This window comes from Streptomyces sp. NBC_01314, assembly GCF_041435215.1.
Lineage (GTDB): Bacteria > Actinomycetota > Actinomycetes > Streptomycetales > Streptomycetaceae > Streptomyces.
This window is the reverse complement of the sequence record NZ_CP108394.1, coordinates 9,706,787-9,764,457: the sequence shown is the minus strand read 5'-3', so window position 1 is coordinate 9,764,457 and position 57,671 is coordinate 9,706,787. Positions and strand designations below refer to the sequence as shown.

General features: G+C 71.5%; 41 protein-coding genes and 1 pseudogene (2 of these 42 running past the window's edge). 8 read left to right on the top strand and 34 right to left on the bottom strand.

The window, feature by feature from the left end; all coding sequences use genetic code 11:
* The 4 genes from OG622_RS42955 to OG622_RS42940 form a co-directional block, all read right to left on the bottom strand.
* A protein-coding gene (locus tag OG622_RS42955) for a hypothetical protein (RefSeq protein ID WP_371582271.1) crosses the window boundary here: on the bottom strand, nucleotides 1-2,335 show its 5' portion. The gene continues 1,061 nt to the left of window position 1, outside the view; the window shows 2,335 of its 3,396 coding nt (coding positions 1-2,335); the start codon lies at nucleotides 2,333-2,335; the stop codon falls past the left edge of the window.
* Between the two features lie 491 nt (nucleotides 2,336-2,826).
* Complete coding sequence (locus OG622_RS42950; protein WP_371582270.1) at nucleotides 2,827-3,789, bottom strand: DMT family transporter; 963 nt, start codon at nucleotides 3,787-3,789, stop codon at nucleotides 2,827-2,829.
* A 614-nt stretch (nucleotides 3,790-4,403) separates the two neighbouring features.
* Complete coding sequence (locus OG622_RS42945) at nucleotides 4,404-5,771, bottom strand: PQQ-binding-like beta-propeller repeat protein (protein ID WP_371582269.1); 1,368 nt, start codon at nucleotides 5,769-5,771, stop codon at nucleotides 4,404-4,406.
* Between the two features lie 43 nt (nucleotides 5,772-5,814).
* Nucleotides 5,815-7,155: a ferric reductase-like transmembrane domain-containing protein gene (locus OG622_RS42940; RefSeq protein WP_371582267.1), complete on the bottom strand. Its 1,341-nt coding sequence runs from the start codon at nucleotides 7,153-7,155 to the stop codon at nucleotides 5,815-5,817.
* A 291-nt stretch (nucleotides 7,156-7,446) separates the two neighbouring features.
* On the opposite strand from OG622_RS42940, the gene OG622_RS42935 reads away from it, so the two are divergent.
* From OG622_RS42935 to OG622_RS42925, 3 genes are all read left to right on the top strand, one after another.
* A complete protein-coding gene (locus OG622_RS42935) occupies nucleotides 7,447-10,773 on the top strand; it encodes an NACHT domain-containing NTPase (protein WP_371582266.1) in 3,327 nt (1,108 codons plus the stop codon).
* A 124-nt stretch (nucleotides 10,774-10,897) separates the two neighbouring features.
* On the top strand, nucleotides 10,898-13,021 hold the full coding sequence (locus OG622_RS42930; protein ID WP_371584402.1) for a DUF4139 domain-containing protein: 2,124 nt from the start codon (nucleotides 10,898-10,900) through the stop codon (nucleotides 13,019-13,021).
* An 8-nt stretch (nucleotides 13,022-13,029) separates the two neighbouring features.
* Complete coding sequence (locus OG622_RS42925) at nucleotides 13,030-14,592, top strand: DUF4139 domain-containing protein (protein WP_371582265.1); 1,563 nt, start codon at nucleotides 13,030-13,032, stop codon at nucleotides 14,590-14,592.
* Between the two features lie 212 nt (nucleotides 14,593-14,804).
* On the opposite strand, the gene OG622_RS42920 is transcribed toward OG622_RS42925, so the two are convergent.
* From OG622_RS42920 to OG622_RS42805, 24 genes are all read right to left on the bottom strand, one after another.
* Nucleotides 14,805-15,257, bottom strand: coding sequence for a flavodoxin family protein (locus OG622_RS42920; RefSeq protein ID WP_371582264.1), 453 nt, complete (start codon nucleotides 15,255-15,257; stop codon nucleotides 14,805-14,807).
* A 325-nt stretch (nucleotides 15,258-15,582) separates the two neighbouring features.
* Nucleotides 15,583-17,559 carry a glycoside hydrolase family 97 catalytic domain-containing protein gene (locus OG622_RS42915; RefSeq protein WP_371582263.1) on the bottom strand — a complete coding sequence of 659 codons (1,977 nt, stop codon included), beginning with the start codon at nucleotides 17,557-17,559 and terminating at the stop codon, nucleotides 15,583-15,585.
* Between the two features lie 973 nt (nucleotides 17,560-18,532).
* The gene (locus OG622_RS42910; protein ID WP_371582261.1) at nucleotides 18,533-18,721 is read right to left on the bottom strand and encodes a hypothetical protein; all 189 of its coding nucleotides are present in this window, start codon (nucleotides 18,719-18,721) and stop codon (nucleotides 18,533-18,535) included.
* The gene (locus tag OG622_RS42905) at nucleotides 18,715-19,035 is read right to left on the bottom strand and encodes a serine hydrolase (protein WP_371582259.1); all 321 of its coding nucleotides are present in this window, start codon (nucleotides 19,033-19,035) and stop codon (nucleotides 18,715-18,717) included. The genes OG622_RS42910 and OG622_RS42905 overlap by 7 nt, the downstream gene beginning before the upstream one ends.
* The gene (locus tag OG622_RS42900) at nucleotides 19,032-19,931 is read right to left on the bottom strand and encodes a peptidoglycan-binding protein (protein ID WP_371582258.1); all 900 of its coding nucleotides are present in this window, start codon (nucleotides 19,929-19,931) and stop codon (nucleotides 19,032-19,034) included. Before OG622_RS42900 ends, OG622_RS42905 begins: the two co-directional genes overlap by 4 nt.
* Nucleotides 19,931-21,490, bottom strand: coding sequence for a DUF6519 domain-containing protein (locus OG622_RS42895; RefSeq protein ID WP_371582256.1), 1,560 nt, complete (start codon nucleotides 21,488-21,490; stop codon nucleotides 19,931-19,933). Before OG622_RS42895 ends, OG622_RS42900 begins: the two co-directional genes overlap by 1 nt.
* A gap of 71 nt (nucleotides 21,491-21,561) precedes the next feature.
* A complete protein-coding gene (locus tag OG622_RS42890) occupies nucleotides 21,562-23,772 on the bottom strand; it encodes a hypothetical protein (protein ID WP_371582254.1) in 2,211 nt (736 codons plus the stop codon).
* A complete protein-coding gene (locus tag OG622_RS42885; RefSeq protein WP_371582252.1) occupies nucleotides 23,772-27,575 on the bottom strand; it encodes a putative baseplate assembly protein in 3,804 nt (1,267 codons plus the stop codon). Before OG622_RS42885 ends, OG622_RS42890 begins: the two co-directional genes overlap by 1 nt.
* Nucleotides 27,572-30,667: a putative baseplate assembly protein gene (locus tag OG622_RS42880; RefSeq protein ID WP_371582250.1), complete on the bottom strand. Its 3,096-nt coding sequence runs from the start codon at nucleotides 30,665-30,667 to the stop codon at nucleotides 27,572-27,574. The genes OG622_RS42885 and OG622_RS42880 overlap by 4 nt, the downstream gene beginning before the upstream one ends.
* Nucleotides 30,664-31,056 (bottom strand): GPW/gp25 family protein, encoded by a 393-nt coding sequence (locus OG622_RS42875; protein ID WP_371582248.1) that lies wholly within the window; start codon nucleotides 31,054-31,056, stop codon nucleotides 30,664-30,666. The genes OG622_RS42880 and OG622_RS42875 overlap by 4 nt, the downstream gene beginning before the upstream one ends.
* A complete protein-coding gene (locus tag OG622_RS42870) occupies nucleotides 31,053-31,388 on the bottom strand; it encodes a hypothetical protein (protein ID WP_371582246.1) in 336 nt (111 codons plus the stop codon). The genes OG622_RS42875 and OG622_RS42870 overlap by 4 nt, the downstream gene beginning before the upstream one ends.
* Before the next feature lie 20 nt (nucleotides 31,389-31,408).
* A complete protein-coding gene (locus OG622_RS42865) occupies nucleotides 31,409-31,945 on the bottom strand; it encodes a phage baseplate assembly protein V (RefSeq protein ID WP_371582245.1) in 537 nt (178 codons plus the stop codon).
* 34 nt (nucleotides 31,946-31,979) lie between these two features.
* On the bottom strand, nucleotides 31,980-33,119 hold the full coding sequence (locus OG622_RS42860) for a hypothetical protein (protein WP_371582243.1): 1,140 nt from the start codon (nucleotides 33,117-33,119) through the stop codon (nucleotides 31,980-31,982).
* Nucleotides 33,112-33,483: a hypothetical protein gene (locus OG622_RS42855; protein ID WP_371582241.1), complete on the bottom strand. Its 372-nt coding sequence runs from the start codon at nucleotides 33,481-33,483 to the stop codon at nucleotides 33,112-33,114. Before OG622_RS42855 ends, OG622_RS42860 begins: the two co-directional genes overlap by 8 nt.
* A 10-nt stretch (nucleotides 33,484-33,493) precedes the next feature.
* Nucleotides 33,494-34,180: a hypothetical protein gene (locus OG622_RS42850; protein WP_371582239.1), complete on the bottom strand. Its 687-nt coding sequence runs from the start codon at nucleotides 34,178-34,180 to the stop codon at nucleotides 33,494-33,496.
* Nucleotides 34,177-34,878 (bottom strand): hypothetical protein, encoded by a 702-nt coding sequence (locus OG622_RS42845; RefSeq protein ID WP_371582238.1) that lies wholly within the window; start codon nucleotides 34,876-34,878, stop codon nucleotides 34,177-34,179. The genes OG622_RS42850 and OG622_RS42845 overlap by 4 nt, the downstream gene beginning before the upstream one ends.
* A 9-nt stretch (nucleotides 34,879-34,887) precedes the next feature.
* Nucleotides 34,888-41,598, bottom strand: coding sequence for a DUF4157 domain-containing protein (locus OG622_RS42840; RefSeq protein ID WP_371582237.1), 6,711 nt, complete (start codon nucleotides 41,596-41,598; stop codon nucleotides 34,888-34,890).
* A complete protein-coding gene (locus OG622_RS42835; protein ID WP_371582236.1) occupies nucleotides 41,595-41,894 on the bottom strand; it encodes a hypothetical protein in 300 nt (99 codons plus the stop codon). The genes OG622_RS42840 and OG622_RS42835 overlap by 4 nt, the downstream gene beginning before the upstream one ends.
* Nucleotides 41,885-43,915: an ATP-binding protein gene (locus OG622_RS42830; RefSeq protein WP_371582235.1), complete on the bottom strand. Its 2,031-nt coding sequence runs from the start codon at nucleotides 43,913-43,915 to the stop codon at nucleotides 41,885-41,887. The genes OG622_RS42835 and OG622_RS42830 overlap by 10 nt, the downstream gene beginning before the upstream one ends.
* 6 nt (nucleotides 43,916-43,921) lie before the next feature.
* Nucleotides 43,922-44,809, bottom strand: a complete 888-nt coding sequence (locus tag OG622_RS42825; protein WP_371582234.1) for a DUF4255 domain-containing protein — start codon at nucleotides 44,807-44,809, stop codon at nucleotides 43,922-43,924.
* Nucleotides 44,810-44,851: 42 nt separating this feature from the next.
* Nucleotides 44,852-45,601: a hypothetical protein gene (locus OG622_RS42820; protein ID WP_371582232.1), complete on the bottom strand. Its 750-nt coding sequence runs from the start codon at nucleotides 45,599-45,601 to the stop codon at nucleotides 44,852-44,854.
* Nucleotides 45,594-46,322, bottom strand: a complete 729-nt coding sequence (locus tag OG622_RS42815; protein WP_371582231.1) for a hypothetical protein — start codon at nucleotides 46,320-46,322, stop codon at nucleotides 45,594-45,596. Before OG622_RS42815 ends, OG622_RS42820 begins: the two co-directional genes overlap by 8 nt.
* A gap of 32 nt (nucleotides 46,323-46,354) precedes the next feature.
* Nucleotides 46,355-46,879, bottom strand: coding sequence for a phage tail protein (locus OG622_RS42810; RefSeq protein WP_067023001.1), 525 nt, complete (start codon nucleotides 46,877-46,879; stop codon nucleotides 46,355-46,357).
* A gap of 34 nt (nucleotides 46,880-46,913) precedes the next feature.
* Nucleotides 46,914-48,779, bottom strand: coding sequence for a phage tail sheath family protein (locus tag OG622_RS42805; protein WP_371582229.1), 1,866 nt, complete (start codon nucleotides 48,777-48,779; stop codon nucleotides 46,914-46,916).
* A 612-nt stretch (nucleotides 48,780-49,391) separates the two neighbouring features.
* Between OG622_RS42805 and OG622_RS42800 the strand changes: the two genes are divergently transcribed.
* Both OG622_RS42800 and OG622_RS42795 read left to right on the top strand, forming a co-directional pair.
* Nucleotides 49,392-50,138, top strand: coding sequence for a transposase (locus tag OG622_RS42800; protein WP_371582227.1), 747 nt, complete (start codon nucleotides 49,392-49,394; stop codon nucleotides 50,136-50,138).
* A gap of 110 nt (nucleotides 50,139-50,248) precedes the next feature.
* Nucleotides 50,249-50,386: pseudogene (locus OG622_RS42795) on the top strand (IS3 family transposase); the annotation flags it as partial.
* A 136-nt stretch (nucleotides 50,387-50,522) separates the two neighbouring features.
* Here the strand turns inward: OG622_RS42795 and OG622_RS42790 are convergent.
* Nucleotides 50,523-50,711 carry a hypothetical protein gene (locus tag OG622_RS42790; protein ID WP_371582225.1) on the bottom strand — a complete coding sequence of 63 codons (189 nt, stop codon included), beginning with the start codon at nucleotides 50,709-50,711 and terminating at the stop codon, nucleotides 50,523-50,525.
* Between the two features lie 34 nt (nucleotides 50,712-50,745).
* Between OG622_RS42790 and OG622_RS42785 the strand changes: the two genes are divergently transcribed.
* On the top strand, nucleotides 50,746-51,378 hold the full coding sequence (locus OG622_RS42785) for a TetR family transcriptional regulator (RefSeq protein ID WP_371582223.1): 633 nt from the start codon (nucleotides 50,746-50,748) through the stop codon (nucleotides 51,376-51,378).
* Complete coding sequence (locus OG622_RS42780) at nucleotides 51,375-52,697, top strand: FAD-binding oxidoreductase (protein ID WP_371582222.1); 1,323 nt, start codon at nucleotides 51,375-51,377, stop codon at nucleotides 52,695-52,697. The genes OG622_RS42785 and OG622_RS42780 overlap by 4 nt, the downstream gene beginning before the upstream one ends.
* Before the next feature lie 29 nt (nucleotides 52,698-52,726).
* On the opposite strand, the gene OG622_RS42775 is transcribed toward OG622_RS42780, so the two are convergent.
* Nucleotides 52,727-53,398 carry an FMN-dependent NADH-azoreductase gene (locus OG622_RS42775; protein ID WP_371582221.1) on the bottom strand — a complete coding sequence of 224 codons (672 nt, stop codon included), beginning with the start codon at nucleotides 53,396-53,398 and terminating at the stop codon, nucleotides 52,727-52,729.
* A 117-nt stretch (nucleotides 53,399-53,515) separates the two neighbouring features.
* Between OG622_RS42775 and OG622_RS42770 the strand changes: the two genes are divergently transcribed.
* Entirely contained in the window at nucleotides 53,516-54,583 is a 1,068-nt protein-coding gene (locus OG622_RS42770; protein ID WP_371582219.1) for a LysR family transcriptional regulator, read from the top strand.
* A 32-nt stretch (nucleotides 54,584-54,615) separates the two neighbouring features.
* On the opposite strand, the gene pheA is transcribed toward OG622_RS42770, so the two are convergent.
* The 4 genes in view from pheA to OG622_RS42750 are tightly spaced (at most 43 nt apart) and all read right to left on the bottom strand, a layout consistent with a single transcriptional unit that may run on beyond the window.
* Nucleotides 54,616-55,467 carry a prephenate dehydratase gene (pheA, locus tag OG622_RS42765; protein WP_371582218.1) on the bottom strand — a complete coding sequence of 284 codons (852 nt, stop codon included), beginning with the start codon at nucleotides 55,465-55,467 and terminating at the stop codon, nucleotides 54,616-54,618.
* Between the two features lie 9 nt (nucleotides 55,468-55,476).
* Nucleotides 55,477-55,908, bottom strand: coding sequence for a nuclear transport factor 2 family protein (locus OG622_RS42760; protein ID WP_371582217.1), 432 nt, complete (start codon nucleotides 55,906-55,908; stop codon nucleotides 55,477-55,479).
* 17 nt (nucleotides 55,909-55,925) lie between these two features.
* Entirely contained in the window at nucleotides 55,926-56,849 is a 924-nt protein-coding gene (locus tag OG622_RS42755) for an NAD-dependent epimerase/dehydratase family protein (protein ID WP_371582216.1), read from the bottom strand.
* Between the two features lie 43 nt (nucleotides 56,850-56,892).
* A protein-coding gene (locus OG622_RS42750; RefSeq protein WP_371584401.1) for an alpha/beta fold hydrolase crosses the window boundary here: on the bottom strand, nucleotides 56,893-57,671 show its final stretch. 1,108 nt of this gene lie beyond the right edge of the window; the window shows 779 of its 1,887 coding nt (coding positions 1,109-1,887); the start codon falls outside the window, past its right edge — the gene reads right to left on this strand; it ends in the stop codon at nucleotides 56,893-56,895.

Sequence of the window (57,671 nt, the reverse complement as noted above, 5' to 3'; positions counted from 1 at the left end):
CGGCCTCCTTGCGGGAGGTCACCTTCGCGGGCCGCTCCCCGGTGAGCAACGCGCCCAGTCCGAGGGCGAGTTCGGACGGTGCGGTGAAGCGTGCGGCGCGTGCCGCCGCGTACACGGCGACCCTGGCCCGGTCGCCGCCCGCCTGTTCCAGCAGCGCCGGCAGGGTGTCGTGGGGCCGGTCGGTCCAGGGCAGCGCGCCGAGCGCCGCCTCGGCGACGACCACGTTCGTATCGTCCTTGTGCGCGAGCGCCAGGGCCCGCCCGAACGCGGGCACCGGAGCCGCGGCGCGGATCAGGGCGGCCCGTTCGTCGAGCGGAAGCGACTCGTCCGCGACCGCCCGACCGGCCAGCCGGACCGCCGCCCGCTGCTGTCGGAACAGCCAGCGGTCGCTGTCACCGAGGTCCGGCAGCGGGCGCCGGGCCCCGTCCACCAGGAAGCGGCCGTACGGCGGGGTCTCGTCGAGCAGGGTGTCCAGCAGATCCGTGCGCCGCCGGGTCAGCACCCGCCGTACGGGCGGGAGGACGACCGACGACGGTTCGAGCGCGACGATCGCGGCGACCCGTTCGTCTCGGGTCGCCGGTGCGGCCAGCCACAGCTCGGCCGCCTCCCGGAACGTGTCGTCGTCGCCGCGTTCCAGGGCCGTGGCCAGCCGGTCCTGGAGTTCGGGCAGTCGCCGGGCGCGCGGTCCCAGTGCGGCGGCCAGGCCCAGCAGCAGCCGGAAGTCGGCCCGCCCGGCCCCGGCGTCGAGCCAGGGGCGCAGGGCCTCGAACACCTGGTGTTCCTGGCCCCGCCGCAGGACGCGGTGGAGCGGGCCGAGGTCGGGTACGCCGACGCGGCTCGTGAGGCGCTCCAGGGTGCGCAGCGCCCAGTGCCGCAGAGCCGGCTCGTCGTCCGCGGCGTGCTCGACGAGCAGCCGTACGGCGAGTGTGCGCAGTGCCGTCATCGTGCCGGCCGAACTGTCCCGGGCCTCCAAGGCGTCGGCGGCGATCGTGTCCAGCAGCGGTGCGTGGTCGGAGCCGAAGAGCCCAGGGTGCGCTTCGGCCAGTGCGCCGAGCGCGGCGGCGCGTACCGGGTCCCGATCGTTGCGCAGGCGGCGCCCTGCCGTGGTCAGCAGCTCGGTGATCGCTTCCCGGCCGCCGTCGCGGGCGGCGCAGGCCACGAACAGCGGCCAGGCGGTCTCCCGGTCGTCCGCGTCGGACCGTCCGATCGCGGCGAGCAGTTGGGGGCGTGCCTCGTCGATGGGGCCGTGGGCGAGGGTGTCCAGCTCCTCCCACCAGTAGTCGGTGCCGTCGAACTCGGCCGCCGCGCGCCGGACTTCCGCCCAGCGGCGCTCTCGGGGCAGCAGACCGAGAACGCTCAGCGCCGGGTTCCGGTGTGTCGCTCCGTCGGCGACCGCGTCCACGAACGCGGGGCGTCGGCCGGGTGCCATGGCCTTCACCAGGGCGCCGAAGTGGTCGCTGTGGTTCAGCCAGTGTCGGCCCAGCGCGGTCAGCGACGCGGGTTCGGCCCGCACGAGCCGGTGCAGCACTCCGGGCGGCGGTACGGACTCGTGGCGTTGTTGCCGGCGGACGGGGGCGGTGATCCAGCGGATCACGCGTTCGGCGTCGGCGGTGACCAGGGGGCCGAGCCCGTCGTTCAGCGCGGGCGGCAGACTGCCGGGGCCTTGCCGCTCCAGCAGCGTGAGCACCCGCTCGGGGCGCAGGGGCGCGAGCGCCGCGACCGTGGTGGCGTGCAGGCGCCACCAGTGGTCCCGCTGCTGTCCCCCGGCCCGGTCGGCCAGCGTCCTCTCGGCGTGGTCCAGCACCGGGTCGGGGTGTCGGCGCGCGAGCCGCGTCCAGCCGTCGACGGCGTGCGCAAGCCCGGGCAACTCCCGTGACACGAAAGGCGTGGAGCAGGCCGGCAGCAGCCGCGCGGCCTCGGCGTCGCCCCACTCCGCGCGCAGTCGCACCACCAGCCGCTCGGCGAGTGCCGTCCGGCCTCCCGCGGCGAGCAGCCGGGCCAGCCGCTGCCGCAGCACGGCCGGTGCGTCGTCGTACGCCGCCTCCACCGCCCGGTCCGGTACGGGCAGGTCACGTGCGGCGCGTCGCGCATACCCGGCGACGACCGGGTCAGGGTCGGCCAGCCGCTCCGCGAGGAACCCCGCGTCCCGTCCGACGAGGGCCGCCAACGCCGCGAGCCGCCGCTCGTACGGCCCTCGCCCGTCCAGCTCGGTCAGGAACGGGGCGAGCGTCCCCTCGTCCGCGAGCCCGCGGGCGGTCCGCGCCGTCAGGGTCAGGCGTGCGGGGAACGACAGCGGTTCGAGGGCGGAGATCAGATGCTCCGCGGCGGTCGGCATGCGCCGATTGTGCCCGGCAAGATCCGCTCATGCGATCGATTAAAGGCGGGCGGGACGGACCGCGCCGACGGGGCCGACGGCAGCCGCGCGGGCTGCCGCCGACGCCGCACCAGCAGATGGAGGAAGGGAACTACGGAGTACCGATCGCCGCCGCCATCAGGCCGCGCGCCCCGCTGGGCGGCGGCGATCACTGTGCGGCCGAGGAAGCCAGCCGTGCGGACGGGACAGGCGCCGAGGAGGAGGCGACCGGGACAAACCCGTACATGCCGTCGGCCGGCGACAGCGCGCGCCGCGTGCGGCGCCCACGCAGCCCACACAGCCGATGCTGTCGTCGGCCGAGGTCACGGCCGTGGCGCTGAGCAGGACGTCCACCACCAGGACCCCGGGTTGATGCGGGACCACGCCGACGGCGATCCCGTGGTCAGGGGTCAGGTCCGGTCCGGTCCGGTCCCTCGATCATCCGGGGACCGGACCTGAAGCGCGCCCGGCGGCTAGCGGGCCCGGCGGGCCGCGCCGACCGGCACGGCCAGGAGGACCAGACCGAGCGCGAGGACGGCCAGCCCGCACCAGGATGCGGCCGGCAGTCGTTCGCCGAGGACGGTCACGCCCAGGACCGCCGCCACCGCGGGCTCTCCGAGAGTCAGCAAGGTGGCCGTCGATGCCGGAGTGCGGCGCAGTCCATGCCCGAAGAGCCGATAGGCGAGGTGGACGGTGAACAGAGCTAGGTACGCCGCCACCGCCGCCCCGCGCGTGGTGGCGAGCCAGTGCGTGTCGACGAACGCCACGAGCGGCAGGACGAGCAGCCCGGCCGCGCCGAACAGCACTCCCATCACCGCGTCGGACGGGTGCCCGCGCGTGATGAGCCTGCCGCCGATCAGCGAGTAGACGGCGTACGACAGCCCACCGCACGCGGCGAGTGCGACGCCTACCAGGTCAATCGTCCCGACGTGGCCGGTGAACTCGGGGCCCAGCACCAGCAGTGAACAGCCCAGCACGGCGACCGCGGTGGCGGCGGTCCGGCGTGCGGTGGGTCGGGCCTGCCCGGTGATCCAGGACAACAGTCCGGCGAAGACCGGCGCGCTGCCCAGCGCGATCACGGTGGCGACGGCCACACCGGTCCGGGCCACCGCCGGGTAGAAGGTGACCGGATAGCCGGCCACGGCCAGAGCGCCGAGGAGCAGCAGCCACCGCTCGGAGCGCGTGCAGGCGGCGGGCAGCGAGCGGGCGCCCCGGGAGGTGAGGAACAGCAGGATGCCGCCGAGGGTGAGCCCGGCGCAGCCGATGGCCGCCGCCGGGGCACCCGCGGGTGCCAGAGAGCTCACAGCCCCGGTCGTGCCCCACAGCGCGGTGGCGACGAGGATGGGGGCAGGGCCGCCGAGGAGAGCGGTGCGAGAGGGGCGCGGGCCTGTGGCGGCCGGGCGCGCGGGAGTCAGAGAGGTCGTGCGGTTCGGCACAGTCGTGAACTTCCGTCGTCGAATGCGTCTGGGGACCGATCCGAAACGAGCGCACGACAAAAGCCCCTGACCGCCCTGTGGGTCGGATGGGGCCGGGAATCACACCGTCAGTGTCTGCGCCCGGTCAGGCGCCGAGCGGCGGAAGAACGACGTGCCAGTAGGTGTTCACGCCGCGACAGTACTACGCGGGCAGGAGGCGGTTGTCACCGCGCGCGCAGGAGACGGTCGTCACCGGGCGGGCAGGGGGCGGTCGTTGACGACCTGCTTCGTGCCCAGGCAGCCGTCTCGGTGCGCGCCTGGAGCGCATCGCACCGGGACGCGTGCACCTCGTGCTGCCCGGCCGCCCCGAAGTGACCGACCAGCACGGGTATTTCCCCGTCGGCCCGGGCGCACGGCCCCGTCGAGGAGGGAGCCGAGTCCACGGACCACGGTCCTCGGCGGGCGTACGTCCTGCTCGGCGCGGGCCATCAGGCTCGCCCCGTCCAGGGCGCCGACCGTGAGCGTGGTGAGCGCTTCTGGCCCGTTGTCCGGGCGCACCCGTGTCCGGTCGGCGGGCCGGACGGGCGTCCGGGGGCTCCTGCGGGACCACGGCGCACCGTGGTCGCCGTCGGCGTTCAGCACGTGCTCTTCCGTTGGGGATTCATCATGAGGAACGGGGGGTCGTCCACGTCGGTCTCGGGCTCCGCGGTCATGCCCGGATCGAGGGCGACGCCGTTCACCACGATGTAGTCACCGGCCGTCGCCATGTGGGTGATCGCCGTTCCCGGAGGTTTCCTGCAGGCGACCTCCTTGCCGCTCTTCAGGTCGTACGCCAACAGCGCGGGACCGTTGTCCTTCCAGTCCGTCGATCCCGCCCAGACCATGTCGGAGGTGACGGCCACGTCGTTGAAGGAACGTAGTCCCGCCACGTTGAGTGGTGTCTTCACCTGCCAGGCAGCCGTGCGGGCGGCCACGTCGGTGGCGGACAGGGTGAATCCCCCATCGTTGAGGGCCACCTGGAAAGGCTGGTTCCCTGTCTCCGGGGCGGCCTTCCCCTCCTCCAGCGGAACCGGCCTGCCGTCGCCGTCGATCCACCAGTACAGCGGCTCCACCCCTCCCGAACTGCCATACAGCTGGAAGATCAGCTGGTCGCAGACGTTCCGCAGGCAGGCGTACTCACGGAGGGAAGGCGCCTCGACGCCGTCCTCACCGACCGGCGGCCATGCGGCGGGGATCTTCGGGTTCAGGTCCGCGGTCTGCCTGCCGGTCCGCGGATCGAGCAGGCGGACACGCTTCTCACAGCTGCCCTGCACGACGACGGCATGGGTGGCCACCCATGAGCTGGTCGTGTCCCCGGGCTCGTCGCACTTCCAGCTCTTCTTCCACAGTTCGCCGCCGTCGGCGGCGTCGAAGGCGATCAGGCCGTCCTGAACGTCGACCAGCACCACCGGGCGGCCGTCCCCCGGTGCCACCCGCAGTCTGGGGTCCGCGTCACTGCCGCCCTCGTCGTGCAGATACCGGCCGAGCGCCGACCACCGGCCGCCTGCGGGATAACCACTCTGCGCGCGCCAGGCCACCGCGCCGGTCCGCGTGTCCACCGCGGTCAGCGCACCGTCGGCCCACAGGGAGACAGCGAGCGGGGCGCGTTCGGGGCGTTCGGCCAGCACCACCTTCAGCAGGGTCTCGTCGCGCTCGTACGACCAGTAGGCGGACGTCTTGCGAGGCGCCTCCAACGGCTCGGCCCACACGCGATGCGCGGCATCGAGCACCCGAAGTCGTTCGTCGGCGACGAGCGGGACCGCGGGCAGCGCGACCTCGAACCCCGGGGAAGGCCGCTCGACCCGGTCCGGATACGCACCCGTGGCCTTCGTGACCTTCTCGGCGACCTTCTCGCCCTGTTGGCAAGCGGTCAGAGCCACCGCCAGCACCATTCCTGAGCCCAGGGCCAGACCTGTCCGTAACGCGCGCCGCCCCGTCCGTCTCCCGAATCCCCGTATCAACATGGGGGCATCGTAGAACTCCTGACGGCGGCACCGGCTCCCCCTCTCAGGCCAGGCCGAACCGCTCCGCGTGTACTTGCCCGTGGGGAACCCTCAGGCCCCGCAGGCCACTGAGCACGGCCGCCGTCATCGCGGGCGGGCCGCAGACGTACACGTCGCGTTCGGTGATGTCGGGGACCAGGGCACGCAGACTCTCCGGCTCGAACGGCGGCCTCCCCTCCCCTCTGCGGCCGGTGAGCAGGTACAGCCGCCCGCCGCGCGCCGCGACCAGTGCGCGTACCTCGTCGACGAGCACGGCGTCCCTCTCGCTGCGCACCCGGTAGAGCACGACGACGTCGCCGGCCGGTTCCTCCTCCAGCAGAGCTCGGACGGGCGTGATTCCCACCCCGCCGGCGATCAGCAGGGCGCCGGGCCGGGTGCGGTGCAGCGACGTGAACGCCCCGTACGGCCCCTCGACGAACACGCGGGCCCCGACCGGGAGATGCCGCAGGCCGGCGCTGGTGCTGCCGACCGCCTTGGCGGTCAGGCGCAGCGCATGGCCGTCGGGTGCCGCCGACAGCGAGAACGGATTCGCCAGCCACCAGTGGTTGTGACCGGGGAACCGCCAGATGCAGAACTGGCCGGCCCGGGCCGGCAGTCTGTCGAGATGACGGCCGCTGATGTGGACCGACACCACATCGTCCGACTCCGGCACCACCGCCACGACCCGGAACCGGTGATAGAGGTTCCGCCACACCGGCACGACGACGCGCCCCGTCACCAGGGCACCGAACGCGAACAGCCACAGCGCCCACCAGTAGATCCTGGCCGCCGCGGACGAGGTGAACGTCGTGGTCTCCAACAGCTGGTGCACGAACGCCAGCCCCAACGCCAGGTACAGCAGCAGGTGCAGACCGTGCCAGGTCTCGTACCGCAACCGCCGCCGCACCTGACGGACGGAGACCGCGGCGACCACGACGACGAACGCCGCGGCCCACATGCCAAGCAGAGAGGCCGGCACGCCCGCCAGCGCGAAAAATGTCTTCACCATCGACGTGTCGTCGAGGTTCGCGTACCCGAGCACCACCAGCACGGCGTGGGTGAGGATCGTCCACAGCAGGGTGAAACCGACCCACCGGTGCCACACCGTCAGCCGGTCCATGCCGATACGGCGGTCCAGCCACGGCAGCCGGGCCACCAACAGCAGTTGCGACAGCAGCAGCACGGCGGCGTGCAGCCCGAAGAACTTGGCGACCGTGAGCACGCTGTTCTTGCCGGTCCCGGCGGTGACGAAGAGAACCTCGACGATCACCAGGTTGACGAGGACGAACGTCCACAGCGCCCGGCGCGCCGCGACCACCGGAAGAACGGCGCCCCGCCGCACGGCTGATGAGTGCGCAGCCCCCATTGCTCCCCCTCACGGATCGAGGCCGGAACGTGCGGCTGAGTACGCGCGCCGGTCGTCGAAACCGCGCGCACCAACGGCCGACGTCACCGGGCACGCGCGCTGGAAGTGCTACCCGAAGAAGAGTCGTTTCACGCTCCGACGAGAAATCGGGCGGAAGCGGAACCCGCGGCGGAACGGACCGACAAGTGATGTGCGCAAGGGACGTGACAAGTGACGTAAGGACGAAGGGGTTTCACCGGCTGCCCCCGCTGGTCAGAATCGACAGGAGTCGTACCGAGGGGCGGGGGGCCTGTGTCGCTGTCGGGTGAACACCTCGCGCTGGACAGCGCGTCCGTCGTCACGGCACTCGGTGGACTTCTCGCCGCGATGATCGCGGCCGCGGTGGCTCTGTGGCAGTCGCAGCGCGTCCGGAGCCTGGAGCGGCAGCGGATCCAGCTCGAAGCCGCCGCACAGATGCGGCTGAAGGAGCAGGAGTGGGAGCACGAGCGGCAGCAGACGGAGCGTGAGCGTCGGCGTGCCGCCCGGGAGGAGGAGCAGGAGCGGGAGCGGGCCGCCCAGCGGGTGGCCGCCCGGCGCTCCACCCTGGAGGCGGAGGCGGCGGCGTACTGTGCGCGGCTGGTGCAGGAGTTGTCGACCATGCGGATCCTGGACATGTCGCGGCCGCTGCGGTTGGAGCAGCTGTATGTGCAGGTGGGGGTGCAGGAGCAGCAGCCGTTGCGGTTCCTGTCCGCCGACGAGGTGGAACGGCAGGCCCGCCGTACGGACTCCGAGCGCCGGACCTGGCGTACGGAGGCGGAGCGCGCCGAGGCCAGGGCCGCGGCGGACACCCAGGCCGCCGTTCATACATACGCGCCCGTCGACGCCCTCCAGCGCTACCGGCGCATCGTGGTCGTCGGCGACCCGGGCGCCGGAAAGACGACGATGCTGCGGCACTTGGCTCTCCGCATGGCGACCCAGTCGGAGCACGAGTCGCTGCCCGTCCTCCCGGCGTACGTCGAGCTGTTCCGGTTCGTCGAAAGTGGTCACGCGTCGTTGCTCGACCACCTCGCCGAATACTGGGCGGACCAGTACGGCTTCGAGGACGCCCGCGACTACATCGTGGAGAAACTCACCGACGGTAGTGCGGCGTTGCTGCTGGACGGCCTGGACGAGGTGCTGGGCGGGGAGAGTGCCCGGGAGGCTGAGAGCGCCTACCACCGCGTCACCACCGAACTGACGCGGCTGGCGACACGGTTCCCCAGGGCGCCGATCGCCACGACCTGCCGTCGGCAGGGCTGGCGGGGCGGGCTGCCGCAGTTTCAGGTGCTGGAGGCGCTGGATTTCGAATGGCCGCAGATCGAGACGTTCGTCGCCAACTGGTTCGGCCCCGGCGATCGTCGCCGCGGCGGCCTGACCAGGGCCCTCTCGGCGAACGGCCGACTGCAGACCCTGGCCGCCAACCCGCTGCTGCTCAGCCTGATCGCGATCGTCTACGAGCGGGACCTCGAACTCCCGGAGCGGCGGGCGGCGTTGTACCAACGGTGCGTGGAGGTCCTGCTCCGCGAGTGGGACGCCCACCGCAAGATCTCGCGCTACAGCCGTTTCACCACCGACCGCAAACAGGACCTGTTGAAGGAGATCGCCCGTCACTACCACCAGCGGGGCCTGCGCTACTTCCCCGAGGACGACCTCCTCGACCAGATCGCCCGCTTCCTGCCGACGATCGACATAGCCCCCGAGGAAAGCCGCGCCATTCTCGACGAGATCGCCGCGCAGTACGGCCTGCTCAAACCACAGGCGCACGGCTGGTACGGCTTCCTGCACCTCACCCTGCAGGAGCACTTCACCGCTGCCGCCCTGCTGGAGCGGGGTGCCGACGGGATCCGGCAGGCGGTGACGGCCCGGTACGACCCGTGGTGGGAGGAGGTCATCCTGCTGCTGGCGGGGGCGCTGCCCGACACGTCTCCGCTGCTGTCGGGGCTGCTGCAACTGGAGCCGGACCGGCCGCGCACGGACGGCTCCGGGCTCCTCGTCCTGCCCGACGACGACCTCTTCCACACCGACCTGTTGCTGGCGGCGCGCTGTCTGACGGGGAGCCCCAGGGTGGCCGACGTGGCGCTGCGGCGAGAGATCGTGGCCACGGTCTGGGATCTGTTGGGCAGTTCCCTGCACCTGGACGAGAAGCGCCGGGCGGCCGAGGCACTCGTCGGGGTGGCACGGTCCGACGAGCAGTTGGACGAGGTCATCGCGTACATCTGCGACGACCAGCGCGACGGCGAGGCCCGGCTCGCGCTGATCCAGGCTCTGGGGGCGCACGGAGGACGGCGGGTGGGTGAGCGGCTGCTGGGCGCGTTCTCACTGGGCGGTGTCGACTCCGTCTACTACCTGCGGGAGGCTCTGATCACCGCGCTGGGCACGTTGCGCGTGGAGGCCGCGGTCCCGGCGCTGCGCGCGGAGCTGGAGCGGCGGCTGGAGCACGTGGGCGACGGGTCCAGACGCGGTACCTGGTCGGCGGCCAAGGGTATCGCCCTGGTCGTACGGGCTCTGGGCCAGGCGGGTGCTCCCGCCGATGTCTTCCTGGAGGCACTGGAGAGGCGTGTGCGCCTCCAATGGTTCGAGGTCGTCGCGGCCGCTGTACGGGACGCGCTGAAGAACAATCGGGAGCCCGGCACGGCCGAACGGCTGCTCGGCCTGCTCCAACAGGCCCTCGACGACGAGGACGTGGCCGGCGCGTATCTCGACGCGGCGGGTGAGGCCGGGGTGAGGACGCTGCTGGACCGGTTCCGGTCCATGGGCAGTGGCACCGCGCTGCTCACGGCCGTCCGGGACCACATCGCCGAGGGCCACGGCCGCGTCCCGCGGGACGAACTGCTCGTCCTCGTCCGGGACAACACGGTGACGATCCAGGCACGCTGTCTGGCGCTCGAATGCCTGGACGAGAGTCCCGGAGACCCCGAGGAACTCGACAGGTTCGTCCGCCACCCCGACGCGAGTCTGCGGGTGGCCGCCTCGGCGACGCTGGCCGCGTGGGGGGTGCCGGTGGTCCTGGACGTGATCCGTACGGCGATCGTGAACGGCGAAGTGGTCCTCCTGGACCGCTGGAACGTCCAGGAGGAGATGGACGAATCCGTCTCCACCCCGCACCGCCTGGTCTCCGTACTGGTGCCGTACGGCGTCTCGGGGATCGTGGAGCACTTGCGGGCCAGGGCGGGGTTGCAGGGCCCCGACGGTGTGAAGGCACGGGACTGGCTGTACGCCTTCTCCCCCGAGGACGAGGTGGATGGCTGTCTGTACCGGCTGAGGGGCGGCGAGCACCTCGAACCCTACGAGATCCCGAATGCCATACCCTCGTCGCGGGCCCAGGCTGTCTTCCGGTACTTCCAGAGCACCCCGAGCGCCGGCTTCGGCACCCTCCGCAGGGACTACGAGAAGCTTCTGACGGTGGCCGCGGCCGCCGCCGAGGGCGCCGAGTCGGTCGCGTGGCTCGTCCGCTTCCTGCCCGGCGGCGACCTCGGAAGCACGCATTTCCCGCAGGCCCACCACCATGCCTACGAGGCGAGCCGTCGTGCCCGCGTCAGAGTCCTGCGCGACGGCACCGTCCACCCCATCGCCGTCACCGGAGGATCCTCACCGGCCTGACCGTCCGGGAAGCCACACGGCCGCCGAGGCCGCGACCCGGGCGTCGTCCTCCTGAGCCGACGCGCCCGCGCGGACCGCGCGGGCGTAGGCTTCGCTCAGCATGGACACGGTGGGGGCGGAGCACATGACGGCTGAGTCGGCGCAGCGGTGGGGTTCGACCCTCGATTCGGTCGTGGTGTACGCCCAGGGCGCGGTCTGCCGCCGCCTGGCCCGTGGCATCGTGCCGGCCGACGGCCGGGTACGGGTGACGGGACTGCCCCGCTCGCTGGACCCGGGCTCGCTGCGGGCCCGGGTCCTGGGCACCTCCGGGGCGCGTGTCACGGAGGCTCGGGTGGACGTCGAGGCCGAGCCACTCGGCACGGGCACGCCCAACGAGTTGCGGCGCGAGGTCGATCGCCTGGGCGACGAGTACGCGGCGGCGCGGGGACGCCGGGGCCGGCAGCTGAGCCTGATCGAGGAGGTCGGTGCTCTCCGCCCGGTCCCACCTGCCCGCAGGCGCGATGACCCGCACCGCACCACTCCGGTCGACGCGTGGCTGGAGCTCGCCGACTTCGTCGACGAGCGGCTGACGGGACTGCACATCCGCCTCGTCGAGCTGGAGGAGGCGCTGCACAGCGTCGAGCACGAACTCACCGTCGCCGCGGACCGACTCGCCCGCGCCTCCACCGACGCACCGTCAGCGCATGTGGAGACCACGGTCTGTGCGGTCCTGACCCTCGACGGCGCCGACGACGCGGACGTGGAGCTGGAACTGGAGTACGGGGTGCCGGGCGCCGTCTGGGCACCGGCCTACCGTCTCACGCACCGTCAGGGCGACGGCACGGGCCGTCTGGTGCTGCGTGCCTCGGTCGCCCAGCGCACCGGCGAGGACTGGACCGACGTGCGCATCGCCCTGGCCACCGCCGATCTCCGGCGCCGCACCGACCTGCCGAGGCTCCGCTCGATCCGCGTCGGACGCCGTCAGCCCGCCCCCGCGCCCTCTGGCTGGCGCGAGCCTCCGGCCGGGCTCGCCGGCCTGTTCACCGGGTACGAGGCAGCCGGCCCCCGCCCTGCCTCCATCGCCGCACCCGGGGCTGCCATGGTCGGCACCACATCCGTGCGTGCCGCGGGCGGCTCCGCGCCCGGTCCCGTTCCCCCACCACCGCCTCCCCCGCCGCCGGCGTCGCAGGGCTACGGCGGTCCGCAGGGCTACAGCGGTCCGCAGGGCGCGGTCGCGGTGTCCGGCGGCGCGTACGCCCCCTCCCCGGCGTCGTTCGGCGGCGAGATGGCCGCCTTCGCGCAGCCGGGCCCCTCGCGACCGGCCGCCAGGCCGCGGACCGGCGGCAGTTCCGTTCCGGGTGCCCCGGCCCTCACGGCGCCCGCGGCTCCCGGCCGGGCCGCACCGCCACCTGTTCCGGCACCGGTAGCCGGGCCGCCGCAGCCGAGTGACGCCGAGCTCGACTACGCCGCCCTCGTCCTGTGCGGCCCCGACGAGCAGAGCGGTCGCAGAGGCCGGCTGTTTCCCGACTCCCCCTTCGACCCGGTGGCGGCCGAGTACCGCCGCCGCGCCGAAGCGGTGGCCGCGCTGCCCCTGCCCGGCCAGGCCGTGCGGCCCCGCGAGTCGGCGGGTTCCTTCGACCACCGCTTCGATGCCACCGCCCGCGCCGACATTCCGTCGGACGGCACCTGGCACACCGTCACCGTCGGTGAGATCCCGGTCGGCCTGCGCACCGAGTACCTCTGCGTGCCGTCCGTGGAGCAGACCGTGTACGCGACGTTGGTGATTTCCAACGCGACCGACCAGGCACTGCTGGCCGGCCCGGTGGAGGTCACCGTCGACGACGACTTCCTCCTGACCGCCGCACTGCCCACGCTCGCCCCCGGGGGTGTCCGCCGGGTGGGGCTCGGGCCGGCCGAGGGAATCCGGGTCACGCGTCGTACGAACCTGCACGAGTCGACCTCCGGTCTGCGCAACAACACCACCGTGCTCGACCACCGCGTCCACGTGGAGCTGGCCAACCGGCTCGTGAGGCCCGTCACCGTCGAAGTCCGCGAGCGGGTGCCGGTCACCTCCGATCCGGACGTCCGGATCGATGAACGAGCCGACTGGACGACACCCGAGGAAGACACGGGGCCCGATCGCCACGTGCCGGGCACCCGCGTCTGGCGACTGGACCTGTCCGCAGGCGCCACGGTCACCCTCGACGGCGGCTACGAGATCCGCATCCCGACCGGCAAGGCCCTGGCCGGCGGCAACCGCAGGAGCTGACACACCCCATGTCCACGGCCCCGAAGCCGATCGCCCTCCCCGTCACCGCCGTCACCTGCCTCGAGGACCGCGCCCACATCGAGCGCGCCGCCGTGCTCGACCTGGAGGCCGGGGTCCAGCGGCTGCGTCTCGGGCCGGTCAGTGCACTGGCCGTCGACCGGACCCTCCATGCCGAGCTCACCGCCGATCATCCCGCGACCGTGCTCGACGCACGGATCGTCCGCAGCTGGACGCCGCGCGGACCGCTGCCGTCCACCGCCGACGACTCCGCCCTGCGTCACCGCGTACACGCTCTCGAAGAGGAGCGGCTGGCACTGGGACAGCGACGCGACCGGCTGTGTGCCCGCCTCGACCTGCTCGGCCGCCTCGCCGCCGATCTGCTGCGGGAGATCGGTGAAGGCGCCGGCTCAGGGGAGAGCGAACGGCCCCGCTGGGCCCGCGAACTGGACCGGGTGGACGACGAGCGCGACACGCACGGCGAGCGACTCCGTACCGTGGAGGCCCGGCTGGCCGCGCTCGCTGCCGAACTCGACGAAACCCAGCGGGCCATGCGCCTCTCCGAGGAGGAGCCCGCCGAACTGGTCGGCCATGTCGAGTTGACCGTGGAGGCCGCGGTCGCCGGGCCGGTCGGGCTGCGCCTGAGCCACCTCACCCCGTGCGCGCTGTGGAGGCCCGCCTACCGTGCCGTGCTCGACGGGGACTCCCTGACGCTGGAGACCGATGCGATGGTCTGGCAGCGCACCGGTGAGGACTGGTCGGACGTACGGCTGACTCTGTCGACGGCCCGCTCGGCGCTGGCCACCGATCCGCCACAGCTGGGCGAGGACCGGCTGACACTCAGGGACCGCTCCGCGGCGGAGCGCCGCACGGTCGACGTCGAACTGCGCGAGGAGGAGATCGGGGACCTCGGCCCTGCCCCGGTGCTCGGCCTGCCCGGGGTGGACGACGGCGGCGAAGCGCGGGTGCTGAGATCCCCCGCGCCGGTCTCCGTGCCGGGAGACGGTCGCGCCCACCGGGTGCCGCTCTCCGTGTTCACCACCGCCGCGAGCAGCGAGTACGCCTGCTCACCCGAGGTGTCGCCGCTGGTCACCCAGGTGGTGCGGTTCGACAACCTGTCCGGCCACGCGCTGCTCGCCGGGCCCGTGGATCTCGTCCGCGGCGGCGGATTCAGCGGCCGCGGCACACTGGACTTCACCGCCCTCGGCGCCCCCGTGGAACTGGCTTTCGGCAGCCGCGACGACTACCGGGTGGCCCGGCATGCCGAGGAGTCCCGCGAATCCGCCGGCCTCACCCAGCGGACCGTGGTCACCCGCACGGTCCGGCTGCACCTGTCCCGTTTCTCCGCCCCCGGAGAACACGGCGAGCGGCTCGTCGTCGTTCGGGAGCGGATCCCGGTCTCCGAGGTCTCGGCGGTCGAGGTACGCCTGCGCAAGGACGCGTGCTCCCCGGCGCCCGACGTGGTCGACGCCGAGGGCATCGCCCGCTGGGACGTCGTTCTCCCGCCCGACAGCCGCCGCACACTCACCCTGGTCTACGAACTGTCGGCGAGCGCCAAGGTCACCGGGCTCTGAGCGGCGCGGGGCTCGTTTCTCCGCCCAGGCCGGTCACCGCGGTGATGTGCGCGCCCACTTGGCCGTCGGGGCGCCATGGGAAACGGCCTCGGCCGGGCCCGTGGACGCCGGGTGGGTTGGTACGCGCCCCGGCACGGTCGCTCCCGGACCACCATGTCGCGCCGTACCGGCACCGTCGAGGGGCGCCGGGTTCGGGCGAGGAATGAGCCGCGTCAGCGCATCAGCTGGGCCGCGACCGTCGCTCCCAGTTCCCAGCACGCTTCGACGTCGGCCCTGCTCGGTTCTCCTGTCACGACGACGGCCTGGGCCTGACGTCGCCAGCCGAGACCTGTGGTGATCGACTCGATTCCCCGCACCGCCCCGGTGACGTCACTGCCGCCGTGCACGTAGTAACCGAAGGGCCGACCGCGCGCGGCATCCAGACACGGGTAGTAGACCTGGTCGAAGAAGTGCTTGAGAGCGCCGGACATGTAGCCGAGATTCGCGGGGGTACCGAGCACGTACCCGTCGGCGGCGAGCACGTCGGACACCGTGGCGGACAGCGCCGGCCGCCGCACGATCCGGACGTTCTCGATCTCCGGCGCCGTCGCGCCCGAGACGACGGCTTCGAACATCGCCTGGCAGTTGGGCGACGGTGTGTGATGAACGATCAGCAGAGTGGCCACACCCCGAACCCTGCCATGCGCCGGTGCGGCACCGCTCGTCGCACCGAGGGGACATCTGGTGGTGTGACTTCACTACGATCACTGCCCGTGGACAGGCACTTCTGCCGCTTGCGCACGATCTTCGGCGAGCGCCTCGGGCTGACGGCACGGCCGGGCCAAACGGCGGGTCCTGAGGGTGGTGAAGGCCCACTGAATGCGGTGCGAGGAGGTGATCGCGTCAGCTCGGACGCCGGTACCCGGTCGGGTGCGAACGCCGTGGCGGGCGCGGTCCGAAGGTGGACCGCGCCCCCTGCCGGTCAGTGAGAAGCGACTGCGCGAACGGGAGTCAGCCGGCCGGTCCGAGGATCACCGCCTGACCACCCGCGCTGGTCATGGCCACGCTCAGCACGGTGTCAGCGGTGACCGTCCGGGTGCTGACCACGGTGGGCGTCCCGTACGGGGAGGTCGCCGCCGCCCCGTCGGCGTAGATGGTGGCCGTGTAGGTGGTGCCGCTGTCGAGGAAGGACAGCGGGACGGAGAGGGTGCGCGCGGTCTCGTTGTTCATCACCCCGAGGAACCAGGTGGCGCCGCTGCGGCGGGCGATCGCGACGTACTCGTTGATGGACGCCGCGACGGTCGTGCTCTCGTCCCAACTGGTGGGGACGGAGTCGAACCAGGCCAGGCCGGGCCACTTGGCAGTGGTGGCATAGGCGGAGGGCTTGGAGTACCAGTAGAGGAAGTTCAGGGGCTGGTAGTAGACGGCGGCCATCGCCATCTGGTGGTTGTTGGTGGTCTTGTCGCGCGACTGGCCGTAGCAGATCGTGTAGTCCATCGGCCCGCCCACATTGCGGGCGAAGGCGAGGTTCACGTTGTTGGTGGCGGTCGGGAACTGCTCGTTGCCCCGGACGCCCTCCAGACTGATCCAGTTGGGGTACGTGCGTTCGTAGCCCCAGGGCCGCACGTCGTCGTGCATGTCGATCAGCAGCCGGTGTTTGGCCGCGATCTTGGCCCAGGTGATGATCTGGTTGGTCATGGCCTGGGTGCCGTCGTTGATGAAGCCGAGTTTGATGCCGGCCACACCCCAGCTCTTGAGGAGGGCGAACAACGACTCGGGGTCCGAGAGGGCGAGGCGGTTGACGTAGAGGAAGACGCCGACGCCCTTCTGGGTGGCGTAGGCGATGACGGTCGGCAGGTCGATGGCGGCGATCGGGGTGGTGGCGTCGGTCGTCGTGAACTCCGGCCCGTACCAGCCCGCGTCGTACTCGATGTACTGGAGGTTGCGGGCGACAGCGAAGTCCACGCCCTCGGTTCCGGCGGCGGTGGTCAGTTCGCAGCGGAACACCTTGCCCGGCTTGATCCACGACGTGTCGGTCAGTGCGTTGCCCGGCGCCAGGTTGAGGACCAGCTCGGCGTTGTCGATCAGCTCGCCGTGCTCGGAACCGAGCAGCATCACCCGCCAGGGCGTGGTGAACGGCGTGGTGACCGTCGAGGTGTTCTGCACCGTGCCCGAACCACGTGCTGTCTTCTTCATCAGGTACGTCTTCAGGGTGTTGGGCTGCCCGGAGACCGAACTGAGCATCGAGCGCGGGTAGTTCACGCGGGAGGACTCGCAGATGGTGGCGACGAGCCCGCCGTCCAGGGTGACCAGCAGCGGCAGGTCGGTGAGGGGGCCCGTGTCGGTGCCGGAGGTGCCGGTGGACGGGATGGCGTCCGGGGCGACAGGACTGTAGGCGGCCTCGTCGCGGGCGCTGTACACCAGGGTGTTGTCGGGGAAGACGAAGGTGGTCAGCTCGTCGGCGATGGTGGCACTGCCCGTGTCCAGCAGGACGTAGCGCAGCGCGACACCGGCGTTGTAGGCACGGAGCTGGACGCTGAAGTTCATGCCGCTGGTGCCGTCCAGGAGGTTCCAGCGCATCTCCTGATGGTGGTCCCGTACGGTCGCGTTGCGGCCGAAGGCGGGGGTCCAGGTGGAGTCCCTGGTCCAGTGCTGGTATCTGGTCACTGTCGTGTTGCCCTGGCCCAGCGTGGTGCCGTCGCTCAGCTGCAGGCCCAGCACCGAGGGGTCGGCGACGGCCGTGCCGTTGCGCCTGGCCGACCACTGGAGCACTCCGCCGACCAGAGACATCGTGATCTTGTTCTTGCCATCAGGTGAGGTGGCGGTGATCGCGGCGTCCGCCGCCTCTGCCGCACCCGCGGCGCCGAGGCCAAGGACCACGCTCCCGGCCGTGACCGCCGCACCCTTGAGGACCCCCCGGCGTGACAGTCCCCCCGCATTCCCAGGTTGCTGACCGTCGGGCAGGTCCTGACCCTCCGAGGTTGCCATAAGGTGCATCTTCCGAACAAAAGTGATCAGGAGTAAACGCTTTCAGACGAGCATGGGCTGTTTTACGCCACCTTGATCGTTGGGGTCAATGCTTGGGGCAGAGATTTCCAGGAGGGGGATGCGCGGTGCGGCCCGGTAGGGATGAGCAGATCGGCCCAGTTGAAGAACTGGGCGCCTGAGGCCCCTCTCAGGCTGACCACAGGCTCGAAGCCTGCCGGACTTCCCCGAGGAAGCCCGACCGGACCAGACGGTCCGTGTTCTTGGTGTTCGTGTCCGCGCGAAACTCCGTCAAGACAACGTGGTCGTAGCCATGCGGACCGACCGGCCTTCCCAGCAACGCCACCCGACAGGCACCACATGGGGCCCGCGGGCGGTGGCCACCTTGTGCCGACTGTCCGTCAGAGGCCCATGTCGAGCGTGTCTTTCATTTCTGGGCGCCGCTCACGAAGCGTGACTGTAGGACCGTTAGGGCAACCCGACGCTGGCCGACCGGCCTCGGCGATGCGGCGCTCCCGGTCCATCAAGAACGTCGTGGGTTGGAGTGGACTGCCAGCGCAGCATCCTGCAAGCGCTGGTAGAAGAGCGCGGCAGAATCGAGTTGTGCGGGCATGTCAGCCAACCGTGCGAGATTACGCGCGGCCCACACCAGCAGCGCGTCGCCCTGAAGGTGCCGGAGATCCTCGCCTGCTTCCCTGAGCCAGGGAGCGTTGCCCTGTCGATGGCTGACCCCTCGGCTGGCCTCGCACAGCATCCAGGCCGTGTCCTCCGATACCGTCGGGTGCGTACCCGCGCAGTTACTCCAGGTCCGACTGGAGCACGTTCTGGCCAGGTTGGGCCGGTGGCACACAGCCACTGGCAACACCCACTCGACCAGCGACACAGGCACCACGGCCGGCCCATCCGCGGGTGCCCCCCGCACCGCCCGCAACAGCCTGCTCGCAGAGAATCAAGGTGTTGCTTCGCGTGATTCGGCTCACTGTTGTGATATCGGCGTCTCTGATGAGGTTTCGAGGCCGTCGGCGTCGGGGGCGAAGCGCGGCTGGACCGCGCGATGGGTGGGCAGCCTGCGGAGGACGGTGCGCCCCTTGCCGTGGACTCTGTACGCCTTCCAGCGGCCGGCGATCGACTCGTCCAGGGGCAGCGCGCCGTCACGGACTACCACCAGGCGGCGAGCGTGACGAAGTCCTTGGAGAGGGAGTACGGCACGACCAGGGTGTCGTCGCGCCAGGGGCGGGTGCGTCCGGCGTCGGCCCAGCCGCCGGTCAGCCGGACGACCTCCCGGCCGTTCTTGCGGACGGAGACGTCCGCCCGGGTCTCGGCCGACGGCCACCAATCGTTCGAAGACCTCGCGGACCGTCTCGTACCCGTCCGCAGTGTTTCCCTCGACGTGCATCGCGTCCGCTCGCCTCGTCCGCACCGGAACCACCCATGGTACCCCCTAGGGGTATCATGGGTGGGGTTGGACCAGTCGTTCACTTGCCGCTGTCAGGCACCTTCAGCTTGTCCCAGCTGACCTTGCCGGGGATGCCGTCCGCGTCCTTGCCATTGAAGTGGAGCTTCTGTTGCCAGGCGGCGTAGGAGCGTCGGTCGGCCTCGGTCCACTCGGGGCCGGGGCTCTCCTCGTAGCGACCGCAGCCCTCGGCGACCAGTCGGCGGCCCATGGCGGTGATGACCGGGGACTTCTGGCCGACGTGGAAGAAGCCGGCGCCCGGGAAGGGCTCGTACGTCACCGGCTTGGGCGTGGGCTTCGGGTCGGGCTTCGGGTCGGGCTTCGGCGCCTTGCCGCTCAGCCGCTCCGCTATGCGCTTGCGCATGCCGTCCATGGTGAAGCCGCGCGGATCCACCTTGCCCGGCTGCCACTCCTTGTGGCCGATGACGGAGCGCTCGCTCCAGCCGTGGTGGCGGCAGATCGCGGCGGAGACCTTCTCGATGGCCTCCTTCTGTGCCTCGGGCCAGGGGTCCTTGCCGTCGCCCATGTTGATGCACTCGAAGCCGTAGAAGCGGCTGTTGCCGTCGGTGTCGGCCTCGTTGTCGGCCGGCAGCCTCGACTCGTTGATCACGGCGCGCAGGACGTCACTGTCGCCGGAACCCGCATGGTTGGCACGGCCGTTGCCGACCAGGTGGATGTGGCCCTTCTTGTCGATGACGCCGTGGCACAGCGGTCCCGGCAGGCCCGAGTAGCCGTTGTAGCAGATGTTCACGGAGGCCTCGGTGCCTCTGGTGACGGTGTGGTGGATCATCACGCCGTTCACCGGCCCCCAGGCGCCCTTGGTGTTGCGGTTGTGGGTGCGCCACTTGCGCACCTCATGGACCGTCAGGCCCTCGGCGCGCAGGATCTCCACCATCTTGGACGCGCTCAGCGGCTTCGCCATCACTCGTCTCCTTCCGCCGCGGCCTCCGCCACGGCCGTGGTCTGCGACCTCCCGCCGGAGGGGTCGGCCTCCGCGGCCTCCTCTTCCCGCCGTGCCTGTTCCTCCGCCGCGAGCGTCGCCTCGTCGGCCGCCGGGATGCTGCTTGCCAGCGGGCCGAAGGCGAGGCGCAGGTCCACGGCGCCGTACTCGCCCTTGACCAGCGCCAGCGGTGCGAAGTGGCGGGCGATGCCGACGGCTCCCTGGAGCAGCGGGCGGCGGGCTGGGTCGGTCGGCCATTCGACGCTGCCGGTGGCGGTGCGGGCGGGGATGATCCAGTGGTCGCCGGTGCGGTAGGTACCGCCCTTGGCGAGGTACACCTCGACGCCGTCCTCGAGGGGCAGCCACTCGCCCTCCTCGACCTTGACCGCCCCGTCACGCAGGACGGAGGTGCGGCCCTTGCGCTTGGGGCCCTCGTGGTGGTCCCAGCGGCGCAGGAACGGATTGAGGTGCGGCAGCCGTCCGACGCCCGGCTCCGGCTCGGCGGACAGGCGGACGCGGCGGCCCGGCAGGTCCAGTTCCTCGACGCGCAGCAGCGGGAGGGCTTCGAGGCGGGAGGAGTACGCGGTGTCGGTGAACTCGACGAAGTCGCCGACGTCCAGGTCCAGCTTGTCGTCGTGGCCGAGGGACGCCAACTGCACCCAGGTGCCGTCGAGTTCGTCGACGGGGAAGACCACCGAACCGTTCTCGCGGGACCACTTGAAGGTGGCGTCCTTCGCCTCGCCGCCCTCGTGGACCTCGACGCGGTACAGCTGGTTCTCCGGGCCGCGGTAGCGGGCGTCCGGCTTGACCAGGCACGGGTCCTCGTCGGCGTGGTCGGGCCGCTCGCTGCGGGCGGCGAGCCGGGCCGACGCGGCCGACCGGCGCCTGGCCCATTGGTCGAAGGCGGCGCGTACGACCTCCTTGGACGGGTCGGTCTCCTCGATGTCCAGCGCGGCCAAGGACAGCGGCAGCACCTGCCAGACGACCTTCACCCGGGCGGCGGTGTCCGGCATCGCCGTGCCGAGCGCGACCTCGCGCAGGGCCGGCTCCTCGGCGGCGAAGACCGCCCGCTCCCACACCTGGAGGTAGACCACGAACGGCGACTGGGCCGGCGAGGGCAGCCGGTCGCCCGGCTTCTCCGGGTTGCGGTACCCGTCGGGCTGGTCCCAGTAGGTCCAGTGGGTGAGCGGCTCCGCGGTGTCGTCCTGCTCCTCGGCGTCGGCCTGATCGGCCTGCACCGGCGTGCCCGGCGCCGGGCGGTACGCGTCGCACAGGATGCCGTCGACGTAGTAGCGGCCGCCGTGGATGTACAGGGTGTCCAGGTCGTGCATGCCGCCGACGTACTCGATGCGGAAGCCGACGGCGTCCTTCGGTCCGCCGTGCCGGCCGATCAGGTCGGCGGCGAAGGTGCGGGCCTGATGGAGCTGGATCGCGGTCTGCTCGTTGGTGTCGGCGTCGAGCTGGACGCGGCCCTGCTGGGCGATGACCGCCGAGTAGTGCCGTTCCGGCCGGAACGTGAGGCGGGAGAGATCAGCGTGCATGAAGGGGGTCCCCCTGGTTCAGGAAAGTGCGGGTTCGCAAAGTCGGTGGTTACGGCTCACGCCACTGCGGCTCACGTCACGAAGAAGATCCCGGCGTCGGTGCCCGCCGGCGTGTACTCGGCGAGCCTGGCCCGCAGGCCGTCCTCGCGCTGCGGCCGGTACAGGTCGTGGAAGGCGCCCATCTCGGCACCGTCGTCGGAACCGCGCCGGATCTCCTCGGCGCACCGGTCGGCCAACAGCCCGTACCAGGGCGTCCCGTAGCGCTCAGAGGTGAACAACGGCCGTATCCCGGTGGACTGTTCGGGCTGGCAGCGGTATCGGCGAGGCGTACGCGATCCGGCCGGCACGTACGAGTACCGCAGGCAGCCGATGCCGCGCCGGGCGACATGGAGCTTCCCAGTGAAGACGGAGTTCTCGGCGGTCTTCACCGCATGGGTGTGGACTTCGCCGATGACGGTCGTGCGGTGCAGGTGCAGTACGGCGTGGGCGTGGCGGCAGTCCGGTGCGGACAGGGCCTCGCAGTCGTTGCCGGTGGCGTCGAGGATGCTGTCGCGGAGGTGGATGTCCAGGGGCTCCTCGGACACCTCGTCGCCGATGACCTCGATGGTGCCGAGGATGCTGTGCTCGATCTGGAGGCATGCGGTGGTGCGTTCCAGGACGATGCTGGGCTCCTCGGGCGAGTGCGGCTCGCACTCGGGCTTCAGGGACCAGCCGGGTACGAGCGTGGAGTGCCGTACGACCACCGCGCCCATGGGCCCGGTGACGTTGATGCCGCGTCCGGCGACCAGCAGCCCGTCGAGGACGATGCGCGGCCGTTCGTGCGGGGCGCAGTCCTCGGACACCGCACGGATGTTGAGGGCGTCGGGCCGGTTGCTGTACCAGTCGAGGAGCCGGATCACCGGCCGGGTCCCCTCGGCCGCCCTGAGTTCGAGGCGGTCGCCGGGGTCTAGGTCGAAGTCCAACTGCTCCTGGTAGGCGCCGCTGTGGGTGATCTCGATGATGCCGGCGGGGCCGGTGCGGTCGGCCCTGCGGTCGTGCTGCCAGGCCCGGTAGGCGTCCATGATCTGGCGGTACGGCTGTCTGGGACCGACCCGGTAGACGTCGGCGTCGGGACGCGGTTCGCGGTCCGGGCGCTCGTACTCGCCGCCGCCCAGGTCCGCGCCGGACGCGTAGTGGTAGTCCACCCATACACCCTGCCGCGGCGCCGACCGCGACCCGAACGCGATCCGGCCCAGCTCGGGGTCGACGGCCACCTGGCCTCGCCTGGGCCGGTAGCGCCAGTCGGACAGGTCGGCGACCACGATGTCGGACGGCGGCACAGGCTGGTCCTCGCCGTCGCGCCGGATGACGAGGCTCTTGCCGGGGCCGTAGTAGTCGGCGAGCCGGTCGTGGAGTTGACGGCGGCCGATGAACGCCGGGACGTTGTCGCTGGTGGCGGTGGGGGTCCCCCCGCTCGAGCGTGGTCGAGAGTGGGGGAGTGTGGGCGACGGCTCCGGGAACGGCTTGGTGACCAGCGGGGTGTCGTTGCCCAGGATCGAGAAGGTGTACAGGTTGCGGGCGCGGTCGATGCAGTACGCCGGGGAAGACGTCAGCGAGTACGCCTTCAGTCGCCAGACGAACAGCGCGACCCCGGCCGGGGCCCAACCGCCCTGCCGGTGGCGGGAGTCGGCGCGGCGGACGTCGACCGTACGGGCCGTTGTACCGAAGGGGCCGCCCGCCAGGTCGAGGGCGGAGTTGTCGCGCAGGTCGACGCGGCGCCCCCGGTCGCCGCGCTGTCCGCTCCCATAGAGCTTCACCGGCTGGGTGTGGGCCACCTGCCGCGACAGCTCGGCGGCGCGCGCGGGCCAGCCCGCGACCTGCTCGGAGATCTCCTCCAGCAGATGCAGGGTGCCCTTGCGGCGCCGGTTGGCGACGGTGGCGGCCACGTCGCCGCGCGGGGCGATCGCCTCGGCGAGGGCGGCTCGGCCGCCGTCGTGCAGGCCGGTGGTGAGGACGCGTTCGTAGCCGGGCAGGGTGCGGTAGCCGACCAGGTCGCCGAGGTACGGCAGCACCCAGGGGGCCGCCGTCTCCACGAACAGGTCCTGGTAGCCCTGCTCAACGCCGTCGCGTACCCGGTCGAGCTGCTCGGCGATCACCGCGAGCAGCGCACGCAGCGGCTCGCCCTCCTCGGCGTCGCGCAGCAGATGCCAGCGGGGCAGCAGCGCGGCGAGTCCGTCGGGTTCCCTGGACGTCGTTGCCGGGGCCGCGGTGTCGAACTGGACATCCGCCGGGTTCGCAGACATCACTTGACCTCCGTCAGAATCAGGGTGTCCGCGGCCTTCGGCGACAGCAGCGCGAGCTGGGCCGGGCGGATACCGCGGAAGACGAACACCGAACGGCCCTTGGCCAGGCGCCGGGTGTCGGTGATGTCGGGGTTGAGGCGCAGGAGTTCGGCGAGCGGGATGGCGTACCGCGCGCAGATCTCGGAGAGCGTCTCGCCGTCCGCGGCGCGGACCGTGTGGACCTTTTCGTCGTACGTCGCCGGGTGCGCCGGCACCGATGCCCTCGGCGGGCCGGGGCGGGTGAGGGTCCCGGTGAGGTCCTCGGGCGTCACGGACGCGGGGACGCCGGTGAAGACGTCGACGTCCAGGTAGTCGACGCCGGGCACGGTGTGGGCCGTGGCCAGGATGTCGGAGAGGCGGGCGGGGCGGCCCAACTCCCGTCCGTCGTAGCCGAGTCGGCGGAGCAGTGCCTGGCGCAGGCGTGGCTCCACGATCTCCCAGGCGTGGTCGGGGGCGACCTTCACCTTGGCGGCGACGAGGAGCAGGACGAGCTCGCGCACGTCCACGCGGACCGGGAGGTTGATGTCCCCGTACTCGGTCAGGGCGCCACGCAGAGCCCGCAGGGTGGCTGATTCCTCACCGTCTCCGCCGATCGGGACGTCGTCGGTGCCCGCGACCGTCACATGCAGCACGCGCCGCCGTCCGTCAAAGAGTTCGCGTGCGGCGGCCCGGCCGATGCCGGCGCGGGAGCGGGCGAAGTCCTCGTAGTCGGCGGCGGAGACCAGCCGGTCCAGCGCGGAGACGGCGAGCGGGATCGTACGGCGGGTCAGGCCGGGGCCGTCCGCGTCCGAACCGCCCTTCGCCGGACGCGGGTTGGTGACCTGCGTGACACCGAGGGGGCGGGTGAGGGGCTGGGTGACGCGGTCGGCGGCGACGTTGGCGGCCTTGCCGGTGCCGAAGCGGTAGCTGGCGCGGATGTTCTCGTGGCCGCTGGGCAGCCGGGCGCCGTGGACGCCGTCGCCGAAGGTCACCGTCGTACGGCCGTCGGCGGTGGAGCCGGTGATATGGACGCGCTCGCTCGGGCCGCGTCCGGCGAGGCTGTCGACCTCGTGCCAGAGCACGCCGTCCACCCGGATCTCCAGCACCGGTGTGGCACCGAGGGGGTTGTCGTCGGCGAGCCAGGTGAGCGGGGACTGCCAGAGCGCGAACGTCTGGTTCGTGCGGTCCGAGTCACCGCTGCCGATGGCCTCCTCGCGGCTCTCGCCGTGGGTGGCCTCGACGACGTTGCCGAGGACGCGGACGGTCTCGCGCCGGTAGCGGTGGGCGAGGTCGGCGGTCAGGGTGAGGCGGGTGTGGACGTGGTCGCCGGGGAGCCGGGGGTCGACGGCCGGGTCGGCGGCGGCGATGGTGACGACCTCGGTGGCCTGGACGCCTGCCGTGCCCGGGATGTCGCTGCGTTCGCCGGTGACGACGAGGGTGCGGCCGGGCTGCAGTCCGTCGTACAGCTGGGCGAGTTCGATCTCGTTGCCGTGGACGTCCTCGCCGAGGGGTTCGTCGGCGAGGCGGAGCGGTTCGCCCGCCGCGTGCACGGTGGTGTCGCGGATGTGCGACAGCAGGACATCGAACTCGTCCAACCACGGTTCGGCCAGGGTGAGTTCGGTACCGCGCCCGGTGATGCCGTAGTTGCTGTACGCCGCCGTACGCGCCGCGGCGACCTGCGTGGTGACGAACGCGAGCTCGGCGTCGCCGGGGATGCCGCCCTGGGCGCCCTTGGCGGGGCGCTGGATCGCGACCCAGCTGCCGACCGTGATGCCGTCGTGGACGGTGTCCAGTTGGAGCACGCGGCGGTTGAGGAGCTCGGGCTTGCTGGCGATGACGATCTCGACGTTGGGCTCGGTGCTGCCCACCGTGTACCTGACGCTCACCTCGTACTCGCCGTGTGTGAACTGCTCGCTCGCGCCCGGCCGCAGGACGATCTGCTCCGACGTGCCGTTGTGGACACCGACCTGGACCAGGCCCTCGTCGTCCGGGCGCGACACGAAGAGGGTGCGCTCGGGCAGACCCGCCTGGAGGCGGGCGGTGACGCCCGGGTCCTGGGAGTCGGTCGGGCGCCGGTTCAGCCAGTTCAGGTCGCGGTCCTGGCCGTTGCGGACAGACAGCTCCACCTGGCCCGTGCCGAGCGGGAAGGTGATGGGCTGGGCGGGCGGCAGGTTCTCGGCGCGCTGGTCGGAGCTGCTGCCCTCGACGTACTGGAACTCCGCCCGGACCGGGACCTTGCCCGCCGGGTCGTACACGACGCGCATGGCGGCGAGCACGGCGCCGGTGAGCGGCCAGTCGGCGGTGCGGATCACGCGACCCCGGTCGTCCTGGACCGGCTTGAGCGGGGCCGTGGCGCCGAAGGGCGCCGCGGTGACCCGCATGGCCAGCAGCTCGCGCAGCGGCTGCGGGGTGCCGGGGGCGGCGGCCGTGCGCCAGGCCGGGTAGAGGCTGCCGGTGGTGGGCGCGAGAGCGGCCAGCAGGCGGGCGGTGTCGGTGCCCGGGCGCCGGGGGCCGAAGACACCGCGGGGCGTCGGGGTCGCCGCGCGCAGGGCGGGCAGAACGGCGCCCAGGGTCTGGAGGGCGGCCGCGCGGGGGTCGGCCACCGCGGCCTTGAGAGGCACCACTTCGGCGGCCTGCGCGGGCGCCAACTCCAGGGCCCGCTCGGCGAGTTCCGCGAGCACGGCCTCCAGCTGCTCGAACCAGGCCGCCACGTCCTCGTACGGCTCGGCCAGCACCTGCGCCTCGCCGAGCCGGGCGACGGGCTCCGCGAGCCGGGCCGCGAGCCGCTCGGGCGTCTTGACGGTGTCCAGGTCCTCCCGCAGCGGAGCGAGGACCTGGTCCTCGAAGTCCTCGATCAGCCGGCTGACCGGGCGGGGGTTGGGGACCTCGGGCGTGGGCGGCTCGTCGCCCGGCTCGCCCGGGACCTGGGGTTCGGCGGTCCAGCGGAGCACCTCGTCGACGAGCTCCTTCAGGGTCGGCGGCGCCGACTTCGGCAGGGAGATGGCCGTGATCTCGTCGTCCCGGTCGACGCGCGCTTTGGCGACCGGCAGCAACTTGCGTGCGCCGCCCGCCTGTTCGCCGAAGACGAAGAGCAACTGGTCGCCGGTCCGGAGGGAGTTCGCGGTGCCCTCGACGAAGAGTTCCGAGCGGCGTTCCAGGTCCGCGGGGGTGACGAGGGAGGGCCGGCGACGCCGTACCTTCAGCTCGTTCCAGTCCCAGCGGGCCGTCAGGTCACGGCTCGCCTCGAAGGTGAGGGACTGCTCGTCGGCGGAGGCGGGGACGCTGTGGCTGCGGGCGCCGCGCGGGATCAGCACCGGCAGGGCCTCGGCGCGCGGGTCGCGTTCCAGGGTGTACGCCAGCTGGGTGGTGGCGGCGACGCCGGGGCGCGGCCGGTGGCCGACGAGGCGGCCGAGCAGCACCAGGGAGCGGTGCTCGTTGGCGGTGCGGACGTATGCCTCGTCGGCGATGCGCTCGGAGTGGAAGGTGAGCAGGTCGCCCAGGACGGCGGTGGCGTCGAGGAAGCCGATCGCCGGATCGTCCGGGGTGCGGACGGTCAGGCCTCCCCCAGCCCCCGGCCGGGGGGACCCCCACTTCGCTTCGCTCAGCGCGGGATACGCCGGCGAGGCGAGCCGGTCGAGCAGGGCGGCCAGGAAGGAGCCGTACTCGCCGACGCGGTAGTCGAGGGCGGTGCGGCCGGGCGGGTTGTGCAGTGGGGCCGGGGCCAGACGCTCGTCGTGTCCGCCGCCGCAGGCGCACTCTTCGGTCAGGGAGTCGGTCGCGGTCATCGGGCACCTCCCAGGGATATAGCCAGCCGGCCGTTCTCCGGCCGGTCGGGGTCGTTGTCGCAGGTGGCTATCTCCAACGGGCCGAGCCGCAGCACGCCGTCCTCCTTCTCTCCTCGGTTCGGCTCGAACAGGCGCTGCAGCCGGGTGACTTGGACGCTCTCCACGCCGGGCACGGCCGCCGCGACGGCGACCAGCCGACTGAGCCGTACCGGTTCGCCGAAGGTCAGCGCGTCCGGGTGGAAGAAGCCCCGCCGGCCGCTGCCGAGGACGCGGTACAGCTCGGCCAGGATCTGCCCGTGCTGGTGACCGGGCTTGGCGCACACGGTCAGCGCGAGGTCCAGCGGGACCATGCGGGCGGGGCCGACGACGAGGTCGTGGCCGATGCGCCGGTACGTCTCCAGGGACTGGGCGACCGAGGCGAGCAGCTCGTCCGACGGGGCGCCGGTGCCGTACGCGTCGATCGCGAGGTGCGCCTCCTGGACGCTGCCGGTCCAGCGGATCGTGGCCGCCGCCCGCTGCACGCCGGGCAGGGCGGAGGCGAGGGCCGCGTAGTCCTCGGCGGTGACGGCGCGCAGGCGGGTGCGGCGCAGGTCGAGGGGGGCCAACTGACGTACCTGCTCGACGGGTTCGGGTTCGCTGCCGCCGGTGGCGGGCAGCGGGTTGCGGACGGTGGCCACCGGTGCCTCGCAATCGCCTTGCACGACAAGGTGGTTGATGGCTTCGGCGCCGACGTTGCCTGCGGTGCCGCCGCCGAGGCGGTAGCTCGCCGTGAGCCGGGAGCCCGGGGTGGGTTCGGCGCCGTGCCGTCCGTCGCCGAAGCGCAGGGTGAGGCGGCCGTCGTCGTCCAGTTCGCCGACGAAGTGGCGGTCGCGGGCGGCGCTGTCGAGCAGGTCGCGGCGTGGCTCCCAGGTCACGTCGTCGCCTTCGTGGAGGCGTACGGCGGGCAGGGCGCGGCGCGGGTCCTGGCCGAGGGCGTCGGTCGCGGAGCCGCGTAGAACCGGCTCGTCGGGGTGCAGTCCGGCCATGTGGGCCGGGCCCCAGCTGTGGGCGATCTCCCAGGCGATGTGCCCGTCGAGGACGGTGCCCGCGCGGGCACGTGCCGTGAGGACCTCGACGCGGCGCAGCTTGGCGTCGAGCAACTGGTCGCTGCGGTGCAGGAGTTCGCGCAGGGCCCGGACCGGGTGGCGGCGCAGCTCGATGCGTTCGAGCAACTTCAGGCCGTAGATCACGGCCAGTTCGGCGATCTCCGCCTCGCCGAGTCCGTCCCGGTCGCGGGCGCTGCGCCACAGTTCGACGAGCCGCTGCCGGACGCGGCCCGGGATGGCGGCGATCCGCTCGGCCTGTCCGGCGGCGACGGTCCCCGGGTCGGGGAACGGCACGGCCTGGACGACGGGCGTACGGCCGAGGACAGGGCGGAAGCGGGGCCGGATGCCCGGGTAGACGGACTGGGCGAGCAGGGTCCGCAGAGCAGAGGCCTGGGCGTAGGCCGTGCCGGGGACGACACGTTCGTGCCGCTGGCCGGCGCTTTCCAGGCCGAGTCCGGCTCTGGTGGTCGCTTCCTGCCCCGCCACCTGGAACAGCTCGCGGACGTCGTCGGGGGTGAGCGCCTTGCCCGATTCCGTCTTGTCCGTGAGGGAGTTGATGAGCCGTGCGGGGGCGTTGCCCTCGTCGCGGTCGTGGCAGCCGAAGTCGGGAGGGGCGCAGGGGGCGACTTCCGCGGGTACGGGCGGCGCGGTCAACGTCTCGGGGAGTCCGCCGAGGGTCCGGCCGTGGTCGACGAGGACGACATTGCCGCGGGCGATCGTCACGTCCTCGACGGGCAGGCAGTCGCGGCCGCCGCGGGTGGTGAGGCAGAGCGGGAAGCGCAGGGCGTCCTCGGTGGCCCAGGCGATCTCCAGGACCGGCTGGTCCTCGATGCGGTCGACGGCCGGGGTGACGGAGGTGAGACGGACGGCCTGCCGGTGGCTCGGGTCGGCGTCGCCGGGCGTGCCGGTGCGCGGGCCTCTGACCTCCTCCAGGACGAGTACGTCACCCGGCTTCAGGTCGAGTCGGCGATCCCGGCAGGTCTCCGGGTCGACCCACTGGTCGCGCAGGGTGGCGGAGGTGGCGGCCTTCGGCAGGGTGCGCACGTCGCCGCCCCAGGTCCACAGCCGGATCGCGTTGTGCGCGACGCGCAGCTCCAACGGGTCGGCGGAGACGACCGGTTCGAAGACCTCCACCGAGCCGCGCTCGTCGAGGTCGGCGAGGTCGTTCTCGTCGACGACCGTGCCGGGTTCGGGCCGGTCGTGCGGGTCGAGGGTGCGGACGTCGACGGAGGCGAAGCGGAAGGTGCCCGGGGTGAAGGTCTGGTCGCCGGCGGTCTGCACGGTGACGTAGACCCGGGCGGTGCAGCCGTCGTGCATCGCGTAGTCGATGAGCCGGACATGACGGCGTACGGAGATCCGGCGGCGCGCGGTGTCGAGGTAGGCCTCGGTGGCGACCGCGTCCTGCTGGTAGCTGATCCGGTCGCCGGTGTACGCGAGCAGCTCGACGAGGGTCATACCGAGGTCGGCGGGGTTGCGCTCGACCCAGTCGGGGGTGGTGAGCGCGAGCCGGTCGAGGAGCAGCTTGCGGATGGTGTCGTAGTCGCGGGCCGTGTAGTCGATGACGGGCGCGGCCGGGAAGCCCTCGGGCTCCCGCTCGTCGTCCTTGCAGTCGAAGGTCGTCGGGCAGTCGGGCCGGAAGGCGAAGCCGGCGCTGTGGTAGCGCTGGTCGAAGCCCCGGTACGGCTCGGTCCCGGGCCGCCCGTACGGGTCGGTCTCGACGAGGGAGAACCGGTAGCGGGAGGTGTCGCCGGCCTGGTCGAGGGTGACGTAGAGCCGGTCGTCGAGTTCCGGGTCCTCCTCCCGCTCGACGCTGACGTCGACGGCGGTGATGCCGGTGATACGGCGGCCGCCGTCGATGCGGACGTTCTCCGGGCAGATGCCGTGCGGGGCCTTGCCGAGGAAGGTGACGGTGAGCAGCAGCCCGTCGTCGCTCACCTCGACGGCGTCGACTCCGTTGAGCTGTGCGGCCCTCACCTTGGCGCGGCGGGGCGTCGTCGTGCTCGTCATGCCGTGGCCCTCCCTTCGAACACGTCGTCACGGCGGGTGCCGGTGGCACGGACGGCGTACGACAGGTACACGCGGACGACGTTGTCCTCACTGACCACGTCGAGGGCCTCCACGTCGATGAGGTCGCCGAGCCAGCGCTGGAGCGAGGCATGCACGGAGAGTTCCAGGGTGCTGATCAGCTCGGGGCCGGCCGGGGCGAAGACCAGGTCGAGGAGTCCGCAGCCGAAGTCGGGGCGCATCACGCGCTCGCCGGGGCTGGTGAAGAGGAGCTGCTCGATGAGGTCGTGGACGTGCTCGCCGTGGGTGGCGTGCGCAGTACGTCCCCGTCGGTCGGCGCGGAACGGGAACGCGACGTCGGAACGCGGGCGGGTGCTGGTGTGGCGGCTCATCGGACGGTGACCTTTCGCTGCGCGGCCTGGACGACGGGCGGGCCCTGCGGCACGAAGGCCGCGGTGAAGCACTGGGCCGCGGAGGTGTCGAGCAGCACGGGCGCGCCGTCGACGGTGATCCCGGAGCCGTCGGCGGCCCAACGGACCGTCACACACGGCGAGGGCGCGCCGTTCACGGTGTGCGGGCAGCCGGTGACCACGTAGCTGTGCGCTGCTGTGGCGACGGCGGCGCCCCCGGCCCGTACACCGCCGGTGGATGTGGTGGCGGCGCTGACGCGGCCGCCGTGCGGGCAGCCGATCAAGGCGTCGGCGTCGAGTAAACTCCCGGACAACTTGGTTCGTCCCCCGTTTTCTATCGCTTCGAGAGCACAGTCAACTGGCCCTCGTTGATGGTCACTTCACGTCCGCGCAGGACGACCTCGGCGCCCGCGCCGGTCGCGATGACCACCGCTTCTCTGGTGATACGGATGTACGCGCCGCCCTGGGCTTGGAGCAGAATCCCCTGCTCGGCGCCGGGCGTGTCGTTCATGACGAGCTTGTGCGCCTGCGGCGTCTGCACGACGACGGGCTTGTTGGGCGAGTTGGCCTGGAGTTCGCGGCGCGCGTCGGGCGGAAGCTCCTCGGCGGCGCCGTACCAGCACCCGGTCCACACCGGAAAGCTGGGATCCCCCTGCTCGAACTCCACCCACACGCCGGCCCCCGGTGACGGCACCACGAACTGCCCCGACTGCGGCCCGGTGAACGGCAGGCAGGGCAGCGCCCACGTCGACGGCTCGTCGCCGAGGACGTCCGGGACATCGACGGTGATACGGCCGATGCGCAGCGGGTCGTCGTTGCTGACGACCCGGCCGCGGAACTTGCCGAGGTAGCGATTGCTGGGTGCCGCCATGCTGAACTGCTCCTGGTGGTCGGTGACGTGGCCCTTATGGCCGTACGAAGTCGCTGCGGGCCTCGAGACCCTCTCGGGAGAGGGTGAAGTTCTGCTGGAACGAGCCCGGGCGCAGGTTGTGCGTGACGGACTTGACGTAGTAGTCGCCGTCGTACGCCCGTCCCGCGCCGCGTACGCCGACGAGCTGGCGCGGCTGCAGGATGTAGCCGTGCCGGTTGACGTCGAGCGAACCGGAGCCGGAGACGACGTCGGCGGACACGGCGGCCCGGGCGAGCAGCTCGGCCTCAGCCTGCTCGCGCTGCTGCTTGGCGGTGCCGGCGAGGGTCCTGCGCTTCAGCGCCGGGGTGGGCCGCTTGCCGAGCGGAGGCCGCAGCGGACTGATCGACGGCTGGGGCAGCAGGGCCGACTGCCGGGTCCCCGGATCCTGCCAACGGGCCTGCGGTTCCTCCCGCGCGGTCCCGTCGTAAGCGAACGTCAGCTGGTCGACAGTGGAGTTGGCGTCCATGTTGACGTTGAGGGCGTGCTGACGGATGCCGAGACGGACTTCCGGTCCCCAACGGGCGGAGGACTGGCCGGGGTTGGGGCCAGGCTCCAGGTAGAAGGTGTAGCCGTTGGCGCGGGCGAGCTCGGTGACGTACTGGAGGTCGGTGCCGGTCTGGTAGTGCACACGCAGATCCTGATGCGGCGGCTGGGCCACTTTCTCGGTGTAGACGTCGGGCCGGATGCCGTAGTCGGAGTAGCGGCGCAGGATGCTGAGCACCCGCTCGGAGGGCGGCAGGTTGGGGTAACGGGCGGTGCGCTCCTCCAGGTCCATGAGGAGGGTGAGGTCTTCCCCGGTGACGGTGAGGGTGGAGTGACCGGGCTGGTTGCTGGCGCCGACCTCGTGGCGGACGATCAGGCCGTCGAAGAGCACGTCGGGGGTGCCCTTGACGGCGACGGTGACGATGATCCGCGTCTTGGGATCGAAGAACCCCTCGGGCAGGAGCCGCCGGCTGATGAGCCCGTTCTTGGTCAGGTCGAAGGCGAGCTGGAAGCCGCTCCGCTCCCCCGCCGTGGCGGTGATCTGCGCGGACAGCAGCGCCTCGGTGACCTCGGCCGGGACGGGCCGGGCGAGCTTGGGCCCCATGTGGAGCGTGATGTGAACGGGGCCCTGCCCCACGGGCAGATCAAACACGCCGGTCTCCCCTGCCACCGGAGAACCCGCCGCCGAGCGGAATGTCGACGACGCGCCCGGCCTCGTCCGTCAACTCCCGAGGGTCGAGTACGGGGTTGACGTCGGCGATCTGCCACCACTGGCCGGGGTCGCCGAAGTAGCGCTGCCCGAGCAGGTCGGGGCGCTCGCCGGCGCCGACGGTGTGGGGCTGGGTCTCCTGCTCGTCCAGTGGGGGCAGCAACCGGCGCTTGGTGTACCGCACTTCGGTCCCGTCGGGCTGCCGGTGGATGCCGATCTCGGCGTCGTGGTAGCGGCTGGTGCGGGGGTACGGGTGAGCTCCGGGAATCGCGTCCAGGGCGTTCTCGTACGGCTCGATGTCGGCCATGGTGTGCGGTTCAGCCCCTTCCGATCACGGCGTTGGTTCCGGTGAGCCCGAGCGAGCCGAAGCTCCCGCCGCGGGCGGCTGCGGCGAGGCGTTCCTTCTGGGCGAGGTGCGCCAGGTAGAGGTCGGCGCCGCGGTGCCCTGCGGGCAGGTCGCTGACGGTGAGGATCTTCATGCCGATGCTGAGCGAGGCCCGGATCGGGTTGAGGTTCACGTCGAACGCCGACTCGTTGACGGACAGTTCAGTGAGGCGTACGGGCATGACGCGCTTGCTGCCCCAGGTGAACAGGGTGAGCGGCATCTCGATCGGGCTGATCTCGATGATGCCCTTCTGCGACAGCTTGCTCGCGGCACGGAGTTGCGCCACGGTCGGCTGCACCAGCATTTCGAGCGTCGCCAGCTGCGGGTGGATCCCGTCGGGCGCGGCGACCTCGAACTGGTCGGTGGCGTCGATCTCGGCCGTGAACTTCCAGGTCTCCTGGGCGGGACCCTTGAGGCGGAGGGCCTCGTTCCTGTCACCGCTGCCGGTGCCGCCGCCTCCGGCGTCGCCGCTGTCGCCGGCGGACTGGGGGCTCACGCTGCGTTCCAGGGTGTCCGGGTTGAATTGGAGGACGATGATGCGCTGGGGGGTGCCGGTGTCGGGGTTGATTACGACTATTCCGGAGCGGATGGGTTTGGGGATGTCGGCGTAGCGGGTCACAGGCGTTCCTCAAGTCGGGCCCGCAGGTCCGTGTAGTCGTGGTCAGGGAAAAGAGTGGGGAAGGTCTCCACCATTTCCTTGAGTCCGGCAGAGCAGGACACGAAGCCCAGACCGCTGAGCGCCGGCTCGCAGTAGAGGTACTGCCAGCCGATCACGCCCTTGGTGATGAGGACGGCGTCCAGATATCCCGGGTAGTCCAGCTCCATCCGCATGGCGCCCTGGCGTGTGTCGAAGAACCAGACCTCGGGGTCCATGGCCCCTGGCGTGGCACGCAGCAGGGCCATACGGCCTGAGCCGCTGCGGGGCGTGTCGTCGAAGAACCGTAGTTCGCTGTAGAGCTCGCGCTCCCAGTCGTCCTCACCTTCCCAGATGTCGTCCATGTAGTGCTCGACGATGGCGCGCATGATGTGGGTGAGGCTGAACTCGCCGACCATCCGTGAATCGGCACGCCGGGGCCGCCAGTGCGCCGCGATGCGGTCGTGCCGGAAGAAATGCCCTTGGACGCGTTCGCTCAGGGGAAGCTCCTCGCCTGCGGCAAGGTTCCGGAAGACGCTGGACGGTTCGGCGAGCAACTGGGACACCTCACCGAACCGGGCCCACTCCACATCGAGTTCGGCGGCTTCTTCGAGCTCCCGCAGAACCTTGTCGCAGCACTCCTCGAAGGGAAACTGGAGCACGGTGTCGTTATTACCCGTCATGACAGTTACTCAATTCCAGTTGACTTCGCGTTCACGATCCAACTTCCGCAGGTTGCGTTTCAGTACCTCGATGCCGGCTCGCTTTGGGTTCAGACGGTCCGTCAACAGCGCGTGGACATCAGCCTGCCCGCTGAAGGTTCCCCCCGTCTTGTGCAGATCGTCCCGGGCTGCGACGAAGTCCTTGGCCAGGCTCTCGTACTTTCCGTCCAGGAGTCTGGCTTTGATGGTCGGACGACCGACGTCATTGATGGACAGGCGGGTTTTCTCGTTCGCCGCGATGGGTTCGTGGGGCAGGCCGAACGGCTTCGAGGTCCCGTTGGACCGCCAGTCACTCCGATTCTTCCCCGTCCCGGAGACCTTGTCGTACCCCCCGTACTCCGCGTAGATGTGGCTGGGAATGTGGGGGTAGTCCTGGTGATCGAATTTCGCCCTGGACTTGTACCAGATGACCGCCGCCCGGTCCGGAATCGCGTCGTAGGCCTCCTGCTCGATGCCGTGCAGGAACTTGTTGTTCATCTCCGGTCCGCGAGCCGGAACGAGGTTGTTTCCGGACGCCTTACCACCGAGCCGCTCCGGCAGGAGATGCATCCGCACCCAGCGGCTTCCCTCACTCAGGCCCCGCTGCCTGATGTCCGTCCAGCCAGGGGGCTGCCCGTCCTTCGCCTCACCGGCGTCTTGGCCTCCGCCACCGAAGACCGACTTGGAGGAGGTGCCGAGGTACTTGGATATGTGGTTCTCCTCCGGACGCCGGCGCGGGTTCTCCGGGTCGCCGAGCGGGTGGTCCTTGAAAGGCTGGAAGTCCGGTTCGGGCAGGTCGAAGTACAGGCGGTTACGGGCCTGGTCGGCGAACTTCTTCATCTGTTTCTCCAGTTTGTAAACAAGCCGCCTCTTCTCCTGCTTCTCCGCCTCCCCCTTGGTTTCCTTCGGAATCTTCTTCTGGGTGTCCAGCGCTTCCTTGTACTCCTCCTCGGCCGAGTTCACGTAATCCAACTGCTTCGCCTTGTCATTCTCGGCCTCAGGCTTGTCCAGGTCCTTGCGCCAGTCCGCCATGAACGGCGGCACCTCCTGCGGCGTGCTGTGGATGTACATCGGTGCGCGCGGGCCCCGGCCGTGGAACATCAGCGTGTGTCGCTCGCCGTCGTCAGCGTCGGCGAACGGCACCTTCGGCAGGTTTACCGGCTTCGCGGTGTCATCGCGCCGGTCCCGGCGGCGGGGACGGTCTCCGGGACGACGGTCCCCATCGCGGTCCCGGTCTCGATCCCGGCCGCGGTCGCGATCCCGGCCGGTGTCACGACGCCGGTCGTCCCTGCCGTCGCGGTCCGGACGGCGGTCGTCCGTGCGGCGCTTGTCGTCGGGGCGCGTGTTCCTGGGATCGCGGTCGCGATCGTCCGTACGGTCCCTGCCAGGACGGCGCCGGTCAGGGCGGAGCGTGTCACGGGCCGGACCACGGCGTGTGGCGCGGCGGTCCCGGTCCTCGTCGCGCGTCCTCTTCTCCGCGTCCTTCGCTTTCCGCCTGGCCGCGTTGATGTCGCGGCCCTCCTCACGGCGTTCGTCGTCGCGGCGCTTCTTCGGCCTGGTCGTGTGCGAGGGGCGCGGCTTCTTCTCCGGGGAGGAGCGCTTGCCGGGGCGGGGCTTGGACTGGGGGCGGGACGTCTTGTCCGGGGACGGCTTGCGCGGGGCCGGACGGTCGGCCGGCTTGTTCGTGGCCGACGGGTCGTCGTCCTTGGGCTTGTCGTCCTTCGGCTTGTCGTCCTTGGGCTTGTCGTCCTTCGGCTTGTCGTCCTTGGGCTTGTCGTCCTTCGGCTTGTCGTCCTTGGGCTTGTCGTCCTTCGGCTTCTCGTCCTTCGGTTTGTTCGGTGTGGACGGCTGATCGGGGGTGTCCGGCTGCCCGGGCTTGTCCTTCTTCGTGCGGATCGTCTTCAGCATGTCGCCGAGCCGGTCCGCGACCTTGCCCATGAACCTGCTGACGCCCTCGATCAGGAACTGGTAGACGATCTCGAGCAGGGCCACGACACCCGCGGCGACCGCCTTCGCGAAGGGCAGCGCGCCGTTGCCGCTCTTGACCGACTTCAGGAAGTCCATGAAGAGCCCGAAGGCGTTGAGGACCTCGCTCAGCACTTCCCACGCCACCTGCAGGGCGTCGATGATCGCCATCACCCAGCCGGCGCCTGGGATGAGCTTGGCGACGACCTTCTCGACGACCAACACGCCGATGATGACGGGGAGTTGGGGCACCGCTTCGTCCCAGGCCATCTGGGCCATCTGGTCGACCGTGACGCCGCCGTCGATCAGTGCCTGGAAGTCCTCCATCGGGATGCCGATGATCTCCTGGACCTTCTGGTTGAACCAGGCCTTGACCGCGGTCTTGATCTCGTCGAAGAGGTGATCCCGGGCGCCGGTCTCGGCCGCCGCACCCGCCTTGCTGATCCAGTCGCCGGGGTCGGAGACGATGTCGTTGAAGATGGCCGCCCATTCGCCGAGGCCCTGGACGACCGCGGCACCGAACTCCAGTGCGCCGACCGTGACGGACTCGGCGACGTCGACGGCCGCCAGCAGTCCGGTCTCCAGGAGGTCGAGGCCGGCGAGCAACGCACCGCACAGGCCGTCGAGCAGCTTTCCGGCGACCTCCTTGAGGTCGTCGGCGAACTCGTTGACCTTCTGCACGGCCCAGTCGCGGGCACCGTCGATGGTGTCGCGCCACTTGTCGCGCATCGCCGGGTAGTCGGCGAGGAGCTCGTCGCCGAGGGCGATCAGGGCGTCGGCGAAGGTGTTGATCTGGTCGATGACCCAGTTGCGGGCGTCGTCGATGAGCTTGAAGACCTGCTGCTTGAACTGGTCGATGAGATCCGTGACGGCCTTGCGGGCCTTCTCGAAGATGCCCTTGATGGCGTTCTTGAGGCCCTCGAAGAACTCCTTCAGCTTCTCGATGGCCTCTTCGAGCCAGTTGTCGGCGTCGTCCTTGCCCTCGTTCTGCTTCTTCTCCGCGTCCTGCTCGGCGGTGGTCTGCTCCGTCTCGATCTTCTTGTTGTCGTCCTCGGTGCGCTTGTCGACGTCCTTGTCGGTGTCCTCTTCCTTCTTCTTGACGTCTTCGCGGACCTTGTCGTACTTCTTGCCCCTCTTGTCGTCGATCTCCGCGACCTTGTCGTCCTGCTCCTTGCGCCACTGGTCGCGGGAGTCGGAGATGTCGGTGCGGCCCTTGTCGCGGGCGTCGGACTGCTTCTTGCTGCTGGCGTCGACCTCGCGCTTGAGGTCCTCGTCGTGCTGCTTGCGGTCGTCCGTGGCCTTCTTGTCCTTGGCCTGGCGCTCCTGGCCCATCTTCTGTCGGCCCTCGGCGAAGCCGGCCTGGATCTGCGGGCCGCGGTCGTGTTCGGCGACGGCGGAGGCGGACTCGATGGGCACGCCGGCGGACACCGAGCGCGGGCCGCCGGCCTTCCCGCTCTTCTTCCCGCCGGGCACCTTGCCGGTCAGGGTCTCCTTGGGGACGTCCGGGTAGAGCTGGTCCTCGCCCATGGGGCGGGCCGCGTCGTCACGCCCTGCCCGGTGGAGTTCGGTCTTGCGTTCGTCGAGCTTGCCGCTCTGCTCGTCGGTGCGCTGCGGGTCGGAGTCGTTCTCCAGGGGCAGGCGGGGGGCGTCGCCCACCTTGGCCTTCTGCAGACCCTCGTCCTGGGTGGGCAGCCCGAGGATGGAGTCGATCAGGTCGTCGAGCGGGAGGATCTCCTTGAGGAGCTTGCCGAACAGCTGGGCGCCGATGGTGAGGGCGATGTCCCACCAGCTGGGCTCGGGCACGTTCGCGCCCGGGACCTCGCCTTCCGGCTTCTGTTCGCCCGTGATCTCGGGTGTCTTGCCCGCTGTGGCCTCGGTGCGGGCGACCTTCGCGTTGGTGTAGGTGCCGGGGGCCGCGGGCGTCGGGCCGCCGGGCACCGTGCGCGGTGAACCGGACGGCCGCTGCGTCTTCGGCGGCGCCTTGCGCAGCGTAGAGCGCTCTTTCTCGACCGAACGGCCCACCGCGCCGTCGACGCCCTTCAGCGTCTCCAACGCCTGGTGCGGCTTGAGCGATCCCGCCGTGGCCAGACCCGACTCGGGTGTGGCGTTGGAGACGTCCGGGGCGGGTGCCTCCTTCTTGGCCTTCGAACCGCCGGCCGGGGCGCTACGGCTGCCGCCGCGGCCACCGGCCCGAACAGGTGCGGGTGCGGATGCCGTACGGCCGCCGCCCCCGCCACCCTTGCGAGCGGTCTTCGCGGCCTTCCGCGCCGCCTGCCGTTTGCTGCCCGTCGGCTGGGCGCGCGAGCCTGTCGAGCCTCCCGTCGACCCGCCGGATGCCGGCGCCTCGGCGGCCTTGGGAGCGTTGGTCTTCGCCTCCGGTCCGGCGGACATGGGAACGGGGCCGTGGCCCGGTGCCAGTTTCAGGGCAGTGTCGGGTCCCGGGGTGGAGACCTTGTCGGGGCCGGTCACGGGGCCGGGTGCCGTGGCGTTGCCGTTGCCGTCGGTCAAGTCCTGGTCCCTTGAAGGGGGCGTGGTGGGGGCGGGCTGTGTGCCGTCCTTGCCCTGGTCCGTGCCCTTCCCGTCCTGGCCGGTGGCGTTCTCGGACTGGCTTGTGCCCTTGTCGGCCTGCTGGCCCGTGTCCTTCCCGCCGCCTCCGCCGGCCTCCGTCCCGCTCCGGCCCGAGGCGCCCGCCTCCGATGCCGTCCTGCCTGCTTCTTCGCCGCGGCTCCCGCCGTCCGACGCGCCCTTGCTGCCCGACGGCGAGCCCGCTGTCTGGGTACGTGCGTCCTCGTCCGCCTTGGCCAACTGTCCGGGCCCGGCTGCCTCACCGGGAGCGGGCGCGGTGTCCTGTCCGGCACCGTCGGCGGCGCGTGCTTCCTCGTCGCGCCGCGCGGCCTCGGCATCCTCCTGGCGTTCCTCCGTCCGCTCCTTGTCCGCGTCCTTCCCTGTGATCGACACGGACGTTTCCAGTGCTCCGAGACCCGGCGATGCCACGGCCCCGGCCAGCCTGTCCCCGTCCGCCGCGGAGTCCTGGTCCGCGGTGATGCCGTCCAGGAGCCCTTGGACGGCCCGGTCCTCGTCGGTGCGCGCGGCGCTGTCGGGGGCGGTCTCGGGTTCCGCCGTTTCCTGGGCCTCGTCCGCAACCGACGGGCCATCGGAGAACGTAAGGGTCGGCGCACGGGGCGCTCCCCTCTTACGCCGTTCGAACAGCCGTGGGTCGACCGCCGTGTCCTCTCCCGACGCCTCGGTGTCGGCGTCGGGCGCACGGCCCGCCTCTTCGTCGGCGTCCGGTTCGGTGTCGCCTTCGGCGGACTCCGCATCCAGCCCCAACGGCTCGTCGTCAGCGTCCTGTTCGTTCTCCGGATCCCCCACGGTACGGGCCGCACCGATGTCACCGCCGGTGCGCGGCCTCTCTCCCGGCTCCGCTCCGCTCCGGTCCACCGCCGCCGGGGCGGGAGCCTGTTCCCGGACAGCCTCGGCCTGTTGCGGCTCCTGCTCAGTGGCCTGCTCCTCCGGTTCCGGCGCGGCCTCGTCCTGCGCGCTGTCCGTGTCCTCCTGCGCCTCCCGCTCCTCGCTCTGGTCCTGCTCCTTCTGCTCCTTCTCGGTGCTCGCCGCGTCCTTGCGCTCGTCCGCGGCGTCCTTCTGTGCGCCCTGACCGGAGGCCTGCCGGTCCTCCTGCTGGTCCTGGGAACGTTCCTGCTGTCGCCCAGCCGCCTCCTCACGATCCCTGGCAGCGCCCTGCCCGCCGGACGCGTCGCTCTCCTGGCCCTGGGCGTCCTCGTCCTTCCGGTCGTCAGCGGGGGCGGTCCGCCCGTCGCCCTCCTCCCGGGGGCCGTCCGCGCGCTCGTCCTCTTCCTGCCGCTCCTCGCCCGACTCCCGCTCGCGCTCCTCCTCGACCTCCTCCACCGCACCGGGCACGGCCAACGGGGCCGCGGCGGCCTCCGTCGGCAGCGGTCCGGCCTGCTCCGTCTCCTCCACGGCCTCCAACAGCCGGTCGAGCACAGGCGTCGGCAGCCGCAGCTCCAGCCGCTCCAGGACGATGTCCTGCACCTGCGGCCCCATCCGCGCCAACTGCAACCGCACCCGCCCCGACCGGTCCTCCGGGTCACCGCGCAGGGACCGCAGGAGGGTGTTGGCCATGCGGTCGACGATGGTCGCCGGGTCCAGTTGCTCCATACGGCGGCGGTCGGCGTCGGCCGTGGCGTACCGCAGCCAGCCGGGTGTGGCCTGGCCCTCCTCGATCTCCGTCGACTCGGCGGCGGAGCCGGGCTCCGGCTGCCGTACGAGATCCTGCGCCGCAGCCTCAGCCTCCCGCTCGATGGCCTGCTGCGGCAGGCTCACCGCGCCCAGTTCGCGCCCGGCGCGCAGTGCGCCGAGGCCGTGCGGGTTCTGGACGGTGTGCAGGAGTTCGTGGGCGAGGAGGTGGCGGCCCTCGTCGGTGCCGGGCTTGAAGGTGCCTTCGGCGAAGAAGATGTCCTGGCCGACGGCGACGGCGTCCGCGCCGAGGAGGTCCGTGAGGTGTCCGGCGTCGCGGCCGGTGTGCAGGCGTACGCGGCTCAGGTCGTGGCCGAGCCTCTCCTCCAGCTCCCGTCGTATGCCGGGGTCGAGAGGCTGTCCGGCGCCACTGACGATGTCCTTGGGTTCGGGCGTACGGGAATTGGCGGCGCGTTCCTTGCGCTTGCGGCGGCGCTGTTCGGCCGTCTGCTCGGAACTTGCCTCCTGGTACTGGGAGTTCACCGGGTCACCTCCCCGTGGCCGCTGAGGCCCTCGTGCACCGCACGGGCCAGTGCCTGGCCCAGGCGGCGGGCGGACAGGCCGGCCGGCAGTGGGGGCAGGCCGGAGAGTGTGTCGGCGGTCAGGGCGCCGTCGGTCGCCATCGGTACGCCGTGGACGCGGATCAGCCGGGTCAGCTCGTCCTCGAACGCGGCCGAGACCCGGTCCGGGTCCACGCGGAAGCCGTGGAGGGCGAGTTCGCCGATCTCCACGCGGATCTCGCGGGGGTTCTCGTGCTGAGCGTTCCTGATCACACCCATCCCCGGACCTCCGTCGGCGTCAGGGAGCGCTCCAGTTTCAGATACTCCGTGTGGGCCGCCGCGAGCATGTGCCGCATCTGCAGGCGGTCGCCCTCCTCGGCGGCCAGGAACGCGCCGGACAGCGCGATGTTGCGGATCGAGCCGCCCGCTACGGTGAGCTGGGCGAGGAGGTTCGGGTCGATGTCCTTCGTCGGGGCCTGGGCGGGCAGTACCCGGCGCCAGATTTCCGCTCGTTCGCCTTCCGCCGGGAAGGGGAAGTCCACGACGAAGCGGATGCGGCGCAGGAAGGCCGTGTCGAGGGCCTTCTTCATGTTCGTGGTGAGGATGGCCAGGCCCCGGTAGGCCTCCATGCGCATGAGCAGGTAGCTGACTTCGAGGTTGGCGTAGCGGTCGTGGCTGTCCTTGACCTCGCTGCGTTTACCGAACAGCGCGTCTGCCTCGTCGAAGAGCAGGAGCGCGCCGCCTCGTTCGGCGGCGTCGAAGACACGGCGGAGGTTCTTCTCCGTCTCGCCGATGTACTTGCTGACGACCTGGGACAGGTCGATGACGAACAGGTCGAGGCCGAGTTCCTTCGCCATCACCTCGGCGGCGAGTGTCTTGCCGGTGCCGGAGCCGCCCGCGAACATCGCGGTGACGCCCAGGCCGCGGCGCAAGGTGGCCGCGAATCCCCACTCCTGGTGGACGGTCGCCCGCTGGCGGACATGCGCGACGATCTCGCGCAGCACGCTCGTCTGCCGGTCGTGCAGGACCAGGTCGTCCCAGCCCGCCTGCGGTTCGATACGGCGGCCCAGCTGGTTCATGCCGATCCGGGCCTCCTCCAGGCCGACCCGCCAGGCGAGTTCGGCGGCGTCGAGCCGGTCCTCGTAGGGCAGGCGGCGGCGTACGGTGGCGGCCGCGGAGCGTACGACGTGCGGCGGCAGCTGGAACTGGGCTATCAGGGACCGGAGTTCGGTGTCGTCGAGGTCGGCGACGGGGTGGAACGCGTCGGCCCAGAGGGCGAGTTGCTCCTCGTCGTCGAGACGCGGCACGGGCACGCGCGCGCCGTGCGGGCGGTCCGTGCGCAGCGGGTCCTCGCTGGACACCACGACGGGTACGGCGGCCCCGGCCAGAAACGCCTCGACGGCCGCGCGCTGGTCGCGGTCCACCTCGCCCACCTCCACCAGCAGCGCGGCGGGCAGCAGGATCGCCTCGCGCTGCCACAGCCGGGCGAGCCGGTCACGCTCGGCGGGGTCCGCCGGAACGTCCTCGGCACCCATCACGTACACCCCGAGCCCGGTACGGGCAGCCGCCGCGGCGGCGATGTCGGCGCGGCTGCGCAGATCCTCGCCGGTCACCTCGACGACCGGCGGCACGTCCGGGCCCGCCACCGTCGTCCAGCCTTCGGCGACCCGGCTCGCGGCCAGGTCGTAGGACGGCGGCAGCCGGTCCGGCACGGGCGCGCGGCGCAGGCGTCCGTGCAGCCGGGCGTCCAGATAGGGCGAGCCCAGCAGGAAGTGCAGGATGCGCTCGTCGAGCCGGAGCCGTGACGTCGTCAGCCGCGACTCGTCGTCCAACTCGACGATCAGCCACCGCCGCAACGGCGCCACGGGCGTGAGCCCGCTCCAGTGCGGCTCGGCCAGGGCGGCCAGGGCGAGCGAGAAGGTGGGGTACGCCCGCTGTGGATCGCCGCAGGCCGCGGCGCAGCGGGCGGCGGTCGTGGGGTCCAGTTCGTCGGCGGCGGTGAGGAGGATCAGGTCGCGTTCGAAGGGGGTGAGCCCGAAGCAGGCGACGAGGGCGCCGAGGGGCTCGGTGACGGAGGCGTCCGTCGGCACCGGGGCGTCGGCCCGCCCGGGCTCCGCGCCCTGACCGGTCTCTCCCGCCGCGTGCGCGTCGACGCGGGCCAGGACGCGCCGGATCTCCGCCATCAGCGCCGCGCCGCCATCACGTGCGCCCGCCGCGCCCGACGTTCCCTTCGCGCCGGTCGCGCCGGTCGCCCCTGGCTCGTTCGTCCCCATGTCCTCACCCGCCCCCGTCGTCGTCATGTCGTCTCAGTCCTCCGTGGCCTCGGACCCGCCGCCCGTCTCCGTGCCCCGCGCCCTCGTCGACTTGTTCGGCTGTGCCGTCTTACGGCCGCGTGCCGTCGCCTTGGCGGGTGCCTTCTTGGCGGGGCTCTTGGCGACCGTCCTGGCGGGCGTCTTCGCAGGGGCTTTCGCGGCCTTCTTGGGACCTGTCGGATCCGAGGCGTCCGCCTCAACAGCGCTTGCCGGTGGACTAGTTGACGGCACGCCAGCCTCCGGTTCCACCCCCGGAGGGATTGGCGCCCCCTCCGCCCCGAACGGCAGCACCCGTACCTCCGGCCGCTCCACCGGCTTCGCCGGTACGGGCGTCTCGCGGCCGTCGATGAAGACCAGGGACGCCTGGTAGACCACCGACAGCGAGTACGGCGTCTGGTGGAGCATCCCCCACAGCTTGGACGTCTCGTCGATGTCCATCACCATCGGTGTGAAGCGCACCCGCTGCATCGCCTCGACGAGGTCACTGCCCGTCAGATACGGGCGCTCACCAGCCTGTTCGATGACGTCCTTCGGCAGCACCGGTATCTCGTGCAGGGCGCGCACCACGGCGCCGATCAGGCGTTGTCCGACCAGTTCCGTCTCCTCGCCGTAGGCGCTGATCAGGTAGTGCAGGTCCAGCGCGGCGGCGGGCCGCTTGATCAGCCGGCCGTCGGGTGCGCGGGTCGGCAGGTCGTTGTTGCGCTGCGAGGTATTGGGCGTGACCTGGTACAGGAAGACGGAGATGGTCGGCTCGGCCGGCGGTTCGGCGGGCGGCTTGCGCGGCTCCACCTTGACGGCCTCGCCGAACTCCGGCCCCAGGTTGGACTCGATCAGCAGGGCGAGGGCCTGGGTGACATGCGCGATGGCGAGTGCGTTGCTCATGACGTCCGTTCCTCGGTTCCTCTGGGTGTCTCGTGCCGCATGTCACTCCCGCCCGCGCGCCAGATAGTCCGCGAGGCTCAACGTCGCTCCCTGGCGGCCGCGTTCGGGGGTCCGCTGCCGGGTGCCGCCGCCGGACGGCGCCGGTCCGGCCGTCACCTCCAGCCGCCCGATCTGTACCTGCACCACCTGCTCGGGGGCCCGCCCGGGCCGCCGGGCCGCGGCCTGCCGTACGGCGTCGCGTGCCGCCGCCGTGTCCGCGGCGCTGGGCCGCAGGGGGGTCGACACGGTGGGAGAAGCGGCGTCCGCACCCGGGGGGGTGGGTACGGACGCGGCGCTCTGGGTGGAGCCGTGCTCCGGACGCCGCGGGGCCGGGCCGCGCCGGGCGGCGTCGGGCGCGGGCCGGGGCCCCGGGGCGACCGGTGCGACGGGACGCAGCAGCGGCGTCTCGGGCACGGCCCGTACCGCGGGTCGCGGTGTCAAGTCTCCGTCCGTCGGGGCGCGTTCGGTGCGTACGACGGTCCGCTCCCGTTCCGTACGCAGCCGCACCTCCGCCGCCGGACGCGGTACGTCCCGCTGCGCGTCGGCGGACGGCGTGGCCGAGGGCCACAGCAGGCCGGACCCGTCGTCCGCCTCCGGTGCCGTGCCCCGTACCGCCTCCACCCGTTCGAACGGCCCGGCCAGCCGGGGCCGCACCCGCGACACGCCCGGGCGCGGGCCGGCCGCGGCCGGGGTGTGGCGGGCGATCAGCCGGTCCAGGAAGTCGGGGACCGGCGTCCCGTCGGCGTCAGACATCCGCACACAGCTCCAGGTAGTAGCAGCGCCGCAGCGGGCTGAGCGCCAGGATCTCTGGCTCGCTCCAGCCGTAGGCGGTGGCGAGCAGGTGGACGTCGAGGAGCACGTCCCGTGCCCAGGCGTCCAGTTCGGTCCAGAGGTAGGAGGCGATGTCCAGTTCGGCCCGGGTGGCCTGCCCGCACTCGGGGCAGGCCACGTTGAGCGTCACGTCGGCGCCCGGGTCGGCGGCCTCGGCCGCCTCGGCGATCCGGCGCTGCACGGGCGCGGGCAGGTCGTCCGCGGCCACGGCGGACCCGTCGCGCACCGCCGAGACGAGGCATCGCGCGAGCAGGGCCGTACGCGGCTCCGCCGCCCGGGCCGCCGCCGTCAGGTCGGCGACGGAGGGCAGCCGGAACTCGACGTCCCAGCCGTCCTGCCGGACCCGGACGACGGAGTCCGGAGCGCCGCCCAGGGACCGTGCGAACTCCCCGGCGTCCAGGTCGAACTCCATGTCCGCCCCGCACGCCGTGCACTCCAGCCGCACCTGCATCCGTTCCCCGAACAGGGCCCGGCGCAGGGCGAACAGGTCGGCCTCCCGCTCCCCCAGCGGCAGCACCGGCAGGTGCGCGGGGTCGAGGTCCGGCCGTGCGGTGCGGTGCAGCAGCAGGGCACGCCCGACCGGAGCCTCGGCCAGCCCGGCTTCCCAGGTGGCCAGCAGGCCGGCCGCACCGGCGATCGCCATCTCTCCCCCCGATTCCCTCAACTACCGTCAGTTCAAGCTGGGTTGAGGAACGAGGGCTCCTCCGGCTCCGGCACCTCGTAGTCCCGCTCCCAGCCCTCGCACTCGAGCTTCAGCGACTGGATGGCCACCGCGTTGGCGTTGGCGTCCAGTTCGCCGAGGACCTGGTACTCACTGGGCCAGGTCCGGTACAGCTTGTGCGAGACGGCGACCTGGCCGGCCTCGTTGAGGACCTGGATGACGATGTCCTTGCGGAAGTCCGCGAGGGACACCTCGGAGCCGAGGCCCGCGCCGACCTGCCAGACCTTGTTGGCCCAGCGGTCGAACTCGGGATCGTGGGTGACCCCCCGCTCCAGGGTGATGCCCTCGAACTCGGAGCGTCCGGGGGACTTGCGCGGAGACGACGGGTCGCCTCCGTGCCGGTGCTTGACCACTTCCGTCGTCCGCTTCAGCGGACTGACCTTGCTGATGCCCGCGACCGTACGCCCGTCCCACAGGACCAGGAACTTGAAGTTCTTGTACGGGTCGAAGCGATGGGCGTTGACCGTGAACTCTGCCATCGGATTCCTTCAGCTCTCCAAGATTCCCGGACGCCTAGAGCGCGAACTGCCCGGACGTCTGCTGGATTTTGACGATCACGAACTCCGCCGGCCGGACCGGTGCGAAGCCGACGAGGACGTTGACGATGCCGTTCTCGATGTCCTCGGCGGTCGTCGTGTCGCTGTCGCACTTGACGAAGTACGCCTCGCGCGGGGTGCCGCCCTTGAAAGCGCCCTGCCGGAAGAGGGTGTGCAGGTACGAGGAGGCGGCGAGCCGGATCTGCTGCCACAGGTTCTCGTCGTTGGGCTCGAACACGACCCACTGCAGGCCGCGTTGGAGGCTCTCCTCCACATGCAGCGCGAGCCGTCGCACCGGCACGTACTTCCACTCGCTGTCGAGGGCGTCGGAGCCCTCCAGCGTGCGTGCGCCCCAGACGACCGGGCCGGTCACGGGGAAAGTGCGCAGGCAGTTGACGCCGAGCGGGTTGAGCAGGCCGGTCTCGCGGTCGGTGAGGCTGACCGTGAGCGAGTGCACGCCCGCGAGCCGCGCCTCGGTGCCGGCCGGCGCCTTCCATACGCCGCGCTCGGAGTCCGTACGGGCGATGACGCCCGCGACTGCGCCGGACGGCGGGAAGGAACGTAGCCGGCCGGTGAGCGGGTCGGTGAGCTGGAGGTGCGGGAAGTACAGGCCGGCGTGGTTGCCGCGGACCGCGTCGAAGGCGGCGAGCCCGGCGCGGGCCGTGTCGACGCTGACCCAGGTGCTGGGCGCGTCGACCAGCAGGAAGATCCGCCGCTCCGCGCACAGCCGCTGGGCGGCCGAGACGACGGTGAGCAGGTCCTCGGTCTTCTCGTACGCCGCGAGCTCGGGCAGCGCCAACAGGTTGACGTCGGCGACACCGCGCAGCGCCTGGATGCCGGTCTTGCCGGCCTCGGAGCCGATCAGGTCACGCGGACCGGGCGCCTCACCGTCCTCGCCGCCCGCCAGCGGGAACACCGGCGGGTTGACGGAGGCCTCCAGGCCCAGGTCGTTGGCGCACTGGCCGAGGAAGCGGACGACGTCCTCGGGGTCGGTGGAGCCGGCGACGACCTGGATGCGCCGGCCGAAGGCGGTGACCTCGGCGCCCGCGAAGGCGTGCTTGCCCGGCGCGTCGGGCAGGGCGCGCAGCTTGCGCTCCAGGAGCAGCGCCAACTCGGCGACGTTACACGGGGCTTCGCCGTCGCAGTCGCTGTCATAGAGCGTGAACTCGCGCTCCACCTGACCGATCTTGACGGTCAGGTCGACGGCCAGGTCGGGCAGTTCATCGCCGAACGGCTTGGAGACGGTGCCGGACGGGTCGGGGCGGCCCTCGCCGACGACCTCGACGCGGATCAGCCGGGAGCCCGCGTTGATCACGGTCTGCGCGTAGCGGCCGTGCGAGGTGTCCATGGACAGGCCGGTGAAGTTCTCCCGGGCTTCGCCCTTGGCGTCGTAGACGCGCAGGTTGAAGGTTCCTTCGGGGTTCGGTGTGTCGTGGTCGACGGCGACGCGCAGGCCGTTGCCCCATACGCCGGGTTCCTTGGCGTGCACCTCGAGGGCGCCGCTCTCGCTGTGGCCCTCGGTGGACTCCAGGGTGGCGCAGGCGGCCTTACCGCTGCCGGCCTTGGCGACACGGACGATCACCGCGACGGTGCCGCCGTTGCCGAAGAACTGGTGGACCGCGTAGCCGACGGCGCTCTGCGCGCTCAGGCCGCCGAAGCGGCGTTCGAACTCCGTGAAGCTGGTGACACGCACCGGCTCGTTCAGCGGACCCCGCCGGGTGTGACCCACAAAGGCGGTCACGGATGTGGTCAGGGTCGAGATCGTGCGGGTGCTGCTGGGAAGCTCTTCGACGTAGACGCCGGGATACGTCGGCTTGGTGGCGCTCACCGCGCTCATCGGCATTCCCCCTCCTTATCCCTGTCTCGGGCACCGGGATGAAGGCATCAAGAGATGGCGGGGGGAGACACTCCAGTAGCGGTGCGCGGACAGGCCACACGCGTCGGTCGACGGCGGCCGTGCGCACCGCATCAAGTCCCCCGTCATCACCCGGGGCTGTTCGGTCGCCCGGGTCAAGCAGCGCGCTTGTGACTCCTGATGCTCAAGTGCTCAACCCACCTTGATGTGTTGGCAGTTGACGCAACAAGGTACGTTCAGGCCACCCGGGGAGGGGGTTTGGTGAGAACGCCCTCGCGGCATCCGCACACCCCACCTGCGCGCCCCGGCCGGGTGGTTCACATGTTCTCCACAGGGGGTGCCGTCGCCAGGGGCTCACCGGCCCCGGCCCGCAACGGAGGACTCTTATCCCCATGGGGCGACCGGTCGCCCGTCCGCGCGATCTCCGCGAGTCGCACACAACCCCTCATGGCTGGTTTCACGGGGGTGACGTGATCATGCCGTCACTCGTGGCCAGGTGCTGGCGGGTGGGGTTGCCCGGCAGTGGCCCGCTGACGGTGATCCGGCGTTCGCAGGCGGCTCGTTCCAGGTGGACCAGGGAGGTCTGGCCGCCGTCGACAGGTGCTCGGCGGGCAGCAGTCCGCGACGCTCCGGTCGGGTGTGGATGCCGGGCAGGGCCTGGGCGTCGTTGGTGGCTGCCGGGGTGGTGGCCACGAAACCGTGATCACGTTGACGCTGTCGGAGGCACACGTCTCGGTGACATGCTCACCCGTGGCTCAGTCACCCGCACTTCCCCCGGCCTCCCGGGACGACCGGCACGCTGCCCCAGCCGCGCGACGCCGACACCGCATCCTGGCCCTGCTCCAGGAATACCTCACGCGTCTTTGGCAGCCCCGTGAAATCGCCGCCCACTTCGGCGACATCCCCCTGGAGACCATGTACAGACAACTGAATCGGTGGGCCGCCAGCCGACTCACTTGGATCTTGATGGTCCAGGAGAACGAAGTCCCCGTGGGGATGAAGCACTATCCCGCCGAGTTCAAGGCGGACGCGGTCGCGTTGTACCGGTCGAGGCCGGGAGCGACGGTCAAGTCGGTCGCTGCTGATCTCGGGGTGAACACCGAGACGCCGCGGAACTGGATCCGGGCCGCCGGCGGACGCCGCCCTGGCGCCCGCTCCGCACCACTGTCCGCTGCGCAGGCGGCCGGTAGCGACGTTCAAGCGGAGTTGGCCGTTGCCCGGAAGAAGATTCGCGCGCTGGACGAGGAACGCGACATCCTGCGCAAGGCGGCCCGGTATTTCGCGACGGAGACGCGCTGGAGAACCGCTGCCAGTTCGTTGACGACCACCAGCGCCGGTTCGGCGTGAAGCGGCTGTGCGACATCCTTGGGGTCTCCCGCTCGAGCTTCTAATACTGGCGCCGCACCACGGCCGCAAGGGCGGCCCGGCAGACCGTTGAAGCCGGGCTCGCAGCCCGGATACGCAAGGTCCATCAGGACTCCGACGGCACCTACGGCGCCCCCAGGATCACCGCCGAACTCCGCGACGAGGGGATACGGATCAAGCACAAACGCGTCGCGAGGATCATGCGGACCATCGGGCTCGAGGGAGTCCGTCTGCGCCGCCGGCACCGCACCACCGTCGGGGGGCCTTGCCCCTCCACTCCCACCAGGGCACCTAACCGAGGAAGCTCAACCGGACCAGACGGTCCGTGTTCTTGGTGTTCGTGCGCCCACGACCAGGGCCTCCAGGCTAGCGGCGGCGCGTGCCGAGCCCGCCGCGCCGCGCTCGGGCTGGGTCAGGAGCCGGATTCAGGTCGGAGACGTCGACGACCCGCAGGTGCAGGGGCCCGGGACCGGCGTCGGCCACGTGGTCGGCGAGGTCGTGCGGCCGGGCCTCGCTGCGGCCGGCCGCGACCACGGTGGCGCCCGGGGCGGCCATCGCCGACACTAATGACCAGATGTACATTAAGGGAGTGAGCAGCGAACCTCCCAGTGCCCCTGCCGTCGTCAGGAAACGCGTCCGCGCCCCCGAGGTCCACCGCGAGGCGATTCTGGAGGCGGCGCGGGCCGCGTTCGCCGAGCGGGGCTACACCCGTGCCACCATCCGGGAGATCGCGGGGCGGGCCGGTGTCACCCACGGTCTGGTCATGCGGCACTTCGGCTCGAAGGAGCAGCTGTTCCTCGCGGCCGTGCCCGGACCCCGCGACCTGCCCGAACTGCTGCCCGGCCCGCCAGAGACCATGCCGGACCGGATCGCACGGGCCTTCGTCGAGCGCATGGAACACGCCGACGGCAACGACCCGTTCCTCGCGCTGATCCGCAGCGCCGCTTCCGACGAGCAGGCCGCGACCGACCTGTACGCGGCGATGCGGCGCAGCAGCATGGAGGCGTACCGCACGGTGCTCAGCGGGCCCGACGCGGACGAGCGCGTCGATCTGCTCGCCTCCCAGCTCATCGGCGTCATCTTCAGCCGCTACGTGCTGCGCGGTGGCCCGGTGGCCGAGATGCCGCCGGACCGGCTCGTGGCGTACCTGACGCGCACTCTCCGGTGCCTCCTTGAGCCCCTCGATCCTCCCGAGTCCTCCGAAGGGACCTCCCCGTCTTGACGGAACAGAGCCTCACCCACGTCGCGTTACCCGCGTCCCTCACCGGCCGGACGGTCCTCCCGTCCGACGCCCGCTACGAGCGGGTGCGCCACGGATACGTGCACCGGGGCGCCCCGGCCACGGTGATCTTCCCCGAGAGCGTGGAGGAGACGGCCGTGGCACTGGCGTACGCCCGCACCAGGGGCACAGTGGTGTCCGTGCGCAGCGGCGGGCACGGCATCAGCGGACGGTCGACCAACGACGGCGGTGTCGTCGTCGACGTCTCCCGCCTCGACCACGTCGCGGTGCTGGACCGGACGCGACGCCGGGTCCGGATCGGAGCGGGCGCCCGCTGGGGGAGAGTCGCGCAGCTCCTCGCCCCGCACGGGCTCGCCATCAGCTCCGGAGACACCGGCGACGTGGGCGTGGGCGGGCTGGTCACCGCGGGCGGCATGGGCTGGTTCGCGCGGCGGGACGGGCTGACCATCGACCATGTGACGGCCGTCGAAATCATCCTGGCCGACGGCACGTGCGTCCGCGCCGACGCGGAGCACCACCCCGACCTGTTCTGGGCGGTCCGGGGCGCGGGCGGCAACTTCGGCGTCGTCACGGCGGTGGAGTTGGAGGCGTCCGAGACAGGCGACGTCGTCTTCGCCAACCTGGTCTTCGACGCGCGGGAAACCGCGTCGCTCGTCGAGGAGTGGGGAGCCGTCCTCGAGGCCGCGCCCCGCGAGCTCACGAGCTTCCTCACCCTCATGCCCGCCGCACCAGGCCGCCCGGCCATGGCCCACGTCGCCGCGGTCTACGCCGGAGACCGCCCGGACGCCGCCCAGCGGGTGTTGACTCCCCTCCTGGGCCTGGGCCCGCTGCTGCGCCAGGAGGCGGTGCTCGCCCCGTACCCGGCGCTGGTGCCGGTCGGTGGCGCCCCGCACCGAGGTCAGGGCCTGGGCGCCACCCGCTCCGGACTGCTCGACCGCCTCTCCACGCACACCGCCCGCTCCCTCGCGGACGCGCTGGCATCGGGGCAGGTACTGATGGGGCAGTTCCGTTCGGTGGGCGGCGCGGTCAACGACGTCAGTCCCTCGGCCACCGCCTACGCCCACCGCACCCAGAACTTCCAACTGCTCTCCGCGACCGTGCCCGAACGGGAGCGCTCCCTCGACGCCCACTGGGCACGGCTCGCCCCGGAGGTGAACGGCGTGTACCTCAGCTTCGACACCCGCCGTTCCCCCGAGGCCCTCGCCGAGGCGTTCCCCGAGCCGGCCCTGACCCGGCTGCGCGCACTCAAGGCCCGGTACGACCCGGACAACGTGTTCGACCGCAACTTCCCGCTGCGGTGAGAGCGGTTTCCGGGGACGTACGGGGGCTGTCAGGCCTCGCCGTGGGTGCGGGCGCCGTCGATCGCCGCCTGGTACGACGTGGCCGCCATCTCCTTGAACTGCTGGAGCCGCGGCACGTGCGCCGACTTGGTCAGCTCCGCATGCAGGAACGTGAGGTCGGAGGCGAGACCCACCATGCTGAGCGCCGCCTTCAGGTACGGCTCCTGGTGGTCGAAGTCGTGGCGGGGCGTGCCCGGCCCGTAGGCGCCGCCGCGCGCGGAGGCCACCACGACCCTCTTGCCGGAGAGCGGGCCCTGGCCGGTGGCCGGGTCGGCGATCAGTGGCGCGATCAGGACGCGGTCGAACCACGCCTTGAACGTGGACGGCACCGAGAAGTTGTACATCGGCACGCCGAGCAGGATGGTGTCGGCCGCGAGGAGTTCCTCGATCAGCGGCCAGGTCACCGCCCAGCTCGCCTCCTCCTCGGGCGTGCGCGTCGCCGCGCGGGCCACCGCGAAGTCGCGTATGCCTTCCGTCTCCAAGCGGTGCATGACCTCGATCTGCGCGTGGTCGACATGCGGTACGGGGTCGGCGGCCAGGTCACGGTAGACGTAACGGCCGTCGGGGTTGGCCTTGCGCCAGGTCTCCGCGAACTCGCCCGAGATCTGGCGGGAGACCGAGCCCCGGCGGGGGCTGGAGTCGAGATGGAGCAGTGTGGGCATGGCGGAAGTCCCTTGTCCGGTGGGCGCGTTGGAGGAGTCGATCTCCATTGAAGTCGCCGCCAGGACCGTTGTCCCGTAATTTGGCGTGATACTTCTTAACCAGAAGCGTTAGCGAGGATGACGGTGCTGGACGTACGGAAACTGGTGCTGCTGCGCGAGGTGGGGGCCCGGGGCTCGATCGCCGCGGCCGCGCAGGCACTCAACTACACGCGCTCCGCGGTCTCCCAGCAGCTGTCAGCACTGGAGTCGGAGACCGGCACCGCGCTGCTGGACCGTGGCAGCAAACGGGCCGAGCTGACCGCCGCCGGACGACTGCTGGTGGCGCACACCGAGCGTGTCCTCGCCCAACTCGAGGCTGCGGAGGCACAGTTACTTGCCCGGGACGGCAAGGTCACCGGTGAGCTGCGGGTGGGCGTACCGCTCCACGAAGGGCCGGCCCTGCTGGTGCCGGCGTTGAACCGGTTGCGCGCACGTCATCCGGAACTGCGCATCACCTTGCACGGCGTCGACCCCGACGAGGGCCGGCAGACGGTCCGGCTCGGGCGGCTCGACGCCGTCCTGGCCTCCGGCTACCCGCAGGTGCCCGAGCCACGGGTGCCGGGGCTGTACGAGGAGGAGGTGATCAGTGACCGCATCCGCCTGGCCATCGCGCCCGGTCACCCGCTCGCCCGGAGCGAGGAGCCGCGTGCACTCGCCGAGTTCGCGGAGCAGCCGTGGCTGCTGGACCGGACGTCCAGGCTCGGACAGCTGGTCCTGCACCTGTGCGCCGACGCCGGTTTCGCCCCCGACATCGTCTCCGACATCGGGGACATGCAGGCCGTGTTCGGGCTGGTCTCGCTGGACTGGGGCGTCGCGCTCGTCCCCGACCTGGTGCCCGACCGGCCGGGGCATCCGGTTGCCCGCATCGCTCTGAAGGGGATCCGGCCGATCCGCCGGATCACCCTCGTGGTGCGCGAGGGCGCCCTGGACAGCCCGCCGGTGGCGGCGCTGCTGCCGGCCGTACGGGAGGCGGCCGACGAACTGCGTCGATCCTCGGCAGGCCAGATCCACCACCCCACGACAGACGAACTCCGCGCCCTGGGGGCCGGCGAGCTCTGCCGAGGCGAGGCCGGCGGCACCCCCGGCCCGCAGCCGACGAGCCGCGTCGGCCGACGGCCGAGGAAACCTCTACCGCCCACGGAGTGACGGTTTCGTCAGCCGCCGACGGGCCGCGGGCGTCAGCCGGCTGCGGCGGACCAGCGTGGATAGCTGCCCAGGAAGCGCACCTCCAGGCCCCGGGCCTCGACGGCAGCCATGGCCAGGCGCAGCGGGCGGGTGTCGATGTGGGCGTCGACGTCGAGGAACAGGTGGTAGCTGCCGAGCGCCCGACCCGTCGGCCAGGACTGGATCCAGGACAGGGCGATGCCGCGGGTGCGGAACTCGTTGAGTACGTCGGGGACGAGGTCCGGGCCCCCGGTGCCCAATGACACCAGCAGGGAAGTGCGTTCGCGTGCGGTCCGGGCCGGGTGGGACCAGCGGGGGGCCACCGACACGAACCGGGTCACGGCACCCGCCTCCCGGCCGAGGCCCGTGGCGAGGATCCGCAGCCCGTACAGGCCGGCGGCCGGCGCGGCCGCGATCGCCGCGTGGCCGGGGAGGCCCGCCTCCGCGACCTCCCGGGCGGCCGCGGCGGTGGAGGCGGCGGTCCGGGTGCGGGCCCCGGGCAGCCGGGTGCGCAGCCAGTCCTCGCACTGGCCCAGCGCGTGCGGGTGGCTGTGCACGACGGTCACCTCCTCCACGTCGCCCTCGGAGGCCATCAGCACGAAGGACACCGGCACCTCGACCTCGGCGTTGATGTGCATCTTCGCCGAGGCCAGCTGGTCCATGGTGGCGGGTACGACGCCGCGCACCGAGTTCTCCAGCGGCACCACCGCCGCGTCGCACTCACCCCGGAAGGCCGCGTCCAGCGCCGCGGCCACGCTCGGGAACGGGCGCTGCGCCGGTTCCCGGTCCGGAGGGACCGCCGGCAGCAGCCGGCGCAGCGCGGTCTGCGTGAAAGTTCCCTCCGGACCCAGATAGGCGTACGTCATCGTCGCCCGTCAGCTCTCGATCACACGGTGGAACGCGACGGTGTCAAAAATGTCCTCCATGCGGACGACCCGCCCGTCGCGCAGGACCCAGGAGTGCACGAACGGCTGCGTCTCCGTGTGGCCGCTCAGGGAGGTGATGTCCCGGCGGCCGAAGACGACCACCCGCTCGCCCTCCCGGATGAACTCGCCCGGGTGCAGCCGCATGCCGCCGAGGACGGTGGGCACATGCGCGAGGAACTCCTTGACACCGGCGTGCCCGTACTTGGTTCCGCCGAGGCCGTACTTGTCCATCCCCTCGGGGTGCACCCACTCGATGTCCGGATCGAAGGCTGCCAGGAGCGCGCCCACGTCGCGGGCCACGAAGGAGGCGTAGGCGGCGTGGATCGGTGCCAGCGGATCCGTGCTGTCCGTGCTGTCCGTACCGCCGCTGCTGTCGGTCATGACGGGAACCGCTCCTCTCACTTCTTGAGGTGGTCGGGGTGCAGGGCCGCGAGGGTGCTCCGGATGCCCTCGCGCCACGGCACCTTGCACGGCCCGGTGAGCGAGCGGCGCAGCGTCGGGTCGAACTGGTAGGTCTCGCGGGTGACTTCGCTCGGTACGAGGTTCGCCTCGACCCCGGTGAGCTCCTCCAGGTAGCGGACGCAGTCGGTGATGCCGACGGACTCGTCGCCGCCCCAATTGGTCAGGGTCACCGGGACGCTCGCCGCGCTCCACAGGTGCGGTACCTGCTCGACGAGGTCGTCGATGTACAGCAGCGAGGTCCAGTTCTGGCCCTCCACCGGGACCGGGATCGGCTCGCCCGCGAGCATGCGCTTGAAGTAGAGCATCGGCACACCGCCGTAACCGGCCGGCCCATAGGCGATGTTGAGGCGGGCGATGACGGTCGGCAGGCCGAGGGTCTGCGCGAACGCCCGGACCGTGCCCTCGGCCGCGATCTTGACCACGGGGTAGGCGGGCAGCCAGTCGGCCTTGCCGTCCAACGGGTCGGTCTCGGTGTACTTGTGGTCGAGGGTCTGGCGGGCGTACAGGGCGCCGGTGGATACGTACAGGAACGACTCCGCCGTACGGCAGTGGGTCATCAGGCGCCCCGCGGCGACCGAGTTGGCCTCGACGGCCGCGTTGAAGTCGCCGTCCTCGCCGCGGTTCACCGCGGAGTGGAAGACGTGGGTGAAGTCTTCCGGCAGGCCCTTGAGGGAGCCGGCGCCGGTGTCGTCCATGTCCCAGCGGAAGGTGCGGATGCCGTGGCGGGTCAGCTTCTCTTCGGCCCCGGGGGCGCCGAAGCGCCCCAGCGCCCACACCTCGTTGCCGTCGGCCAGCGCCTCGGCGACCGGTCCCGCCACCAGTCCTGTGGCACCGGTCACCAGGATCTTCTTGCGGTTCACGTACTGCCCCTCCTCGGGGTCGGGGGTCGGGGATCGGTGGGATTCAGACGTCGCCGAGGGTGCGGTCGAGTTCCTTGCGCAGGATCGACTGGAAGGACGCCACGTGGGTCGGGCCCATCAGCGTGTAGTGCTCGCCGGGTACGTCGATGTAGTGGTTCTCGCCGGTGGCGTGTTCGTCCCAGCGGCGCAGCTCGTTGTTGAGCCAGTCCTCCTTGGTACCGCGCAGCGGGATGGCGTAGAAGACGCTCATCGAGCGGACTCTGCCGACGGGCGAGTAGCCGCGTCCGAGGTTCGTGAGGCCGTCCGCGAGTTCCGCCCATGCCTTGAACCTCTCGAAGGTGAGGTCGAGTTCGGCGAGGCGGCCCTCAGGCGCATGGTCGATGAAGTACGCGAGCTGCTCGTCCTTGGACAACGACCGCAGCTGTGCGGGCAGTTCGAGGGACTGCTTCTTGTCGATCAGCTCCAGGAAGAACGCCAGGTTGGCGGCAGTCTCGACGAAGTCCAGCTCGTTCATGCGGTACTTGATGTGCGGCGGCAGGTTGAAGCTGCCGACGAAGTCGACGCGCTCGCCCTGGGCTTCGAGCACCTTGGCTATCTCGAAGGCGACCGCGCCGCCGTACGAGTACCCCGCGACGGCGTACGGGCCGTGCGGCTGGCGGGAGCGGATGGCTCTGACGTACGTGTCGACCATCTCGGCGAAGCTCTCGAAGGGCCTCTCGCCAGGGTTGAAGCCACGGGCACGCAGTGCGTAGAACGGCCGTTCGCCCACGAAGTACTTGGCGAGGTTGACGAAGACGAGGACCTCGCCGACGCCCGGATGGA

Bases quoted from the DNA above. Each gene is read 5' to 3' on its own strand.
- OG622_RS42835 (WP_371582236.1), bottom strand. From the start codon at position 41,894: ATGGGTGTGATCAGGAACGCTCAGCACGAGAACCCCCGCGAGATCCGC.
- OG622_RS42880 (WP_371582250.1), bottom strand. From the start codon at position 30,667: ATGACGAGCACGACGACGCCCCGCCGCGCCAAGGTGAGGGCCGCACAG.
- OG622_RS42915 (WP_371582263.1), bottom strand. From the start codon at position 17,559: ATGGCAACCTCGGAGGGTCAGGACCTGCCCGACGGTCAGCAACCTGGG.
- OG622_RS42940 (WP_371582267.1), bottom strand. From the start codon at position 7,155: ATGGGGGCTGCGCACTCATCAGCCGTGCGGCGGGGCGCCGTTCTTCCG.
- OG622_RS42845 (WP_371582238.1), bottom strand. From the start codon at position 34,878: ATGACGGGTAATAACGACACCGTGCTCCAGTTTCCCTTCGAGGAGTGC.
- OG622_RS42805 (WP_371582229.1), bottom strand. From the start codon at position 48,779: ATGCCGATGAGCGCGGTGAGCGCCACCAAGCCGACGTATCCCGGCGTC.
- OG622_RS42810 (WP_067023001.1), bottom strand. From the start codon at position 46,879: ATGGCAGAGTTCACGGTCAACGCCCATCGCTTCGACCCGTACAAGAAC.
- OG622_RS42890 (WP_371582254.1), bottom strand. From the start codon at position 23,772: ATGTCTGCGAACCCGGCGGATGTCCAGTTCGACACCGCGGCCCCGGCA.
- OG622_RS42865 (WP_371582245.1), bottom strand. From the start codon at position 31,945: ATGGCGGCACCCAGCAATCGCTACCTCGGCAAGTTCCGCGGCCGGGTC.
- OG622_RS42820 (WP_371582232.1), bottom strand. From the start codon at position 45,601: ATGTCTGACGCCGACGGGACGCCGGTCCCCGACTTCCTGGACCGGCTG.
- OG622_RS42770 (WP_371582219.1), top strand. From the start codon at position 53,516: ATGACGGTGCTGGACGTACGGAAACTGGTGCTGCTGCGCGAGGTGGGG.
- pheA (WP_371582218.1), bottom strand. From the start codon at position 55,467: ATGACGTACGCCTATCTGGGTCCGGAGGGAACTTTCACGCAGACCGCG.
- OG622_RS42900 (WP_371582258.1), bottom strand. From the start codon at position 19,931: ATGGCGAAGCCGCTGAGCGCGTCCAAGATGGTGGAGATCCTGCGCGCC.
- OG622_RS42925 (WP_371582265.1), top strand. From the start codon at position 13,030: ATGTCCACGGCCCCGAAGCCGATCGCCCTCCCCGTCACCGCCGTCACC.
- OG622_RS42930 (WP_371584402.1), top strand. From the start codon at position 10,898: ATGACGGCTGAGTCGGCGCAGCGGTGGGGTTCGACCCTCGATTCGGTC.
- OG622_RS42945 (WP_371582269.1), bottom strand. From the start codon at position 5,771: ATGTTGATACGGGGATTCGGGAGACGGACGGGGCGGCGCGCGTTACGG.
- OG622_RS42885 (WP_371582252.1), bottom strand. From the start codon at position 27,575: ATGACCGCGACCGACTCCCTGACCGAAGAGTGCGCCTGCGGCGGCGGA.
- OG622_RS42790 (WP_371582225.1), bottom strand. From the start codon at position 50,711: ATGGCCGCCCCGGGCGCCACCGTGGTCGCGGCCGGCCGCAGCGAGGCC.
- OG622_RS42875 (WP_371582248.1), bottom strand. From the start codon at position 31,056: ATGAGCCGCCACACCAGCACCCGCCCGCGTTCCGACGTCGCGTTCCCG.
- OG622_RS42775 (WP_371582221.1), bottom strand. From the start codon at position 53,398: ATGCCCACACTGCTCCATCTCGACTCCAGCCCCCGCCGGGGCTCGGTC.
- OG622_RS42825 (WP_371582234.1), bottom strand. From the start codon at position 44,809: ATGAGCAACGCACTCGCCATCGCGCATGTCACCCAGGCCCTCGCCCTG.
- OG622_RS42760 (WP_371582217.1), bottom strand. From the start codon at position 55,908: ATGACCGACAGCAGCGGCGGTACGGACAGCACGGACAGCACGGATCCG.
- OG622_RS42830 (WP_371582235.1), bottom strand. From the start codon at position 43,915: ATGACGACGACGGGGGCGGGTGAGGACATGGGGACGAACGAGCCAGGG.
- OG622_RS42815 (WP_371582231.1), bottom strand. From the start codon at position 46,322: ATGGCGATCGCCGGTGCGGCCGGCCTGCTGGCCACCTGGGAAGCCGGG.
- OG622_RS42895 (WP_371582256.1), bottom strand. From the start codon at position 21,490: ATGCACGCTGATCTCTCCCGCCTCACGTTCCGGCCGGAACGGCACTAC.
- OG622_RS42855 (WP_371582241.1), bottom strand. From the start codon at position 33,483: ATGGCCGACATCGAGCCGTACGAGAACGCCCTGGACGCGATTCCCGGA.